Source organism: Streptomyces ipomoeae 91-03, assembly GCF_000317595.1.
Taxonomy (GTDB): Bacteria; Actinomycetota; Actinomycetes; order Streptomycetales; family Streptomycetaceae; genus Streptomyces; species Streptomyces ipomoeae.
The window spans coordinates 1-57,671 of the sequence record NZ_AEJC01000537.1 but is presented as its reverse complement, the minus strand read 5'-3'; the positions used below and the strand labels follow the sequence as shown (position 1 = coordinate 57,671).

At 72.5% G+C, this 57,671-nt stretch carries 41 protein-coding genes and 1 pseudogene (1 of these 42 running past the window's edge); 26 read left to right on the top strand and 16 right to left on the bottom strand.

Annotation, left to right across the window (positions count from 1 at the left end):
* Window positions 1-423: the 3' portion of a serine hydroxymethyltransferase gene (gene glyA, locus STRIP9103_RS35395; protein WP_048821557.1), read on the top strand. It extends 855 nt beyond the left edge of the window; 423 of the gene's 1,278 nt are visible here — the last part of the coding sequence; the start codon falls outside the window, past its left edge; it ends in the stop codon at window positions 421-423.
* A gap of 217 nt (window positions 424-640) precedes the next feature.
* On the top strand, window positions 641-2,008 hold the full coding sequence (locus STRIP9103_RS35390) for an L-serine ammonia-lyase (protein ID WP_009329937.1): 1,368 nt from the start codon (window positions 641-643) through the stop codon (window positions 2,006-2,008).
* Between the two features lie 131 nt (window positions 2,009-2,139).
* Here the strand turns inward: STRIP9103_RS35390 and STRIP9103_RS35385 are convergent, their stop codons facing one another.
* From STRIP9103_RS35385 to STRIP9103_RS35365, 5 genes are all read right to left on the bottom strand, one after another.
* Window positions 2,140-2,457, bottom strand: a complete 318-nt coding sequence (locus STRIP9103_RS35385) for a sigma factor (RefSeq protein ID WP_009329896.1) — start codon at window positions 2,455-2,457, stop codon at window positions 2,140-2,142.
* Window positions 2,458-2,667: 210 nt separating this feature from the next.
* Window positions 2,668-3,258, bottom strand: a complete 591-nt coding sequence (locus STRIP9103_RS35380; protein WP_009329916.1) for an NADPH-dependent FMN reductase — start codon at window positions 3,256-3,258, stop codon at window positions 2,668-2,670.
* Window positions 3,255-4,763, bottom strand: coding sequence for a 4-hydroxyphenylacetate 3-hydroxylase family protein (locus STRIP9103_RS35375; protein ID WP_009329907.1), 1,509 nt, complete (start codon window positions 4,761-4,763; stop codon window positions 3,255-3,257). The genes STRIP9103_RS35380 and STRIP9103_RS35375 overlap by 4 nt, the downstream gene beginning before the upstream one ends.
* A complete protein-coding gene (locus tag STRIP9103_RS35370; protein WP_100244070.1) occupies window positions 4,760-5,803 on the bottom strand; it encodes a PLP-dependent cysteine synthase family protein in 1,044 nt (347 codons plus the stop codon). The genes STRIP9103_RS35375 and STRIP9103_RS35370 overlap by 4 nt, the downstream gene beginning before the upstream one ends.
* Before the next feature lie 62 nt (window positions 5,804-5,865).
* A complete protein-coding gene (locus tag STRIP9103_RS35365; protein WP_009329893.1) occupies window positions 5,866-7,059 on the bottom strand; it encodes a M24 family metallopeptidase in 1,194 nt (397 codons plus the stop codon).
* Window positions 7,060-7,643: 584 nt separating this feature from the next.
* Between STRIP9103_RS35365 and STRIP9103_RS50285 the strand changes: the two genes are divergently transcribed.
* From STRIP9103_RS50285 to STRIP9103_RS35345, 4 genes are all read left to right on the top strand, one after another.
* A complete protein-coding gene (locus STRIP9103_RS50285; protein WP_009329889.1) occupies window positions 7,644-8,414 on the top strand; it encodes an AraC family transcriptional regulator in 771 nt (256 codons plus the stop codon).
* Window positions 8,342-10,222, top strand: coding sequence for an asparagine synthase (glutamine-hydrolyzing) (gene asnB / locus STRIP9103_RS35355; RefSeq protein ID WP_048821556.1), 1,881 nt, complete (start codon window positions 8,342-8,344; stop codon window positions 10,220-10,222). Before STRIP9103_RS50285 ends, asnB begins: the two co-directional genes overlap by 73 nt.
* Before the next feature lie 115 nt (window positions 10,223-10,337).
* Window positions 10,338-11,567, top strand: coding sequence for an MFS transporter (locus tag STRIP9103_RS35350; RefSeq protein WP_009329958.1), 1,230 nt, complete (start codon window positions 10,338-10,340; stop codon window positions 11,565-11,567).
* A 5-nt stretch (window positions 11,568-11,572) separates the two neighbouring features.
* Entirely contained in the window at window positions 11,573-12,034 is a 462-nt protein-coding gene (locus STRIP9103_RS35345) for an NUDIX hydrolase (RefSeq protein ID WP_048821555.1), read from the top strand.
* A 52-nt stretch (window positions 12,035-12,086) separates the two neighbouring features.
* Here STRIP9103_RS35345 and STRIP9103_RS35340 read toward each other — a convergent pair whose 3' ends face one another.
* Window positions 12,087-13,076, bottom strand: a complete 990-nt coding sequence (locus STRIP9103_RS35340; protein ID WP_009329920.1) for a beta-ketoacyl-ACP synthase 3 — start codon at window positions 13,074-13,076, stop codon at window positions 12,087-12,089.
* A 399-nt stretch (window positions 13,077-13,475) separates the two neighbouring features.
* Here STRIP9103_RS35340 and STRIP9103_RS35335 point away from each other — a divergent pair, with 399 nt between their 5' ends.
* On the top strand, window positions 13,476-13,733 hold the full coding sequence (locus tag STRIP9103_RS35335; protein ID WP_009329962.1) for a helix-turn-helix domain-containing protein: 258 nt from the start codon (window positions 13,476-13,478) through the stop codon (window positions 13,731-13,733).
* Window positions 13,730-14,470 (top strand): 4'-phosphopantetheinyl transferase family protein, encoded by a 741-nt coding sequence (locus STRIP9103_RS35330; protein WP_009329921.1) that lies wholly within the window; start codon window positions 13,730-13,732, stop codon window positions 14,468-14,470. Before STRIP9103_RS35335 ends, STRIP9103_RS35330 begins: the two co-directional genes overlap by 4 nt.
* Window positions 14,471-14,486: 16 nt before the next feature.
* Here the strand turns inward: STRIP9103_RS35330 and STRIP9103_RS35325 are convergent, their stop codons facing one another.
* Genes STRIP9103_RS35325 through STRIP9103_RS35305 form a run of 5 tightly spaced genes read right to left on the bottom strand, consistent with a single transcriptional unit; the run spans window position 14,487 to window position 18,961 of the window.
* On the bottom strand, window positions 14,487-15,407 hold the full coding sequence (locus STRIP9103_RS35325; RefSeq protein WP_009329933.1) for an SDR family NAD(P)-dependent oxidoreductase: 921 nt from the start codon (window positions 15,405-15,407) through the stop codon (window positions 14,487-14,489).
* Window positions 15,408-15,438: 31 nt separating this feature from the next.
* A complete protein-coding gene (locus STRIP9103_RS35320) occupies window positions 15,439-16,449 on the bottom strand; it encodes an SDR family oxidoreductase (RefSeq protein WP_009329957.1) in 1,011 nt (336 codons plus the stop codon).
* Window positions 16,446-17,822 (bottom strand): NAD(P)/FAD-dependent oxidoreductase, encoded by a 1,377-nt coding sequence (locus STRIP9103_RS35315; protein ID WP_009329897.1) that lies wholly within the window; start codon window positions 17,820-17,822, stop codon window positions 16,446-16,448. Before STRIP9103_RS35315 ends, STRIP9103_RS35320 begins: the two co-directional genes overlap by 4 nt.
* Before the next feature lie 15 nt (window positions 17,823-17,837).
* Complete coding sequence (locus STRIP9103_RS35310; protein ID WP_009329929.1) at window positions 17,838-18,713, bottom strand: SAM-dependent methyltransferase; 876 nt, start codon at window positions 18,711-18,713, stop codon at window positions 17,838-17,840.
* On the bottom strand, window positions 18,710-18,961 hold the full coding sequence (locus STRIP9103_RS35305; RefSeq protein WP_009329945.1) for an acyl carrier protein: 252 nt from the start codon (window positions 18,959-18,961) through the stop codon (window positions 18,710-18,712). The genes STRIP9103_RS35310 and STRIP9103_RS35305 overlap by 4 nt, the downstream gene beginning before the upstream one ends.
* A gap of 371 nt (window positions 18,962-19,332) precedes the next feature.
* Here STRIP9103_RS35305 and STRIP9103_RS35300 point away from each other — a divergent pair, with 371 nt between their 5' ends.
* From STRIP9103_RS35300 to STRIP9103_RS35250, 11 genes and pseudogenes are all read left to right on the top strand, one after another.
* Window positions 19,333-20,181 (top strand): alpha/beta fold hydrolase, encoded by an 849-nt coding sequence (locus tag STRIP9103_RS35300; RefSeq protein WP_009329911.1) that lies wholly within the window; start codon window positions 19,333-19,335, stop codon window positions 20,179-20,181.
* A gap of 551 nt (window positions 20,182-20,732) precedes the next feature.
* Window positions 20,733-27,062: pseudogene (locus tag STRIP9103_RS35295) on the top strand (type I polyketide synthase); the annotation flags it as partial.
* Between the two features lie 3 nt (window positions 27,063-27,065).
* The gene (locus tag STRIP9103_RS35290; RefSeq protein ID WP_009329966.1) at window positions 27,066-31,277 is read left to right on the top strand and encodes a type I polyketide synthase; all 4,212 of its coding nucleotides are present in this window, start codon (window positions 27,066-27,068) and stop codon (window positions 31,275-31,277) included.
* The gene (locus STRIP9103_RS35285; RefSeq protein ID WP_009329925.1) at window positions 31,259-32,269 is read left to right on the top strand and encodes a 3-oxoacyl-ACP synthase III family protein; all 1,011 of its coding nucleotides are present in this window, start codon (window positions 31,259-31,261) and stop codon (window positions 32,267-32,269) included. The genes STRIP9103_RS35290 and STRIP9103_RS35285 overlap by 19 nt, the downstream gene beginning before the upstream one ends.
* Window positions 32,266-33,681, top strand: a complete 1,416-nt coding sequence (locus tag STRIP9103_RS35280; protein WP_009329901.1) for an NAD(P)/FAD-dependent oxidoreductase — start codon at window positions 32,266-32,268, stop codon at window positions 33,679-33,681. The genes STRIP9103_RS35285 and STRIP9103_RS35280 overlap by 4 nt, the downstream gene beginning before the upstream one ends.
* Window positions 33,678-34,733 carry an AfsA-related hotdog domain-containing protein gene (locus STRIP9103_RS35275; protein ID WP_009329948.1) on the top strand — a complete coding sequence of 352 codons (1,056 nt, stop codon included), beginning with the start codon at window positions 33,678-33,680 and terminating at the stop codon, window positions 34,731-34,733. The genes STRIP9103_RS35280 and STRIP9103_RS35275 overlap by 4 nt, the downstream gene beginning before the upstream one ends.
* A 3-nt stretch (window positions 34,734-34,736) precedes the next feature.
* Window positions 34,737-36,068: a protoporphyrinogen/coproporphyrinogen oxidase gene (locus tag STRIP9103_RS35270; RefSeq protein ID WP_009329932.1), complete on the top strand. Its 1,332-nt coding sequence runs from the start codon at window positions 34,737-34,739 to the stop codon at window positions 36,066-36,068.
* 23 nt (window positions 36,069-36,091) lie between these two features.
* Window positions 36,092-36,931, top strand: coding sequence for an SDR family NAD(P)-dependent oxidoreductase (locus STRIP9103_RS35265; RefSeq protein ID WP_009329912.1), 840 nt, complete (start codon window positions 36,092-36,094; stop codon window positions 36,929-36,931).
* A gap of 7 nt (window positions 36,932-36,938) precedes the next feature.
* Window positions 36,939-37,946, top strand: coding sequence for an acyl-CoA desaturase (locus tag STRIP9103_RS35260; RefSeq protein WP_009329964.1), 1,008 nt, complete (start codon window positions 36,939-36,941; stop codon window positions 37,944-37,946).
* Window positions 37,947-37,998: 52 nt separating this feature from the next.
* Window positions 37,999-39,624, top strand: coding sequence for an AMP-binding protein (locus tag STRIP9103_RS35255; RefSeq protein WP_009329894.1), 1,626 nt, complete (start codon window positions 37,999-38,001; stop codon window positions 39,622-39,624).
* Window positions 39,625-39,815: 191 nt separating this feature from the next.
* On the top strand, window positions 39,816-40,307 hold the full coding sequence (locus tag STRIP9103_RS35250; protein WP_009329891.1) for an SRPBCC family protein: 492 nt from the start codon (window positions 39,816-39,818) through the stop codon (window positions 40,305-40,307).
* A gap of 5 nt (window positions 40,308-40,312) precedes the next feature.
* Here STRIP9103_RS35250 and STRIP9103_RS52255 read toward each other — a convergent pair whose 3' ends face one another.
* A complete protein-coding gene (locus tag STRIP9103_RS52255; protein ID WP_009329952.1) occupies window positions 40,313-43,702 on the bottom strand; it encodes a helix-turn-helix transcriptional regulator in 3,390 nt (1,129 codons plus the stop codon).
* A 566-nt stretch (window positions 43,703-44,268) separates the two neighbouring features.
* Between STRIP9103_RS52255 and STRIP9103_RS35240 the strand changes: the two genes are divergently transcribed.
* From STRIP9103_RS35240 to STRIP9103_RS35230, 3 genes are all read left to right on the top strand, one after another.
* Window positions 44,269-44,958, top strand: coding sequence for a helix-turn-helix transcriptional regulator (locus STRIP9103_RS35240; RefSeq protein ID WP_009329940.1), 690 nt, complete (start codon window positions 44,269-44,271; stop codon window positions 44,956-44,958).
* Between the two features lie 223 nt (window positions 44,959-45,181).
* Window positions 45,182-45,838, top strand: a complete 657-nt coding sequence (locus tag STRIP9103_RS35235) for a DUF4255 domain-containing protein (RefSeq protein ID WP_048821553.1) — start codon at window positions 45,182-45,184, stop codon at window positions 45,836-45,838.
* Window positions 45,835-47,946, top strand: coding sequence for an ATP-binding protein (locus tag STRIP9103_RS35230; RefSeq protein ID WP_009329910.1), 2,112 nt, complete (start codon window positions 45,835-45,837; stop codon window positions 47,944-47,946). Before STRIP9103_RS35235 ends, STRIP9103_RS35230 begins: the two co-directional genes overlap by 4 nt.
* A gap of 578 nt (window positions 47,947-48,524) precedes the next feature.
* Here STRIP9103_RS35230 and STRIP9103_RS35225 read toward each other — a convergent pair.
* Window positions 48,525-49,979, bottom strand: coding sequence for a clostridial hydrophobic W (locus STRIP9103_RS35225; protein ID WP_009329955.1), 1,455 nt, complete (start codon window positions 49,977-49,979; stop codon window positions 48,525-48,527).
* Window positions 49,980-49,987: 8 nt separating this feature from the next.
* Entirely contained in the window at window positions 49,988-51,154 is a 1,167-nt protein-coding gene (locus STRIP9103_RS50280; RefSeq protein WP_052315603.1) for an eCIS core domain-containing protein, read from the bottom strand.
* Window positions 51,155-51,399: 245 nt separating this feature from the next.
* Here STRIP9103_RS50280 and STRIP9103_RS35215 point away from each other — a divergent pair, with 245 nt between their 5' ends.
* The 4 genes from STRIP9103_RS35215 to STRIP9103_RS50940 all read left to right on the top strand — a co-directional run bounded on the left by STRIP9103_RS35215 (window position 51,400) and on the right by STRIP9103_RS50940 (window position 54,187).
* Window positions 51,400-52,977 (top strand): phage tail sheath family protein, encoded by a 1,578-nt coding sequence (locus tag STRIP9103_RS35215; RefSeq protein ID WP_009329900.1) that lies wholly within the window; start codon window positions 51,400-51,402, stop codon window positions 52,975-52,977.
* Window positions 52,978-53,046: 69 nt separating this feature from the next.
* Window positions 53,047-53,490 carry a phage tail protein gene (locus STRIP9103_RS35210; RefSeq protein ID WP_009329960.1) on the top strand — a complete coding sequence of 148 codons (444 nt, stop codon included), beginning with the start codon at window positions 53,047-53,049 and terminating at the stop codon, window positions 53,488-53,490.
* Window positions 53,490-54,032, top strand: coding sequence for a hypothetical protein (locus tag STRIP9103_RS35205; RefSeq protein ID WP_009329905.1), 543 nt, complete (start codon window positions 53,490-53,492; stop codon window positions 54,030-54,032). Before STRIP9103_RS35210 ends, STRIP9103_RS35205 begins: the two co-directional genes overlap by 1 nt.
* Window positions 54,029-54,187 (top strand): DUF6760 family protein, encoded by a 159-nt coding sequence (locus tag STRIP9103_RS50940; protein ID WP_009329918.1) that lies wholly within the window; start codon window positions 54,029-54,031, stop codon window positions 54,185-54,187. The genes STRIP9103_RS35205 and STRIP9103_RS50940 overlap by 4 nt, the downstream gene beginning before the upstream one ends.
* Before the next feature lie 293 nt (window positions 54,188-54,480).
* Here the strand turns inward: STRIP9103_RS50940 and STRIP9103_RS35200 are convergent, their stop codons facing one another.
* Together STRIP9103_RS35200 and STRIP9103_RS35195 are read right to left on the bottom strand one after the other, a co-directional pair.
* Entirely contained in the window at window positions 54,481-55,206 is a 726-nt protein-coding gene (locus STRIP9103_RS35200; RefSeq protein WP_158696938.1) for a hypothetical protein, read from the bottom strand.
* Between the two features lie 90 nt (window positions 55,207-55,296).
* Complete coding sequence (locus STRIP9103_RS35195) at window positions 55,297-56,040, bottom strand: hypothetical protein (RefSeq protein ID WP_158696937.1); 744 nt, start codon at window positions 56,038-56,040, stop codon at window positions 55,297-55,299.
* Window positions 56,041-57,671 lie beyond the last annotated feature (1,631 nt).

The window sequence follows — 57,671 nt, the reverse complement described above, 5'->3', positions numbered from 1 at the left end:
CGCCGTACGGTCGAGGGCGCACGGATCCTGGCGGAGCGTCTGACGGCCGCGGACGCCCGCGAGGCCGGGGTGAACGTGCTGTCCGGTGGCACGGACGTGCACCTTCTCCTGGTGGATCTGCGGGAGTCGGAGCTGGACGGGCAGCAGGCCGAGGACCGTCTCCACGAGGTCGGCATCACGGTCAACCGCAACGCCGTCCCCAACGACCCGCGCCCGCCGATGGTGACCTCGGGCCTGCGGATCGGCACCCCGGCGCTGGCGACGCGCGGGTTCACGGCCGAGGACTTCGCGGAGGTCGCGGACGTCATCGCCGAGACCCTCAAGGCGCCTTCTCCCTTCGGGGAGGCCGAGGCCGAGGCGCTGAAGGCACGGGTGCAGGTCCTCGCCGACAAGCACCCGCTGTACCCCGGCCTCGGGAAGTAGCTCTCGGGAAGCAGCCCTTGGGAAGCAACCTTCGGGAAGCAGTCCTCAAGAAGCAACGAAGTACCCCTGGCGGCGGCCCCCGGGAAGTAACCCCGGCTTCATGGGCACGCAATGCCGCTCGTCGAGGGCGCCGCGCACACTGGAGGTGTGCTTCCAGAGCGCGCGGCGCCCCGTCGCTCCCTCCCCCCTTCGCGCCATCCCGTTCTGAGGAGTCACCGTGGCCATTTCGGTCTTCGACCTGTTCTCGATCGGTATCGGCCCGTCCAGCTCCCACACGGTCGGCCCCATGCGCGCCGCCCGTATGTTCGCCCGCCGGCTGCGCAACGAGGAGTTGCTGTCGTCGGTGGCCTCGCTGCGGTGCGAGCTGTACGGCTCCCTGGGCGCGACCGGCCACGGCCACGGCACCCCCAAGGCCGTACTGCTGGGCCTGGAGGGCGACTCACCGCGCACCGTGGACGTGGAGACGGCGGACGAACGGGTGGAGCGCATCAAGGAGTCGGGCCGGATCGGGCTCCTCGGGGAACACGAGATTCCGTTCTCCTTCGCCAAGGACCTGGTCCTGCACCGCCGCAAGGCACTGCCGTACCACGCCAACGGCATGACGCTCTGGGCGTACGACGCCACGGGTGCCGAGCTGCTGTCGAAGACGTACTACTCGGTGGGCGGCGGCTTCGTGGTCGACGAGGACGCCGTGGGCGCCGACCGCATCAAACTCGACGACACGCCCCTCAAGTACCCCTTCCGCACCGGCGACGAGCTGCTCCGCCAGACGAAGGAGACGGGTCTGTCCATCTCCGCGCTGATGCTGGAGAACGAACGCGCCTGGCGCACGGAGGACGAGATCCGCGCCGGGCTGCTGGACATCTGGCGGGTGATGCAGGCGTGTGTGTCACGGGGCATGTCCCGCGAGGGCATCCTGCCGGGCGGCCTGCGCGTCCGCCGCCGCGCCGCCGTCTCGGCCCGCCAACTCCGCGCCGAGGGCGAACCGTTGGCCCGCTCGATGGAGTGGATCACGCTCTACGCGATGGCCGTGAACGAGGAGAACGCGGCGGGGGGCCGGGTGGTGACGGCCCCGACGAACGGCGCGGCCGGCATCATCCCCGCCGTCCTGCACTACTACATCAACTTCGTGCCGGGCGCGGACGAGGACGGGGTGGTGAGGTTTCTGCTGGCCGCCGGTGCCATCGGCATGCTCTTCAAGGAGAACGCCTCCATCTCCGGCGCCGAGGTCGGCTGCCAGGGCGAGGTGGGCTCCGCCTGCTCGATGGCGGCGGGTGCGCTGGCCGAGGTCCTGGGCGGCTCCCCCGAACAGGTCGAGAACGCCGCCGAGATCGGCATGGAGCACAACCTGGGCCTGACGTGCGACCCCGTCGGCGGCCTCGTCCAGATCCCCTGCATCGAACGCAACGGCATGGCCGCGGTCAAGGCGGTCACCGCCGCCCGCATGGCCATGCGCGGCGACGGCTCCCACAAGGTGTCCCTGGACAAGGTCATCAAGACCATGAAGGACACGGGCGCCGACATGAGCGTCAAGTACAAGGAGACGGCGCGGGGCGGGTTGGCGGTCAACATCATCGAGTGCTGAGGGGACAGGCCGAAGACGCAGCGGTGTTCCGCCAGACCCATCACGGATGTGCCGGATGAATTCCCCGCGTGCCGGCATCGCTCAGGGCCTCTCGTCGGTCGTCGGCACCCTGCCCCGCTCCAACGTCTCGGTCACGTCGAGGGTGGCGGGGACGGGCACGTCGAGGCGCCGTGCGTGTCCTCCTCGCTGCGCAGTCGGCCGGCCGGCCGGTCCGCCCGTCCCTGGGAGCGCCGCGCGTTGGCGGCGACCCGCCGGGCGATGCCGTACAGCCACGGCAGAGCGGGGCCCCGCTTCGTCGACCGGCGTTCCCGGGCGATGGTGAAGACCTCCGAGGCAGCGTCATCGACCAGGTCCGGGGTGAGTCTGCGCGCCAGGTACCGCGCCACGGCGTGGTACGAGTCCCGGTACACCGCCTCGAACCGGGACCACTCGTCCGCGATCTCGCCCACACGGCCTCCCCTTCCGATGATGCTCGCAGACTGTTTGTGTCCGCCGCCTCCTCGGGATTACAGCAACCGGCCGTATCTTCCGCGCTGCCTGCGCATCCGCACCCCCTTCTCAGCCGCCGTAGGCAGCGGCAGGCGACGCACCGTGGGTTCCGCAGCTTCGGGGCGGTTCCGGCGGCGTGGGGGGGGGAGAGGATGGCGGACGCGTCGGCCTCATGGGTGGTCGGCCGATGACAGGGCGTCCACGGTGGCGGCGCTCTGCCGGAGCAGAGCGGTCGCTCCGGCGAGCGCGTGCAGCTCGACGATCATCCGTGTGATCCGGTGGCGTGTTTCCGGATCCAGGTCCTTCCCCCAGGTGAGGCTGCCGTCCACCACCACGGCCTGGGTCGGTGCGGTGACGCAGCCCAGGGCGCGGGCGACCGCGCGCAGGTGCTCGCTCGCCTGAACGGCCGTCAGCGACGCGCCGACCGACACCACGCCTACGGGCTTGCCGCGCAGCGCGTCCCCGCGCAGATGGTCGAGGCAGTTCTTGAGGATGCCCGAGTAGCTGCCGTGATAGCAGGGCGTGACCAGGACCATGCCGTCCGCCCACTCGGCCTGGGCCCGCAGGTCGGTCAGGACCGACGAGCCGTCGGCCTCGGTGTGCAACAGCGGGAGCGGGTATTCGGCGAGGTCGCGCAGGACTGATGTGCTGCCGGCTTCGGCTGTCTCACGGCAGACGAGTTCCGCGACGGAACGGGTACGGGAGAAGGGGGCGGCGGCCCCGCCCAGCACCAGGATCCGGCAGGGTTCGGCGGCGATCACCAGCGGACCTCCCCCGGCGCGCGGGCCTCCCCCGGGTCCGCGCCCGAAGCCCCGTCCGCCTCCTGCCGTCCCGCCGGGTGCATGGCCCGCTGCACGGTCCGCAGCAGGGGGGCGGTGTCGTAACCCGTGTACTGGGCGGCGGCCAGCCGTACCGGATCGCCGGAGTGGTAGCGCTCGTACTGCATCTGGCGCTGGCCGAAGGCGCTGCCGGTGGCGTCCCAGGCGAGCTTGAGCAACCGGACGCGCTGCTCCGCGGAGACTCCGTGCGCGCCTCGGAAGTAGCGCTCGATACCGGGCCACAGCTCGCTGCGCAGATCCTCCTCGGCCGGGGTGCTCAGCAGGCTGCCGCCGCCCAGGAGCTGGATCACCTCGATCATCCGGCTGGTCATCCTGGGGAAGTGGTAGCGCAGGGCGAGCACCGGGGCGATCGCCGGGGTGAGGGTGCCCCACTCGCTCGGCGAGGCGTCGGCCTCGGCGGCCAGGACGCCGGCCCTGGCGAGTTCCAGGGCTCCCAGCACCTCGCCCAGCATCTCCTTGACGTGCAGAAAGGTGTCGGTGCCGGACATCTCGGCCAGGGCGACGGCGACACCGGCGAGGAGTTCGGCCTTGACCGCACCCCGGACGATGCCGTGCTGGCCGGTGTGATGCCGGGCGGTCGTCGCGTCGTACAGGCGGTTGGCGGCATCGACGTCGCCGTGGAAGAACACCCGGTCCCAGGGAACGAGTACGTCGTCGAAGACACAGGTGGCGTCGATCTCCTCGTACGGAGCGAGGGGGGTGCTGAGCAGCCGGGTGGGGTCGGCGACCAGGGGTTCCCGGCAGATGATCCGCAGCCCCGGCGTGGCCACCGGGATCGCGAAGGCGATCGTGTACGCCTCGTCGCCGGGCCGGTATCCGGGCAGCGGGAAGACGACGATCTCGTCGGCGACGGGCACCAGGGTGCCGATGAGTTTGGCTCCGCGCACCACGACGCCCTCGCTCGTCTCCCGGACGATCCTGAGGTGGACGTCGGGATCGTCCTGCTCGTGCGAGGAGTGGGCGCGGCTGAGCGGCGGGTTGATGGTGGCGTGCGACAGGAACGGGTCGCCGTCCAGACAGGCGGCGTGGTAGGCGGTGACGTTGCGGCCGAAGCGCGGGTCGGCCTTGTCGAAGAACGGGGCGGCCGAGGCGAAGGCGGTGACCGCGGTGTTCACGAAGTCGGGTGACCGGCCCAGCAGTCCGAAGGTGGTCTCGGCGGTGGCCCGGAACGCGGCTCCGCGCCGGCGCAGGGCCTGGGCGTCACGCGGCGCGGCCAGTGACAGGGGGTAGCGCCGGCCACCGTCCTGGTAGGTGAGCACCTCGCGCAGCAGCGGGTCGTGCTGCTGGTCGTACAGGCGGGCGACGGTGTGCGCGGCGGCGGCGAGGACGGGTTCGGCGAGTACGTCGTCGACCCGCCGCCCGGCGAGCCAGACCTCGCGTCCGTCGCTCAGTCCCCGCAGATATTCGGCTCCGGTACGGATGGTCATGCCCGCCCTCCCGTCACGACCTGGCCGGATCCCGCCGCGGGACCGAAGTCCGCTGCCACGGCGGCCGGTGGGTGGAGTGGGTGGCGGGCATGGCGCAGCAGGTCGTCCCTGGTCCGCCACAGGGCCTCCAGCGGGGTGCCGTGGTCGCGCAGCCACTGATCGTCGTACGTCTCGTACAGATAGTTGGCCCCGGTGTCCGGCGCGATGGCCAGGACCGGCTCGCCGGGGTGCGCGGCGGCGTAGCCGAGGGCCGCGAAGACCGCCGCCCCACCGGACTCGCCCAGCAGCAGGCCTTCCTCGGCGGCCAGCACCCGGCACACGGACAGGGCCTCGGTGTCGGTGACCCGGTGCAGGGAGTCGACCGGACCGCGGTCCAGGTTGCCGGGGCGCCAGCTCAGGCCGATGCCCCGCATCCGGTACGGCTCGAACGGGTGGCCGAAGGCCGCCGATCCGGCGGCGTCGACGGCCCGGACGTGCAGGGCGGGGAACCGTTCCTTGAGCGCGGCGCTCAGCCCGCTGAGATGGCCCCCGGTGCTGACCGTGGCGACCAGCGCCGACAACCGGTCGAAGTCCTTCACGATCTCCTGGGCGGTGTGCAGCCGGTGTGCCTCCGGGTTGTGCGGGTTGTCGTACTGATCCAGGGTGTACGCGCCGGGGATCTCGCGGACCAGTTGGCGCACCCGCCGGATGCGGGCCGTCTGATAGCTCCCGTTCGCGTCGGGCCGGGCGACCGTGTCGAGTTCCGCGCCGAGGCTCGTCGCGTAGGCGAGTACGGACTGGGGCGTCTTGGGGTCGACCACGAGGATCACCCGGTAGCCCTTGACGGCACCGATCAGAGCCAGGGACTTGCCGAGGTTGCCCGAGGTCGACTCCACGAGCGTCGCTCCCGGCCGCAGCAGGCCCGCGCGCTCGGCCTGTTCGACCATGTACAGGGCCGCACGGTCCTTGATGCTCCCGGACGGATTCGCGCCCTCCAGTTTCACGTAGATCCGGTCCTGCGGCCGTGGCAGGAGCTTGCGCAGCCGGATGACGGGGGTCATGCCAAGGGTCTCCAACAGGCTTTCGTGTATCACGGTGCCTCCATGCGGGGGGGGTGGGCCTGTCAGCGGACGACGATCAGTTCCCGGGGCAGTGTGGTCAGCAGGCGGTTGCCGTCCGGGCCGACGACGAACGGGTCCTCGACGTGCACACAGCCGAAGCCGAACTCGTAGTACGGCGTCTCGATGTTGACCACGGTGCCCGTCCGCAAGGGGTCCGTGCTGTCCGGGCGGATCAGCACCGGGTCGTAGACCTCGACGCCGATGCCGTGCCCGACGTGGTTGCGCCGGTAGTGCGGGATCCCGGCGTCCCGTACCGCGCCGACGGTGAGCTCGAAGAGCTCCTGGCCGGTCATGCCGGGGCGGGCGTGGTCCAGCGCGGCCTGCTCACCGGCGAGCACGGCCTCGTAGAGGCGGGCCAGCCGCTGGTCGGGGTCTCCGAGGGTGGCCACCCGGGCGATGTCGCACCAGTAGCCGTCGACCACGGCCCCGACGTCGAACCACACGGCCTGGCCCCGCCGCAGCGCCGTGGTGGTGGGCCGGCGCTGACCGGCCACCGCGCCCGCTCCGATCCGGATCAGGGTGAAGCGCGGCGTTCCGCCCTGGGAGGCGACGGAGCGGTTGAACTCGCGGACCAGTTCTCGCTCGGTGACGCCCTCGCGCATCACGGCGACCGTGGCGCGGATCGCGTTCTCCGCGACGCGCGCCGCCGCCGCGACGAGTTCCGTCTCCCGGTCGGTCTTCACCTGGCGGACGTGCCGCAAGTGCCCGGCACCGGGCACCAGTTGCCAGCCGGGCAGCCGCTTGCCGAGTTCGTCGAGGAAGTCCGCCGGCACTCCCTCCTCGTCCACGGCGACCCGGCCGCCGCCGGGGCAGACCTGTTTCACCGCGTGGACCAGGGCGGACAGGGCATCGTCGAAGCGGGGGTCGTCGGAGACGGCCCGCAAGAGGGCGTCTTCGTGGTCCAGGGCCACCTCCTCGGGAAGTTCCCGATAGAAAGGGCCGTAGCCGATGGCCCCGGCGATCGGCTCGTCGGCGTCGAGGAACTGGTCGACCTCGCAGCGCCCGCAGACGAAGAGCGCGCCCGCCCGGGTGTCCCGGGACAGCACGGCGAAGGCCCGCCCCGAATGCGGGAACATATCCAGGTGCACACTGCTGACGCCGGTCAGATACGTCAGATTCTCCGCGGTGGTGCTCACCAGTGCGTCCAGGCCGAACTCATTCATTCTCCGCTGGAGACGGTCATGATTGACGCGCATTCGATCGGTTCCTTTCCATGCTCCGGATGCGAATTGACGCATCCGGCGAATCAGGCACGAAGGGCCGGCGAGAGATATTCGCACACGACACGGAAATTCCTTTCGCCACTGCCGCGCCCAGCATCACAGCCCTCGGCAAATCGGTCTTGCATGAATGCGACCCCCTTCCAGCATCTGGCCACCGAACCGCCATAATGCGCCATTCCCGGCGTTCCGAAATCAGAAGGTATGCACCGGTTTCAGCGTGTTCAATGTCACAGTTTTGGTGTACCAAAAATGGTTCCGGTGACGTCACAGCCATACTGCACAGAATTCACACATATCCCCGAGGGGGCGGAAAATTTCATCCGGGGCGGTCGATATGCCTAGCATTCGATTTCATGTCGACGGCGCCCCGCACAAAGGAGACGACCTGGAAGCCCTCCGAACTCGGCCCGCAAAGTCACATACTCGGATACCGGGGTTTCCGGGCGGGAGAAGGAAGAACCGGCCGTCACCTGGTGACGCCGGACGGAATGGTCAGGCTCGTATTCGGATTCGGCAGCCCATTACGTGTCGCAAACGCGCTGGACCCACGGCAGTCGGTGACCGCCGCCTCGCTGGTCGTCGGCGTCCGCACCACGGCGACGCTGGGCGAGTACATCGGCCCCGTGCACGGCGTCACCGTGCTGCTGACACCGCTCGCCGCGTACCGTCTGACCGCGGCTCCGATGGAGGCATGGGCCTGCCGCACCATGGACCTGGCCGACGCGCTCGGCGCACGCCTGCGGAACTTCGTCGACAGGCTGGCCGCCTACCCCGACTGGCACTCCCGCTTCGCGGTTCTCGACCGACTGCTGGCCGTCCGGCTGCTCAGCGGCCCTCCCTGCTCTCCCCGGGTCGACTGGGCATGGCGGAAACTGCACCACACCGCGGGACGGATCCCGATCCGCCAACTGGCCACCGAAACCGGGTGGAGCCACCGCCAGCTGGAACGTCGTTTCCTCCAACAGGTCGGCCTGCCGCCGAAATCACTGGCCCAGGTGCTCCGGCTGCAGGAGGCGCTGCGCCATCGGAGACACGGCCTGACGTGGGCGGACGCGGCCGGAGCGGCCGGCTACCACGACCAGGCGCACTTCACCCGCAGCTTCAAGGCGATGATCGGCTGCACTCCCGGACGGTTCTCCGGTGTCAGGGCCGCCTTCCGGGAACACGGCCCGCTCGACGCCCTTCCCGACCAGTTCCCCACCGCATCGCTCGACGCCACGACCGGAACGATCCGAACAGGAAAGGCAGGAGACATATGTGCGGCATCACCGGGTGGGTCGCCTTCGACCGCGATCTGCGCACCGAGCAGCCCACCGTGGACGCCATGACCGAGACCATGGCCTGCCGCGGGCCCGACGGCCTCGGCACCCACATCGACGAGCATGTCGCCCTGGGCCACCGCCGGCTGGCCATCATCGACCTGCCCGGCGGCGGACAACCGATGAGTGCGCCCACCCCCCACGGCGCCGTCAGCATCGTGTACGCCGGGGAGACCTACAACTTTCCCGAACTGCGCACCGAACTCGCCGCCCGTGGACACTCCTTCGCCACCCGCTCCGACACCGAGGTGGTCCTGCGCGGCTATCTGGAGTGGGGGGAGGCCGTCGCCGAGCGCCTCAACGGCATGTACGCGTTCGCCATCTGGGACGCCCGCGAGGACAAGCTGGTGATGGTCCGCGACCGGGCGGGCATCAAGCCGTTCTACTACTACCCCACACCCGGCGGGGTGCTTTTCGGTTCGGAGCCCAAGGCCATCCTCGCCAACCCGATCGCCGAATCCACCGTGACCGTCGACGGGTTCCGTGAGCTGTTCGCCTTCATCAAGACGCCTGGACACGCCGTATGGGAGGGCATGCGCGAGGTCGAGCCGGGCACGGTGGTCACGGTGCGGGCCACCGGCATCCGCACCACCCGCTACTGGACCCTGGAGACCAGGGAGCACACCGACGACCGGGACACATCGGTGGCACGGGTGCGTGAGCTGCTCCACGACACCATGCGCCGCCAGCTCGTCTGCGACGTGCCCAGCTGCACTCTGCTCTCCGGCGGGCTGGACTCCTCGGCCATGACCGCGATCGCCGCGGCGCAACTGGCCGGGCGGGGAGAGAAGTTGCGCAGCTTCGCGGTGGACTTCGTCGGCCTGACCGAGAACTTCGTCGCCGACGAACTGCGCCCGGATCCGGACACCCCCTTCGTGCACGACGTGGCGGAGAAGTCCGGCACCCTGCACCAGGACATCGTGCTCGGTTCGGCCGAGTTGACCGACCCCGAGGTCCGCCGGAAGGTCATCCGCGCCCGCGATCTCCCCTCGGGTCTCGGTGACCTCGACGCCTCGCTGTACCTCCTTTTCAAGGCGATCCGCGGCCACGCCACCATGGCGCTGTCCGGCGAGTCGGCCGACGAACTGTTCGGCGGCTACCGGCAGTTCTTCGCCCCCGAGGCCCGTGAGGGCACCACCTTCCCGTGGCTGGCCGGCCACCAGCAGTTCTTCGGCCAAGGCACCAAGGGCCGGCAGGGCGGCGCTCCCGAGCCGGCGCGGCAGAGCCTGCTGACCGACCGGCTGAGCGCGGCACTCGACCTCGACCACTACATTCAGGACTCGTACCACGACGCCGTCGCCCGCATCCAGCGCCTCGACGGCGAGGACGAGTCGGAGTGGCGGATGCGCAAGATCAGCCATCTGCACCTCACCCGGTTCGTACGCATCTGGCTCGACCGCAAGGACCGGATGAGCATGGCCTCCGGCCTGGAGGTACGGGTGCCCTTCAGCGACCACCGGCTGGTGGAGTACGTGTACAACGCGCCCTGGGCGCTGAAGTCCTTCGACGGCAAGGAGAAATCACTGCTGCGTGCCGCCGCCGCCGACGTCCTGCCGCGCTCCGTCGTGGAACGCCGCAAGTCCCCCTACCCGTCCACGCAGGACCCCACGTACGCCGCCGCCCTCCGTGAGCAGTGCAAGGACCTGCTGAGCACGCCGGGACACCCGGTGTTCGACCTGATCGACAAGGGCAGGCTGGCGCGGGCGGTGACCACCGACGCCCCGCAGATCGACCAGGCCTCCCGCCGCGAACTGGAACGGACGCTGGACCTGGCCGTATGGATCGACATGTACGCCCCGGCCATCAAGCTGCCCTGACCCGGCCGTGGTGCGGTACGGGAGTCCCGGGCCGTCCGCCGGGGCTCCGTCCCGCCGCCATCGCCCCCCTGCCCCGGCCCTCCTTTCGCCTCTCCTCCCGTCTCGGAGCACGACGTTGGCACCTTCGAGTCAGCAACAGACCTCACCGTCCGCCGGAGCGGCACCCCCCGTTCCCCTTCCCGCGTCCACTCGCCGAGGGTGGCTCGCGGTCCTCGCCGTCGCCTTCGGTGTCTTCACCGTGACCGCGACCGAGACGATGCCCATCGGACTGCTCCCCGAGATGGCGGCCGGTCTGGGCGTCTCGGAAGGGACGGTCGGGCTGACGGTCACGCTGTACGGCTTGTTCGCGGGTGTCCTCGCCCCGGTCCTCACCGCGGCCACCCGCCGGCTCGACCGCGGACGGCTCCTGCTCGTCATCCTCACCGTGTTCGTCGTGGGCAACGTCCTGACCGCGACGGCCGTGAACTACGCGTGGCTGATGTTCGTCAGACTGCTGATCGGATTCATCCACGGCGTGCTGTGGGCGATCGTCGCGAGCATCGCCGTACGGCTGGTTCCACCGGACCGCTCCGTGCGGGCGACCGCCATCGCGTTCTCCGGGATATCCCTGGCAACGGTCGTCGGAGTCCCCGTCGGCACCATCGTCGGCCAGTGGCTGGACTGGCGTGCCGCCTTCTGGGCCCTGGCCGCCTGCAGCGCCGTCGCGCTCATCGCCACCGCGGTGCTCATGCCGGCGATGCCCCCGCAGGGCGGCGTCCATCTCTCCGAGCTGCCCCGTCTGCTGAGGATGGGCAACCTGCGCACGGCGCTGGGCGTGACCGCCATCGTCGTGATCGGCCACTACGCCGCCTTCACCTACATCACTCCCTTCCTGCTCCGGAACGTCGGCGTGCCGTCGGGCATGGTCGGGGTGCTGCTGCTCTGCGTCGGCGCCGCCGGCGTCGCGGGCAACTTCCTCGCGGGAGCGGTCATCGGACGCGGCCCGGCGCTGCGTACCGTCATCCTCGGCCTCATCGCCGGCACCGGCGGTTCGATGGCCCTGCTGCTCGCGGTCGGCACCTGGAAGCCCGGGGCGATCGTGTTCCTGCTCAGCTGGGGACTCGCCTACTCGGCACTGCCGGTCGCACTGCAGACCCTGGTCTTCCGCAGCGTGCCGCAGGCGCGAGAGGCGGCGACCTCGCTCTACGTCCTGTCCTTCAACGTCTCGATCTCCCTGGGGGCGCTCTTCGGTTCTCTCGCCCTCGACCGCTCGGGGCCGTCACTGGTGATGATCACCGGCATCGCCTTCTGTGCCGTCGCCCTTCTCGTCACCACCTTCCTGCGTCCCGAGCGGACGGCCGCGTGACACATATGCGTGAGCGCCCCTCCGAGGACGGGACGGTGGGGGGCGACCGGCGCCCACTGGTCGTGGTGGCCGCCGCGATCGTGCGGGAGGGGCGGCTGCTGGTGGTGAGCAAAAAGGCGGCCCCCGACGTGTTCTATCTGCCCGGCGGCAAACCCGACACGGACGAGACGGCGCTCCAGACCCTGGTGCGGGAGCTGGACGAGGAACTCGGTGTGGAGCCGCTGGAGCCACACTTCCTGGCCCAGGTCGAAGCCGTGGCCGCGCTGGAGGGTGTGCCGATGCGGATGACCGTGTTCGAGGCCCGCATCAGCCGCACCCCTCGGCCGGCGGCCGAGCTGGCCGGATTGCGGTGGGTGTCCGGCCTGGAGCAGGACCTTGTGCTCGCGCCCGCCGTACGAGACCACGTGCTGCCTCTGCTGCGGCACAACGGCGCGCTCGCGACCGTACGAGGAGACGGCCCGGGGTGAGCCGGCGGTCGACATCATCGGGAGCTGAGGCGGTCTGCGGGGGTCGGGCGGTTCAGGGGCAGGAGATCACCTGGGCCGCGTAGCTGAGGCCGGCGCCGAAGCCCATGAGGAGGACCGGGTCCCCGGTCCTGATGTGGCCGAGGTCGATGAGGCGGGTGAGGGCGAGGGGAACGGAGGCCGCCGAGGTGTTGCCGGTCTCGACGATGTCACGGGCGACCGCGGCGTTGGTCGCGCCCAGACCCGTCGCGAGGCGTTCCATCATCCGCAGATTGGCCTGGTGGGTGACCAGGCCCCTGAGGTCCTGCGGGGCCAACCCGGCACGCGCACAGGCCTCCTGGGCGACCTGGACCAGCTCGGTGGTGACCCAGCGGTAGACGGCCTGGCCGCTCATCGTCACACTGCCGTGCCGGTCGGGGATGGTGATCAGGGAGGCCTTGTCGCCGTCGCCGCCCCACACCACCGGGTGGATCCCGGTGTGCTCGGCGGCCACGACGACCGCGGCGCCCGCGCCGTCCGCGAACACCGTGGCGGTGTCGACGTCCATGGGGTCCACCCAGTCGGTCATCCGCTCGGCGCCGACGACCAGCGCGCAGCGGCTCGTGCCCGAGCGGACCAGGCCGTCGGCGATCCCGAGTCCGTAGCAGAAGCCCGCGCAGGCGGCGTTGACGTCGAAGGCCGCGACGGTGGGGACGCCGAGCAGGGCGGCGACGGACGCCGCGCCGTTCGGCATGGGCGAGGGCATGGAGCACGTGGCGAGGACCAGGACGTCGACGTCGGCCGGGGTGAGCCCCGCCGCGGAGAGGGCCTTCGCGGCGGCGGTGGCGCCCATGCCCGTCAGCGACTCCTCCGGGCCGGCGAAGCGCCGCTCGCGGATACCGACGCGCCGCTCGATCCACTCGGCGGACACACCGAGCGGCTCCCCCAGTTCCGTATTGCTGACGATCCGCCTGGGCCGTACGCCCGCGACGGCGACGATTCGGGAGCCGGCCCCGGCGGCGCGAACGGCGCCGTCACGGACGACCGGTGCAGATGAATTGGACAACTCGCTGTCACCTCGGTGAGTCTGCGGCGGTCGGTTCGGCGGCTTCCGGCAATTCACCGTTCCGCGGACATGGAATGCGGATCGGCGCAATGTTCGGAAGTAAGGATTCCATCAGCATCAAAGTTTTACCGTTTCCTGAAGAAGCGCGGTCCGGGCGGTTCACCGAGAAGAATCGGGGGTTCCGGTCACCGCCTTCACTGCTGACAGCCACTCGACCCGCCGGTATAGTCGGGCGGGTTGCGGACACCAAGGGGGTGGATGTCCAGTTGATGGTTTTCAGGGCTCTCTTCTGATTCCTCCTCCGGTGGACGATCATCTCAAGTAGTTGGAGAGCGCATGTACGGGGAAAATCATCCAACTGTCAAAAATGCCGGATTAGGAACGGGATTCGGGGGACCCGTGGGCCTGGCGCAGCTTGAGCGCTCTGCCCTGCGGGAACTGACTCCGCGAGAACGCGAGGTGCTCAGCGTGCTCTCGATCGCCGAGGGGAACCGGGCCCTCGCCCGTCGCCTCGGTATCGCCGAGCGAACGGTGAAGGCGCATCTGACGAGCATCACGCGGAAACTGGGACTGCGGAACAGGATGGAAGCGACCCTCTTGTCGGTGCAGTGGGCGGACGAGCTCCGTCCGAGCGGAAAGAGTCCCGAGCGCACGTGACAGGTCGTCCGGACGGTCCCCGGACGGTCGCCGTATGGCTGTTGTGGATTCCTGACCACTCGGCGGCGGCGGCCGACAGCGTATGGATGCTCGACGACGGGGAATCCGCGCGGGCCGACGGGTTCCAGGACCCGGCGGCACGTGAACGCTATGTCACCTCCCATGTGGGCCTCCGGGTACTGCTCGGTGGGTGTCTGGGGATCGCACCGCAGGACGTGGAGTTCCTCCGCGAACCCTGTGGAATGCCGGACTGCGAGGCGCCGCACGGGCGGCCGGTGATCGCCGGCCGCCCCCAGCCGTGCTTCTCGCTCTCGCACGCCGGCGACGCCGCCCTCTTCGCGCTCGCGGACACTCCCGTGGGCGTGGACATCGAGTCGGCGGAACTGATGCGGGACAGCCTCGACGGCGCGGCCCGCCGGCTGCACATCGAGGAGCGGCGTGCCGTGGCCGCCCTGTCCCCCGCCCTGCGGGAGAGGGCCGTGCTCGGCTGCTGGGTGCGCAAGGAGGCGTACCTCAAGGGCATCGGGACCGGGCTGCCCGGCGGGCTCGGCCGTCATCATGTGGGCCTGGCCGAGGAGTTGGCGCCCGACTGGGCGCCGCCGGGCCCGGAGGGCTGGGCCATCGCCGATGTGCCCGCGCCCGAGGGATACCAGGCCGCCGTCGCCGTACGCCACGACAACGCCGGGGCGGACGGCCCGCGCCCCCTGGTGCGGGTCTCCACGCTGCGGCTGCCGTAGTACCGCGCCGGCCCGGCTACGGCTGTCCACCGCCGCCCGCGCTCACCACTTTGTTCAGCCGGTGCATCCGGGTGGCCAGGGTCATCCGGCCCTCCAGACGGAACGCCGGCGGACGGCGCCCGTCCACGTCGTCGAAGCCGTACTCGACCGCCAGGTCGCCCGTGCTCAGCACCTTGCCCGAGCGCTCCATGACATCGGGGTCGGCGAGCAGTTCGGCGATCGCCCGGCCCACGTACTCCGGTGAGTGCACCACCGACGCCGGGCCGCTGCCCATCGCGTCCCAGGCCGCCTCCACCCGCTCGGTCCGCACGAAGCCCGGGTGCAGGGAGACCGCCGCGACACCGCGTTTGCGCAGGTCGGCGGCGAAGCCCCGGCACATGCGGTCGGACGCCGACTTGAAGACGTCGTAGCCGACCTGGCCGAGGTAGATGTCCCCGTCGGAGAAGCTGATGCCGACCACCAGACCGCTTCCCTGCGGGATCATCAGCGGGGCCAGCCGGCGCGTCACGTCGTACTGGCCGCGCAGCGACGCCTCGAACAGCTCGTAGCGCCACATCGGCTGCTCCCAGAAGGGGGCGTCGAAGCGGACCTCGGCGGACCGCTCGTAGCCTCCCCAGGCGTTGTTGACCAGGAGGTCCAGTCGGCCGTGGTCGGCCTCGATCCGCTCGGCGAGGGCCGCGTTGTCCGCCGCCACCGAGTGGTCGCAGCGCAGGGCGACGGCCGTGCCGCCGCGCCGCGTCACCTCGTCGGCCGTATCGTCGACCGTGCCGGGCAGATCCTCGGTGCGCGCTCCGGCGCGGGTGCTGCGGCCGGTGACGTACACGGTCGCGCCCGCGTCACCGAGCGCGAGCGCGATGCCGCGGCCCACGCCCCGGCTGGCCCCGGTGACCACGGCCACCTTCCCCCGCAGGTCCGGGGCGTTCCAGGCGTCGTTCACGCCAGTGTCCTTCCGTCGGTGGCCGGGGCGCTCAGCCGAAGTGCTCGGCGGCGTACTCCAGGCCGGTCAGATACGCGGCCGTGTCGTCGACACGGGGGATGCCGTAGCGCTCGCGCAACTCGGGCATGGAGGTGGGCAGGACACCGCCGCTGCACCGGGTGACCTCGCTGACGTCCCGGAGGACCGAGAGGTACGAGCGGGTCATCGGCGCCGTCCGCGCGATGGCCTCGGGGTCGAGGTCGTCGGCGTTCACCACCGGTGGCGCGGTCAGCTGACGGCCGCGCCCGGCGGCGTGCTTGACCAGGAGCTCCAGACAGGTCTCGACGTCCATCGCCTCCTCGCCGTACGTCACCCAGAACTCGCCCCGGTCGTCCCCGAGTTCGATGGCGCGCAGCACGGCCCGCGACAGCAGGTCCTGCGGGACGAAGTCCATGCGGATGCCCGGGTGGGCGGGGACGAACGGCGCCCGGCCCCGGCCGATCCAGTCCGACATCAGCTGGACGATCTGCCCCTGGGAGGTCCAGCCGGTGCGGGAGTCCCCGATGAGGTTGGTCGGCCGGAACACGGTGTGCGGCAGACCGCTGTCGGCCAGCAGCCGCTCCGCCCGGAGTTTGGAGCGGATGTAGTGGTGGACGACGTTCCGCTCGCCGAGGGGCACGGGCGCGTCCGGGGCGAGGGCGGCCACGAAGGCCGTGCTCATGAAGTGGACGGTGGCGCCCGCCTGTTCGGCGAACTCGAGCACCCGGCGGGTGCCCTCGACGTTGATCGGCTCATAGCGCTCGGCGGGCAGGCCCCATTCGGTCAGGCCCGCCGAGTGGATGACGACGTCGACCTCGGCGGCGAGCGCCGCATGGCTGTCCGCGTCGAGTCCGAGGCGTTCCGCCGTCAGGTCCAGGGCGACCGGCGGTTCCTCGGCCTCGGGGACCGGCGCGCTGTGGGCGGCGGCGATGATCCGTGGACCGGCCGGTGTCCGCTCCCGCAGGATGCTGCGGCCCACGACTCCGGAGGCCCCGGTGAGCAGGACCGTGCGGCGGGCGCTCACAGGCGGGACTCCTTCCAGCCCATCAGGCGGGCCACCGCGCGGGCGCCGACGTAGAGGGCGGGCTCCGGCGGGAAGTCGGCGGGGGGCCTGCGTCGCTCGTCGTCCACGAACAGCAGCCGTGAGTAGTCGGTGTCCTTGCCGAGGGTGAGGTCGCGCAGGACCTTTCCGCCGGTGTGGGTCGCGGCGATGCCGTTGCCGCAGTAGCCGTACCCGTAGAGGATGTTTCCGCCGCTGAGGGAACCGAAGTGCGGGGCGTAGTCACGGACGACGTCGGCTGTTCCGCCGTAGGCGTAGGTGAATCGGACGTCCGCCCACATCGGGAAGAACCGGAGGAATTCCCGGTGGATCTCGCGGTAGACCTCGGGCCGGTTCATGTTCCGCTGCCGTTTGTCCCGGCCGTAGTAGTACGGCGCGGGTCCGCCGGCGAACATGACGCGGTTGTCGTGGGTGAATCGGGCGCAGGTGAGCAGGGACTTGGCCTCGACCAGGCCCTCGCGTCCGGCCCATGCCACGCGGGCGAGCTGTGCGTCGGTGAGGGGTTCGCTCACCATCGCGTACGTCCAGATCGGTACGACCTTCCTGCGGAACGGGGGGAAGGCGTCCATGTGGACGTTGGTGGCGAGCACCACCTTGTCCGCCTTCACCCGGCCGCCGGCGGTGACGACGGTGGGCCGTACGCCCGGTTCTACGCGCAGGCAGGGCGAGTTGTCGTAGAGGGTGACGCCCTTCTCGCGCACCACGCGGGCGATGCCGCGGGCGAGCTTGAAGGGGTTCACCAGCGCGCCGCCGGTGCGCATGCCGGCCAGCACCGCGGGTGAGCCGATGATCGCCCGGGACTCCTCGCCCGACAGGATGCCGGCGCCCGCCGCGCCCATCCGCTCGGCGAGGTCGCGGTCGTGTTCGAGGCGTTTGAGCTGGGCGGCGTCGGTGGCCACCATCAGGTAGTCATTGGCCTCGTACTCGGCGTCGACGCGGTTCTTGCGGGCGAACCGGCCGATCTCCAGGATCGACCGGCCCACGGCCTGCGAGGCCTCCAGGGCCCGGCTCAGACCGAACTCCTTGACCAGCGCCTGGATGTCCTTGCCGATGGTGGGGGTGACGAATCCGTCGGCGCGGCCCGAGGCTCCGTAGCCGGAGTGGTGTGCCTCGACGATACGGATGTCGAGCGCGGGTTCGGCCTCTTTGAGGAAGTAGGCGGTCCACAGCCCGGTGAAGCCGCCGCCGACGATGCAGACGTCGCAGTCGACGGTCTCCCGCAGCGGGGGTCCGACGGTGACCGGCTCGGTGTCGTGCCAGTAGACGACGTGCTTGTACGCGTTCTCGTACTCGTTCCCGTACGCGTTCTTGTACGTCGCGTTCTTGTACGCGTTCATTCCTCGGACCTCCTCTCAGACGGCTTCGAGGATCAGCCTGGACAGGCCGAGGTGGCGGTTGGCGAAATGTCCGACCGTCGCGCCCAGATAGCGCTCGTAGTTGGCCACGTTCTCCTCGCCCGCCACCTTCACGGCCTGGTCGCGATGGGCCCGGAGCCGGTTCAGCCATTCCTGGCAGGTGCGGCTGTAGTGGTCCGGGTCATTGCGCAGGGCGACGATGTCGAAGCGTTTCTCGCTCGACTCGACGACCTCGGAAAGGGCCGGGATCTCGGACTCCGGGAAAATGATGTCGATGATGAACATCAGATCGCGGACCGTCTGCCGGTCCATCCGGACGTTGTTGCCCTTGACGTTGGTCTGCAGCGCGAGCCGGCCGCCCTTCGGGAGCCAGGCACGGCACCGCTCGAAGAACTCCCGGTAGGCGGCGACGCGTTCGGCGCGGGACAGGCCCGTGCGCGCGAAGTGCTCGAACGCGCCGATCGAGATGATCGCGTCGTAGCCCTCCGCCGGCTCGTGGTCGAGCCAGTTCTCCACCCGGACCTCGGTGCGCGGCAGGGCGGCCTCCCGCAGGCGTTCGGCCTGGCTGTCGCTGAGGGTGAGACCGACGGCCTGCCCCACGTCATGGACGTTGACCAGACGGTCGAGCAGGCTGCCCCAGCCACAGCCGACGTCGAGGACCCGGCCCGCGCCGGACGCCCTGGCACCCTCGATCAGATGGTCCAGCTTGCGCTTCTGGGCCGCCTCCAGGGTGTCGCCCGGGTCGTCGAAGTCCCACAGCGCACAGGTGTAGGTGAGGTCCTCGTCGAGCCACAGGGCGAAGAAGTCGTTCGAGACGTCGTAGTGGTGCCGTATGGCCTGCGCCGTGGCGCCCAGGTAGTCGATGGTCGTCACGCGGCGGCGCTGCCCCGCTCGCTCTCCTCCGCGAGCTTCACCAGATCCGCCACCGTCTTGACGCTCGCCGCCTTGCTCTCGTCGAACTCGATGCCGAGGTCGTCCTCGATGGTGTAGACGATGTCGGCTATCTGGAGGCTCGAAAGGCCCACCGAGTCGAAAGCCGTGTCGGCGTTCAGGGTGTACGAACTCGCCTTGCTGCCGAGCTTCTTGGCGATACGGTCGCATACCTCTTCAGCAGTGATCACGGAGATACCCTTCCGGTAAGAAGAAAACAATCGCCTGGAATTGCCGCCTGGAATTTCCTGTGAACCACGACGGACTGCGACTGGAGTACGACGCGGCCCCGCCGCTCGAAAAAGGCGCAGGCGAAATGCGAGAGGTCCGGGTGCGAACCGCCGTGGAGAGCACGGCGAGCGGTTCCGGCACGGGACGGCGCTCCGAACGCTACACACGACCTCCACAGGACGCCATTGCCCTTTGGGGCAATGATCATCCTGGCGAGAATTACCGCTGGCGAAAATGGAGTTGAGGTGTTTTGCTTGGCTCAGGATCACCCGGCCAGCCGTCGTCGGCCGTTCCCGTCCCCCGCATCCGACCAGGACCAAGGAGATTCGACATGGCTTCGGTAGAGCTCGCGGCGGGCACCGTGGAGTACCAGGACACCGGCGGTGACGGGCCCGTCGTGGTCCTGCTGCACGGCGTCGCGATGGACGGCTCCCTGTGGCGGAACGTGGTGGCGCCGCTGCGCGGGGAGTTCCGTTGCGTGGTACCGACGCTGCCGCTCGGCGGGCACCGCAGGCCGATGAAGCCCGACGCCGATCTGTCGATCCCCGGTGTGGCCCGGCTCGTCGCCGAGTTCCTCGACGCGCTGGACCTGCGGGACGTCACCCTGGTGATGAGCGACTGGGGCGGGGCGCAGGCGCTGGTCGCCCTGGGCCGGGACGAGCGGGTCGGCCGGCTCGTCATCACGTCCTGTGAGGCGTTCGACAACTTCCCGCCGGGCCTGCCCGGTTCGAATCTGTACACCTCCGCGAAGCTGCCGGGCGGTATCAACCTCGCCTTCCGGCTGCTGAAGTGGAAGCCGATGCGGCGGCTGCCCATGACCTGGGGCTGGATGAGCAAGCGGCCCGTCCCGCACGAGGTGATGGACACCTGGTTCGAGCCCCTGTGGACCTCCGCGGAGATCCGCCGGGATCTGCGGAAGTACGTACTCGGGGTGCCTCCCAAGGAGGAACTTCTCGCCTGGGCCGAGAAGTTGCGGGAGTTCGACCGGCCCTCGCTCGTCGTGTGGGCCACCGAGGACAAGGTCATGCCGCCGGCACACGGGCGCAGGCTCGCCGAGCTGCTGCCCAAGAGCGAGCTGGTGGAGATCGACGACAGTTACACCCTCATCCCCGAGGACCAGCCCGAACGCCTCGCCGCGCACCTGAGCACCTGGCTGCGCACGGGGTCGGCGAGCGGCTGACACGGGCTCGGCGAGCGGCTGAGCTGAGGGGTACGGCGGCGGTCGGGGCCGGGGGCTGACGGGGAGACCGGTGGCCGGGGGCTGACGGGCAGACCGGTGGCCCGGGACGACGGCTGACAGGGAGACCGGCGGCCCGGGGCCGCTGAGGGATCTCGTGCGTACGCGTACGTGATCGAGGGTTCGGCGGGTGGCCGAAGGTACGGCGTTCGGTGTGTGCCTTCGGCATGCCCCCGGGCCGTGACGACGTGGTGATCCGAAGATCGGAAGATCCGGAAGGTTCGGAAGATCCGGAAGGTTCGGAAGATCCGGAGATCCGAAGAGAAGTCATCTGGTCCTGACGACGGGACTCTGTGGCCGCTCCCCGCACGGGGAGCGGTGGGCTTGGGCTGGCGCGGGGGCGCAGGGCGACGACGTGGAGGATGGGCATGGCTGACGCGATGGCTGACGCGATGGACTCGGCCGACTCGATGGACTCGGCCGACTCGTTGGGCGGGCGGGACAACCCCTTGGCGGTACGGCTGGCCGCGCTGCCGGAGGACGCCCGGTACCCGGCCCTGCTGGATCTGGTGCGGGAGAAGACCGCGGAGCTCCTCGGCTCGGAACCGGCGGACGTCGACCCGGACCTCGCCTATCGCGACTTCGGCTACAACTCCCTGGCCGCGGTGGAACTGACGAGCAGCATCGGCGCCGCCGCCGGGCTCGAACTGCCGCTCACGCTGCTGTTCGACCATCCGACGCCAGCGGCCGTGGCCCGGCATCTGCAGTCCTCGCTGGGGTTCGCCCCGACGACCGGCGAAACCCCTGGGGACGTCCAGGAGCCGGTCGACGACCACGACCACGCCCACGATCGCGATCCCGTCGCGGTCGTCGGCATGGCGTGCCGATACCCGGGCGGTGTCGCCTCACCCGCCGACCTGTGGGACGTCGTGGCCGCCGGGCGCGACGTCGTCTCGGACTTCCCCGCCGACCGCGGCTGGGACCTCGACGGCCTCTTCTCCGACGACCCGGAGCAGCCCGGTACGAGCTACGCCCGCACCGGTGGCTTCCTGGACTCGGTCGCCGATTTCGACGCCGACTTCTTCGGGGTCGCGCGCCGCGAGGCCCTGGCGATGGACCCGCAGCAGCGGCTGCTCCTGCACACCGTGTGGGAGGCCCTGGAGAACGCGGGAGTCGACCCCGGCACCCTGCGCAAGTCCCCCACCGGTGTCTACATCGGCAGCAGCGGCCAGGACTACGAGCAGGTGGCGCGCTCGGGACCGCGCGAGCTGGAGGGCTACTGGGGCATCGGCTCGGCCGGCAGCGTCCTGTCCGGCCGCATCGCCTACGCCTTCGGTTTCGAGGGGCCCGCGCTCACCGTCGACACGGCCTGCTCGTCGTCCCTGGTGAGCGTGCACCTGGCGGCCCAGGCGCTGCGCACCGGGGAGTGCTCGCTCGCCGTCGCCGGTGGCGCCGCCGTGATGGCGACGCCCAAGGTGTTCACCGAGTTCAGCAGGCAGCGGGCGCTGTCGCCGGACGGGCGGTGCCGGTCCTATGCCGGGGCGGCCGACGGCACGGGCTGGGCCGAGGGGGTCGGCGTCCTCGTACTGGAACGGCTCAGCGAGGCGCGGCGGCGCGGTCATCGGGTGCTCGCGCTGCTGCCCGGCTCGGCCGTCAACCAGGACGGGGCGAGCAACGGGCTGACCGCGCCGAACGGTGCCGCGCAGCAGCGGGTCGTGCGGCAGGCGCTGGCGGCGGCCGGGCTGCGTCCCGGTGACATCGACGCGGTGGAGGGCCACGGCACGGGCACGAAGCTCGGCGACCCGATCGAGATCGATTCGCTCACGGCGGTGTTCGCCGAGGACCGGCCCGCCGGACGACCGCTGAGGCTCGGCTCGCTGAAGTCCAACATCGGCCACAGCCAGGCCGCGGCGGGCGTCGGCGGCATCATCAAGATGATCGAGGCGCTGCGCCACGGGGTCCTGCCCCGGACCCTGCACATCGACGAGCCGACCCCCAAGGCCGACTGGTCGAGCGGCACGGTGTCCCTGCTGACGGAACCCACGCCCTGGCCACGGGGCACCCGCGTCCGCCGTGCCGGCGTGTCGGCGTTCGGCGTCGGCGGGACGAACGCCCACGTCCTCGTGGAGGAGCCACCGCTCAACGACGACCCGGCGGCCGAGGGGTCGGCCGACGAGGGCGGGTCGAGGGGCGGCACGGCGGCCGGACGTCCGGCAGATGAGGTCGCGACGGGCGAAGGCACGGCCGACGGAATCGTGGCGGATGAGGCCACGGCCGCCGCACGCGCGGCCGGCCGAAGCGCGACGGATGAGGGCGCAGCCGGCGAAGCCGCGATCGACTCGGACACGGCCGGCGCAAGCGCGACCGGCGCAAGCGCGGCGGATGGAAGTACGGCGGGTGGAAGCACGGCCGACGGAGTCGTGCCGGATGAGGGCACGGCCGCCGCACGCGCGGCCGGCCGAAGCGCGACGCATGAGGACGCGGCCGGCACAGGCACGGTCGGTCGAAGCGTGGCAGATGAGGGTGCGGTCGACACAGGCACAACCGGCCGAAGCGCGGCGCATGAGGGTGCGGTCGGCGGGGGTGTGGGCGGGGGTTCTTCGGTTGTTCCCTGGGTTTTGTCCGCCAAGAGTGTCGGCGCTCTGCGGGAGCAGGCGTGGCGGCTGCATGGGCGGCTTGTCGAGGTGGGCGAGGTGTCGCCCGTGGCGGTCGGGGCCGGGCTGGCGTTGACGCGGGCCCACTTCGAGCATCGCGCGGCCGTCGTCGGCGCCACGCGCGAGGAACTTCTCGGGGCGGTGGCAGCCCTCGCGCACGGGGAGGCCGTCGAGGGGACCGCCCTCGGCAGGGCGCGTCCCGGCGGCAAGGTCGTGTTCGTGTTTCCCGGGCAGGGCTCCCAGTGGATCGGCATGGGTCGTGAACTCGCCGCCGCGCACCCGGTGTTCGCCGAGGAGCTGCGCGCCGTCGCCGACGCCCTCGCACCGTACGTCGACTGGTCGCTCGACGACGTGCTGCGCGGCGCGCCGGGCGCTCCCCCGCTGGACCGCGTGGACGTCGTACAGCCGGCCCTGTTCGCCGTGATGGCGGCGCTCGCCGCGCTCTGGCGGCGGCACGGGGTGCGGCCCGACGCCGTCGTCGGGCACTCCCAGGGCGAGATCGCCGCCGCGTACGTCGCCGGCGGGCTCTCCCTCGACGACGCCGCGCGGGTCGTGGCGCTGCGCAGCCGGGCCATCGCCACCACCATGGCCGGCCAGGGCGGGATGGCGTCGGTGACGGCCTCCCCGGAGCGGCTGCTGCCGCTGCTCGATCGCTGGGGCGGGCGCATCTCCGTGGCCGCCGTGAACGGGCCGTCCTCCATGACCGTCTCCGGCGACCCCGACGCCCTCGACGAACTTCTCGCCCGCTGCGCCGAGGACGGCGTCTGGGCCCGGCGCGTCCCCGTCGACTACGCCTCGCACTCCCCTCAGGTCGAGACCATCAAGGAGTCGCTCGCCGAGGCCCTGGCTCCCCTGGCGCCCCGCTCCGGCGAGGTCCGCTTCCACTCCACGGTCACCGCCGCCGAACTCGACACGGCACAGCTGGACGCCGGCTACTGGTACCGGAATCTGCGGCAGCCGGTCCGGTTCGAGGAGGTCGTACGGCAGCTCCTCGCCACCGGCCACACGACGTTCATCGAGGTCAGCCCGCATCCGATCCTCACGGTCGCGGTGGAGCAGACGGTGGAGGCGACGGGCGCCGCGGCGGCCGTCCTCGGTTCGGCCCGGCGCGACGGGGAACTGGCGCGCTTCACCGGGGCGCTCGCCGAGGCGTACGCACACGGAGCGCCGGTGGCATGGGACGCGGTGTTCGACGAGCGCACCGCCCGGCGGGTCGAACTGCCCACGTACGCCTTCCGGTCGGAGCGGTACTGGGCCACACCGCGGGCGGGCACGGGCGATGTCACCGGCGCGGGCCTGCGCCCGACGGGGCATCCCCTGCTCACGGCGGGCGCCGAGCTCGCGGACGGCGCGGGGTGGCTGTTCACCGGGCGGGTCTCGCGGGGCACGCACGGCTGGCTGGACGACCACGCGGTCTACGGCACCGTGCTGCTGCCGGGCACCGCGTTCGTGGACATCGCGGCGTGGGCGGGCGCGCGGCTCGGCTGCGACATGGTGACCGAGCTGACGCTGGAGGAACCGCTGGCTCTCGTGGACGACGGGGCGGTGGATCTGCAGGCGTCGGTGGGGGCGCCGGACGCGGCGGGGCGGCGGTCGATCACCGTCCATTCACGTGCCGTCGGCTCACCCACCGGTGACGCGACCGGTGGTGAGGGTGAGGGTGACGGGGCGTGGACCCGGCACGCCGTCGGCCTCCTGGAGGCGGCACCGCCCGGCGAGCCTCCGGCGCGGGCGGCTGCCTGGCCGCCGCCCGGCGCCACGGCCGTGGACGTCGACGGCCTCTACGACCTCCTCGCGGACCGCGGCTTCGGCTACGGCCCCGTCTTCCAGGGCCTGCGCGCCGCCTGGCGCCACGAGGACGGGCTCCTCGCGGAGGTGGACGTCACGGCGGACGCGGACGGCTTCGCCGTGCACCCGGCGCTGCTGGACGCGGCGTTCCACGCCCAGCTCACGGAGCTGACGGGCCCGGACGCCGAGTCGGCGCAGGCATGGCTGCCGTTCACCTGGTCCGGCGTACGGATCGGCGGTCCGGACGCGACGCGGCTGCGCGTGACGCTCACCCCGCAGGGCGAGGGGACGGTACGGATGTCCGCGACCGACGAGACCGGCGCCCCCGTGGCCTCGGTCGACGCGGTCGTGGCCCGCCCGGTGTCACCCGCCAAGCTGGCGGCTGCGGGCGCGGGGACGGACTCGCTGTTCCGCCTGGAGTGGCAGCCGCTGCCGATGCCGGATCCCGGCGTTCCGGCCCCATCGGCCACATCAGCCATGTCAGTCACATCAGCCACGTCAGCCACGTCAGCCACCTCGGCCACACCAGGCACGCCGGCCGCACCAGACACGCCGGCCGCACCGACCGCACCGGCGCGCCCCGTTGGGCCGTACGCGCTGCTCGGCGAAGGCGTCGACACCTCCGCGTACGGGGCGGACGTACCCTCCTACCCCGATCTGACCGCCCTCCTCGCGGCCCTCGACGCGGGCGCCCCCGTCCCGGACACCGTGCTCACCGCCGAGCCCGCACCGCGCGCCACGCCGGACGCGGTGCCGGACGCGGCACGGGCCCGTGATCTGGCGCACCGCACCCTCGCCCTGCTGCAGGGATGGCTCGCCGAGGAGCGGCTGGCCGACTCGCGGCTCGTCCTCGTGACCCGGGACGCCGTCGCGGTCACCCCGGACGCCACCACCGTCCGACCGGAACCGGCCGCGCTCTGGGGCCTGGTGCGTTCCGCGCAGTCCGAGCACCCGGGACGGTTCACGCTGATCGACCTGGCGGGTGCCGACGAGACCGTACCGGCGGCGCTGCACGCCTCCTCCGAGCCCCAACTCGCCGTGCGCGACGGCATCGCGTACGTCCCGCGCGTCGTCCGCGCCCGTGCCACGGGGGAACCGCTGCCCTTCGACCCGGACGGCACCGTCCTCGTCACCGGCGGCACCAGCGGCATCGGCGCCCAGGTGGCCCGGCACCTCGTCGCCGAGCGCGGTGCCCGGCACCTGCTCCTCGTGAGCCGTCGTGGCCGCGCGGCCGACGGCGTGGCGGGGCTCGTCGCGGAGTTGGAAGCGCTCGGTGCCGAGGTCGCGGTCGCGGCCTGCGACATCACCGACCGGGCGGCCGTGGCGGGGCTCCTCGCCTCCGTGCCGTCGGACCGTCCGCTCACGTCCGTGGTCCACTCGGCGGGAGTCCTCGACGACGGGCTGGTGGAGGCGCTCACCCCCGAACGCCTCGACCGTGTCATGCGGCCCAAGGCCGACGCCGCGCTCCATCTGCACGAGCTGACCGCCGGTGCCCCGCTCCGCTCCTTCGTGCTCTTCTCCTCCGTGGCGGGGACCATCGGCGGTCCAGGGCAGGGGAACTACGCCGCCGCCAACACCTTCCTCGACGCCTTCGCCCAGTGGCGGCGGGCGCGGGGACTGCCCGGCCTCTCCCTCGCCTGGGGGCTGTGGGCGGAGACGAGCGCGATGACCCGGCATCTCGCCGGGACGGGGTGGCCCAACTGGGCAGGTTGGGGCTGGCTCCGCTGTCGACGGAGGACGGACTCCGGCTCCTCGACGCCGCGCACCACACCGGTGACGCCTGCTGCTGCCCGCCCGGCTCGACCTGGCCGCCCTCCGCGCCCAGGCCGCGACGGCGTGCTTCCCGCCGTCCTGCGCGCCCTCGCGCCGACCACGGCCCGTCCGACGGGCGTGCGCGGCGGTGCGCTGCTCTCCCGGCTGGCGGGCGCGCCGCCGGAGGAACGTGACGCGCTCGTGGCGGGCGTCGTCGCCGCCGAGGTCGCCACCGTGCTCGGCCATGCGGACGCCGGGGCGGTGGATCCGGAACGGCCCTTCAAGGAGCTGGGGCTGGACTCGCTCGGCGCGGTACGGCTGCGCAACCGGCTCAGCCAGGTCACCGGGCTGACCCTGCCGTCCACCCTCGTCTTCAGCCACCCCTCGGTGCCCGCCCTCGCCGCCCGGCTGCGGACCCTGCTGGAGGAGCGCGCCACCCCGGAGGAACAGCGGCCGACCGGCACCGCCGTGTACGCGGACCTGGACCGGCTGGCCGCGCTGCTGCCCTCGCTCGCCCCGTCCGACGCCGGCGCGGTGAGCACCAGGCTGCGCTCGCTCCTCGCGTCCCTGGAGGACCTCTCCGCGGAGGACCGGGAGCCCGGTGCCGGCGGCGACCACGGGCGACGCGTCGACGACGCCACCGCCGACGAACTCTTCGACCTGATCGACAACGACCTGGGGGTGGCCTGAGCCATGGCGGACGACGACAGGACACTCCAGTACCTCAGGCGTGTGGTCGCCGAACTGCAGAGCACCCGTGAGCGATTGCGGCGGGCCGAGGAACGCGAGAGCGAACCGGTCGCGGTGGTCGGCATGGCCTGCCACTACCCGGGCGGTGTCACCTCCGCCGCCGGGCTGTGGGACGTCGTGGCCCGGGAACGCGATGTCGTCGGGGGCTTCCCCGAGGACCGGGGCTGGGACCTCGACCACCTCTTCGACGACGATCCCGACCGCCCCGGCACCACGTACACCCGCTCCGGTGCCTTCCTCGACTCGGCGACGGAGTTCGACGCCGACTTCTTCGGCATCGGGCACACCGAGGCACAGGCCATGGACCCCCAGCAGCGGCTGCTCCTGCAGACAGTGTGGGAGTGCCTGGAGGACGCGGGCATCGACCCCGGCACGTTACGGGGTTCCCGGACGGGCGTGTTCGTGGGGACCACCGGGCAGGACTACGTCCACCTCGCGCGCTCCGGGCCGAGCGACCTGGAGGGCTACTGGGGGATCGGCTCGGCGGGGAGCGTGCTGTCGGGTCGGGTCGCGTACGCGCTGGGGTTCGAGGGCCCGGCGCTCACCATCGACACGGCGTGCTCCTCCTCCCTGGTCGGGGCGCATCTGGCGGCGCAGGCGCTGCGCCGGGGCGAGTGCTCGCTCGCCCTCGCCGGTGGTGTCACCGTGATGTCCACCCCCGGTGTGTTCACCGAGTTCAGCAGACAGCGCGGTCTCTCGCCGGACGGCCGCTGCCGGTCCTACGCCGAGGCGGCGGACGGCACCGGCTGGGGCGAGGGCGTCGGCGTCGTCCTCCTGGAGCGGCTCGGCGAGGCCCGGCGCCACGGCCATCGCGTCCTCGCCCTCATCAGGGGCTCGGCCGTCAACCAGGACGGCGCGAGCAACGGCCTCACCGCGCCCAACGGCACCTCCCAGCAGAACGTCATCGGCCAGGCGCTGGCCGCCGCGCGCCTCGCTCCCGCCGACATCGACGCCGTCGAGGGCCACGGCACCGGCACCACGCTCGGCGACCCCATCGAGATCGACGCGCTGAACGCCGTCTACGGCCGGGAGCGCGACGCCGGGCGGCCCCTGTGGCTCGGCTCGCTGAAGTCCAACCTCGGGCACAGCCAGGCCGCCGCCGGGGTCGGGGGCCTCATCAAGATGGTCCAGGCGCTGCGCCACGAGCTGCTTCCCCGGACGCTGCACGTCGACCGGCCCACACCGAAGGCCGACTGGTCCGGCGGCGGGATCTCCCTGCTGACCGAGGCCACGCCCTGGCCGCGCGGGGAGCGCGTACGGCGCGCCGGTGTCTCCTCCTTCGGCATCAGCGGCACCAACGCCCATGTCGTCGTCGAGGAGGCTCCCGACGAACGGGACGAACGGCACGACCCCCTCGACCTCCACGGCCACGACCACGATGGCCGCGACGGCTCGGGCGGGCAGGGGCCCGCCGAACTCCCCGCCGTCCCCTGGGTGCTCTCCGCCAAGACCCCCGCCGCGCTGCGCGACCAGGCCCGCCGTCTCGACGCCCACCTCACCGCGTACGCCGATGCCACGGGCCCCAGGCCCACCGCGTACGCCGGCGCCACCCGCCCGGAGCCCACGCCCACCGAGGTCGGCGCCGCGCTCGCCCGGACGCGGGCCCGCTTCGAGCACCGGGTGGTCGTCATCGGCACCGGCCGGGACGAACTCCGCGCCGGTCTCGCGGCGTTCGGGGCGGGCGAGCTGCCGGGCAACGCCGTCCAGGGCGTGGCCGCGCGCGGACGCCGGACCGCCTTCCTCTTCTCCGGGCAGGGCTCCCAGCGCGCCGGCGCCGGGCGGGAACTCGCCGCCGCCCACCCGGTGTTCGCGGACGCGCTCGACGCGGTGTGCGCCGAACTCGACCGTCATCTGGAACGGCCGCTGCGGCAGGTGATGTTCGCCGCCGAGGACAGCCCTGACGCGCGGCTCCTGCACAGCACCGGCTACACCCAGCCCGCCCTGTTCGCCCTGGAGGTCGCCCTCCACCGGCTCGTCGAGTCCTGGGGCTTCACCCCCGACTTCCTGCTCGGCCATTCGATCGGCGAACTGTCCGCCGCCCACGTCGCCGGGGTGCTGTCCCTCGCGGACGCGAGCGCCCTGGTCGCCGCCCGAGGCGCACTGATGCAGGCGCTGCCGACGGGGGGCGCGATGGTCGCCGTACAGGCGTCGGAGGACGAGGTCCGCGAAAGCCTGGCGGGGTACGAGGAGTTGGCGGTGGCCGCCGTCAACGGACCGCGCTCCGTCGTCGTGTCCGGTGCCGCGGACGCCCTCGACGGCTGGGAGGCCCCCTGGCGGGAGCGGGGTCGGCGCATCCGCCGGCTGCGGGTGAGCCATGCCTTCCACTCGCCCCTGATGCGGCCCGCGCTCGAACGGCTCGCCGAGGTCGCGGGCGGTCTGAGCTATCGGGCGCCGCGCATCCCGATCGTCTCCGACGTCACCGGCGAACTCGCCGACGCGGACACGCTCGCCACCCCCGGGTACTGGGTGCGGCACGCCGAGCGTCCGGTCCGGTTCCACGACGGCGTCCGGGCGCTGGAGCGGGCGGGCGTGACCGCCTTCCTGGAGCTCGGCCCGGCGGGGGTGCTCACGGGTATGGCGCGCGAGTGCCTGGACGCCCCGTCGGCCGCCGTCCTCGCCCCGGCCCTCGACGGGCGCGGGCCGGAGCCCGTCGCGCTCCTGACCGCGCTCGCCGAGTTGCACGCCCACGGGGCCGGCGGCGACCTGGCGGACCTCTTCCCGCCGGGGGCGGGCCGCCGGGTGAGCCTTCCGACGTACGCCTTCCAGCCACGCCGCCACTGGATCGACGTACGGCAGCCCGTACGTGCCCCGGGGCCCGCGGAATCCGACGCGGCTCCCCGGGCCGGGGCTCCGCGGGAACCCGCTCCCCCGGCGCCGGACGCGCTGGCCCTGGTCCTGGCCCAGACCGGCCTCGTCCTCGGTCACGACGACGACACGACCGTCGACCCCGACAAGACCCTCCTGGAACTGGGCATCGACTCCCTCGGCGCCGTCCGACTCCAGCGCCGCCTGTCCACAGCCACCGGCCTCGACCTCCCGGCGACGCTGCTGGTGGACCATCCGACGCCACGAGCGATCGCGGATCACCTGCGACCGCTGCTCGAACCGGCCCCACCGGGTGAGTCCGCCACACCATGGCCCCCGGCAGCCGCGCCGAATCCGGCGGAGGCGCCGAAGCCCGATGGGGCCGCGCTAAGCCCGGACGGCGCCGCGTCGCGGCCCGAGGATGCCGCACGGCAGCCGGCGGAAGGCATGCCGACCGTCGCCGACCGAAGCCCGGGCCACTACACCGCCCTTCTCCGGGCCGCGCACGGCGCGGGTGAACTCGCCGCCGTCGTGCCCCGGTTGCGGCGGGCCGCCGATGCGCTGCCCTCCTTCGCCTCCCTCGATCGGCTCACCGAGCCGGTCAGGTCCGTCCTCGTGTCCGACGGTCCCGTCGAGCCCGCCGTGGTGTGTGTGCCGTCCTTCCTGGCCGGGTCGGGGCCGCACCAGTTCGCGCGGTTCGCGGCGGGCTTCCGGCGCCGGCTGCGGATGTCGGCGCTGGCCCTGCCGGGGTTCGACGCCGCCTCACCCCTCGTGCCGGCCTCCCGGCGCGCGGCGGTCGACAGCCTGGCCGCCGCTGCCCGCACGGCGGCGGGCGGCGCCCCGCTGCTGCTGGTCGGGCACTCCATCGGCGGTGTCCTCGCGCACGCCGCCGCCGCGAGCCTGGAGCGGGCCGGGGACCGGGTCGCGGGCGTCGTCCTGATCGACACGTACGAGCCCGAACCCGCCCGGCAGGGCGAGGTGTTCGGCTGGGCGATGGGGCACATCCTCGCCAGGGACCGGGCCCAGACCGGCATGCACGAGACCGGCCTGCGCGAGGCCGACGTGCACGAGACCGGCGTGCACGAGGCGGGCGTGCTGGCCATGGGCGGCTATCTGCGGCTCTTCGACGACTGGGCCGCCGACCCGCTCACCGCCCCGGCCCTGCTGCTCACCGCCGAGCGCGGCCCGGACGCCCCCGGCAGCGGTGACTGGCCGCTGTGGCGGGCGGCGGACACCGTCACGCCGGTCACCGGCGATCACTTCTCGCTCCTCGAAGAACACGCCGTCGACACCGCGCGGGCGGTGGAGGACTGGCTTCGAAAGGAACCGTCATGCAGCCCGTCGGCATAGTCGACTTCGGAAGCTATCTGCCCGAGAAGGTCGTGGGCCCCGAGTTCTTCCACGACCCGGACGCCCCGCTGGACCCGCTGGCCAACGCCCCGCTGTTCAAGGTCCCGGCGACCCGGCACCACGTCGCCCCGGACGAGCGTGCCTCCGACATGATCGCCAAGGCGGCCCTGCCCCTGTTCGACCGGCTGGGCAGGAAGCCCGAGGCGGATGTGCTCCTGACGAACGTGCTGCTGCCGGACGAGCCGTTCATGGGGGTCGGCGCCCAGGCGGCGCACCGGCTCGGCATCGACCCCGACTGGATCCTGGACGTGCACAACGGCGGCTGCGCCTCGTTCATGTACATGCTGCAGCTGGCGCAGAAGATCATGGCGGACGGCTCCGCCAAGACCGCGCTGATCGCCAATGTGCAGAACACCGCCGGACAGATGTTCGCCCAGTCCGAGGTGCGCAAGCACCCCCACGCGGCGGTGCCGGGCGACGGCTGCGGCGTGGCCTTGGTGGAGGCGGGCGCCGGTTCACCGGTCCTCGGTGTGCGCAGGCGCAGCGTCCCCGCGTACTCGGTCGACCTGGGGCTCGCGTCCCCGGACGGCCGCAAGTACTGGGAGCCCGGCACCGGGCAGACGGACATCTGGTTCGACGGCGCGAAGCAGAAGGAGGTCCTGGACCGCGGCAACACGCTCGTGCCCGAGCTGGTCCGGGAGCTCTGCGCGGAGCTCGGCGAGGAGCCGTCCGCGATCGACGTCCTCGTCACCAACCAGCCGAACCGGATCTTCCTGCGGAACTGGCGACAGGCCCTGAAGCTCGACAAGGAGCGCCACTTCGACACCTTCGACCGCTTCGGCAACCTCTACGGCGCCGCCGTGCCCATCACCCTCGACCAGGCCGCGCGCGCGGGTGAACTGCGCGACGGCGACCTCGTGGTGATGTCCGGGTTCGCGCACGCCGGTGACTTCGCCGCCGCGGCGGCGGTGCGCTGGACCGGCGCGTCATGAGCGGCGGCACACGGGACCTCCCCGCCAAGGAGACCAAGGGCGCCGAGGACTTCGACGTCGTGATCGTCGGGGCCCGCTGCGCCGGCTCCGCCCTCGGCGCGCTCCTCGCCCGCCGCGGCCTCAGGGTCGCCGTACTCGACCAGGCCACCCGCATCCGCTCGACCCTGTCCTCCAACATCCTTCAGGCCGATTCCCTCGCGTTCCTCGAACGCCTCGGTGTGTGGGCCGAGTTGAAGGCGGCCGGGGTCACTCCGATGAGCCATGTCGACATGCGCCTGGAGGAGTTCCGCTGTCTGGCCGCCTTCCCGCTGCGGGCCGGCGACGTCGGCGGCGCGGCGTGCATCCGCCGCGAGGTCCTGGACCCGGTGCTGGTGGACGCGGCCCGTACGGCGGGCGCCGAGGTCAGGCTGGGCACCAAGGTCACCGGGGTCGTCCGCGAGGGCGGGCGGGTCTCGGGTGTGGTGGCCGTGTCCGGCGGCGCCGAGAGCGTGCTGCGCGCCCGTCTCGTGGTCGGCGCGGACGGCCGGACGTCGAAGGTCGCCGAGTCCTGCGGTGCGCGGATGTACCACGTCAGCCCCGGTGAACGCAGCTACTACTGGACGTACTTCGAGGGCGCGGACCTCGGTGAGCGCCCCACCTTCGTCTTCCACCGCTGGGGCGACCGGCACATGCTCGGCGGCCCCGCCGACAACGGCCTCTACATCGTGGGCGTCTCGCCCCAACGGCACGAGCGGGACTCCTTCCGCGCCGATCTGGAGGGCTCGGTGCACGCCCACGCCATGCGCTGCGCGCCCATCGCCAAGGCGCTGGCGAACGCCACCCGGGCCGAACGGATCTACGGCATCCGCCGCTTCTTCGGGTACTTCCGCGAGGCGGCGGGGCCGGGCTGGGTGCTGCTCGGTGACGCCGGGCACTTCAAGGACCCGGCGGGCGGGCGCGGCATCGGCGACGCCTTCCACCAGGCGGAGCGGCTGGCGCCCGCGATCGCGGCGGCGCTGCCCGACCCCGGCCGGCTCGATCGGGCCGCCGCCGAGTTCGGTCAGTGGCGGGACCGCACCTATGCCGAGTACTACGGGCTGGCCACGGACCTCGGTGTCGCGGGCCCCATCGCCGGCGCGGTCCCCCGGGTCGTGCGCGCGCTGCACGCCAAGGGCAAGGTCGACGGCGTACTGGACCTGCTGAGCCACCGCGCCTCCGTGCTGGACGTCCTGACCCCGGGGCGGGTGCTGGGCGCCACCGGCCGGGCGGTGCTGAGCGGCCGGGGCCGGCGCCGGGCCGCCGCCCGCGAGCTGGTCCGGCTGGCCGGCACGGAGATCAGCCGCCGGAGCGCGATGCGCCGGCCCGTCTATCAGAGCGGCCCCGAGCCGCATCCCGTACAGCAGGACCCGCTGGAACCGGAGCCGAGCAGATGACCAGCACTCTTCCCCATCCGATACCTTCCGGCCCGCTGCCGCCGTCCGGCATCCGGCTGGGTTTCGAGCAGACCGTGCCGCGCTCGCTGGCGCACCGCAGACAGATCGGTGAGGTCTTCGTCTCCGACTCGGCGCAGGGCTCGGCGGACGACTTCTATCTGTCCTTCCAGATCCCCCGGGCGCACAGTCTGTGGTCCGACGGGCATCCCGGGTACCACGATCCGTTCGCGTCCGCCGAGGCCGCGCGTCAGGCGATCTTCGTGCTGCTCCATCGCCATCTGGGCGTGCCGGTGGGGCTGCCGTTCAGCCTCCAGCGGATCACGCTGCGGGTCGAGGACCCGCAGGCGTACGCGCACGACGGGACCTCCGCCCTGCAGGGCTGTGTGCACTACCGCGTCGCCGAACGGCGGGCCAGGGGCTCCGACGTGGTGGGGATGACCCTCGAAGGCGTCATGGACATCGGCGGACGCCGGGCGATGACGCTGAACGCGGTCCTAGCCTTCATGTCGCAGGAGGACTACGACGTCTTCCGCGCCTTCCAGCGGGCCCAGAAGCCGGTGGAGACCGCCCGGTTGACGCCGGCGCACCGGCTGTCGCCCGCGCTGGTCGGCCGGGAGGTCCCGCGCAACGTCGTCATCGGGACGGCGGACCCCGAGCACCCGGAACGCCCGGAACCCGACGACGGCACGGTCCGTTTCCTCCTCGCCGCCGACCGGACGCACCCGGCGTTCTTCGACCACGAGTACGACCACATACCGGGCCCGCTGATGGCCGAGGGCCTGCGGCAGGCGGCGCTCGCCGCGGCCTGCCGCAGCGGGGCCCTGCCCTCCCCGCACGCCATGGTCGTCGGCTGCGAGGCGGCCTTCCTGGACTTCGCCGAGTTCGAGGCGGACCTCGTCCACGAGGCGGAGGTCCAGGCGCCCGGCGCCGACGGCCGGCTGCCGGTGGCGGTGCGGCTGACGCAGTTCGGCAAGGCGGTCGTCGAGGGCCGCATCGAACTGCTGCCCGACGCGGACCCGCGTCCCTCATCGACCGCAGTCCACGGAGGCTGATCCATGTCATTCGAAAGCACCCGGCGACGCGTGGCGGTGGTGGGCGGCGGCATCGCGGGGCTCACCGCCGCGCTCCGCCTCGATCTGCTCGGCCACGACGTCGAAGTCATCGAGGCGGAGAGCCGGTTGGGCGGCCGTTTCGGCCTGGACAAGCTGGGCGACCGGCCGGTCATGACGGGCGGCAAGAACATCGGCCGCGAGTACCACACCTTCCGCTGGTTCACCGCGGAGCTCGGCGCGGACGCGTACGAGAGCTTCGGCTACAACGCGTCCCGCATCAAGGACGGCGAGGTGCTCACGCTCGACAGCGAGCGCCGCGGCCAGACCCTGCGGAACATCCGACGCATGGGTTCGCCCCGGGATCTGGCGCGGCTGGCGACCATGGCGGCCCGGATCCGCGCCGACCGGCGCAACCGCTTCCTCGGCTCGCGCTACTTCAGCGGCGTCTCGCACCGGCACGACCACGCCCCGCTCAGCGCGTTCTTCGGCCCGGAGCTGACTCAGACGCTGGTACGGCCCATGGTGATCCGCAACAACGGCGCGGAGCCCGACGAGGTCTACCCGGGCACCTTCGGCACCAACCTCGCGATGCTGCTGGACCACTACGACCAGTTGTCGGACGGCATCCAGCCCGTTCTGGAGGCGTTCGCCAAGCGCGTGCCGGTGCGGCTCGACTCGACGGTGGAGGACCTGGAGATCCGCGACGGCCGGATCACGGGCCTCAGGATCTCCGAGCGGGGCGCCGAGGCGAAGTCCGCCGACTACGACGGCGTGGTGCTGGCCACCCCCGCCCACGCCACCGCCGAGATCGTCCGCTCGGCCCGGCCCGGACTCGCCCGCCGTCTCGACGACGTGAACTACTTCCCGTCGACCGTGGTGCTCGTCGAGTACGACCGGGACATGTTCACGCACGACGTGCGCGCGCTCGCCATGGACGACGGGCCGTGCAGCAACGCCGGTTCGTACGGGCAGCACGAACGCCACATCGTCCGCTACACCTACAGCGGTCGCGAGGGCAGGCTCACCGACCTCAGCCCCGAGAACATCGACCGGCTCACCGGTGCGACCGAGGAGCTTCTGGTGCGGCATCTGGGCGCGCCGCGCGCCGAGCGCGTCAACGTCCTGGTCAAGCACTGGAAGGCCGCCTACAGCGGCTATCTCCCGTACCACGCCGAGTTCCTGGCGGACGTCCGGCGGAGCGTCGCGGACGTCGCGGGACTGGAGCTGGCGGGCGACTACATCCAGGGCGTGTCCATCGAGGCCTGCGCGCGGACGGGCAGAGCTGCGGCCGGGCGGCTCGCCACGCACCTCGGCTCCCCGGGGAGCACCGCGTGAGCGCGCCGGCCGGGGAGGACCGCGTGAGCGCCCCGAAGTGGGCGGTCGTCACCGGGGCCTCCTCCGGCATCGGCGAGCACCTCGCCCGGGGTCTGGCCGCGCGCGGCCACGACCTGTGGCTGATCGCGCGCAACACGCCGGCCCTGGAACTGCTCGCCAAGGAGCTGCGGGACGAGCACCGGGTGACGGTGCGCGTGAGGACCTGCGACCTGGCCGATCCCGCCGCACGCGAGGAGCTGGCCGGGGAACTCGCCGCCGAGCCGGTGTCGGTGCTCTGCGCCAACGCCGGGTTCCCCACCTGCGGGCCGTTCGGCGCGAACGACCCGGTGCGGGAGACCGCCGAGGTCCAGGTCAACGTCGTCGCGCTGCACGCCCTGGTGCAGGCCCTGCTGCCCGGCATGCTGGCCCGCCGGCACGGCCGCGTCCTGATCACCGGCTCGACCGCGGGCTACCAGCCCGTGCCGACGGCGGCCACCTACGCGGCGACCAAGGCGTTCGCCAACACGTTCGCCGAGTCGCTGCACGACGAACTGCGCGGCACCGGGGTGAGCTGCACGCTGCTCGCACCCGGCCCCGTGCGGACCAACTTCTACGCGGTGGGCGGCGTCCCCGGGTTGCAGGACCACCGGTTCCTCGCCTGGCTCACCCCCCGGCGGGTCGCCGAGGCGGGCCTGCGCGGTCTCGCCGAGGGGCGCCGCCTCGTGGTCCCCGGCCCGGTCGCCAAGGCCCAGTACCTGGCGGGCCGCCACACCCCGCGCGCGCTGCTGATTCCCGTGCTGCGCGGCGCGTTCCTGCCCCTGTTCCGCAAGGCCAGGGGCGCCGGCACCACCGGCACCAGACAGACCGTCAACTCCCGGAAGTGAGAAAGACATGGATGGCAGGAAACACCGCTGGTTCATCCTCGGGGCGTCGTTGATCCCGCTCGTCGCGGTCTTCGTCGCCATGGCACTGCTGTGGAACAAGATCTTCGGCTGGTCGGACATCGTGGTCCTGGTGATCATGTACGCCGTCTCCGGCTTCGGGATCTCCGCCGGATACCACCGCATGCTGACCCACCGCTCGTTCGAGACCTACAAGCCCATCCGCTACGCCCTCGCCACCGCCGGTGTGATGGCCGGCCAGGGCCCGCCGCTGATCTGGGCCGCCCACCACCGCAAGCACCACCGTGTCGCCGACAAGCCGGGCGACCCGCACTCCCCGCACCTGGACTTCGAGCCCGGGTTCAAGGGCACCATGGCCGGGCTGTGGCACGCCCACCTGGGCTGGCTGATGGACGTCGAGCTCAGCTCCGACCCGATGCGCTACTGCCCCGACCTGGTCCGTGAGAAGCCGCTGCGCTGGCTGAGCGAGCACCTGGTCCTCGTCACCGCCTCCAGCGTGGTCCTGCCCGGCGTCATCGCCTTCGCGATCACCGGCGGATCGGTGCGGGCGGGGCTCACGGGCATGCTGTGGGGCGGTCTGGTCCGGATCTTCCTGATCAACCACATGACGTACGCCGTGAACTCCGTCGGGCATGTCTTCGGGCGCCGCCGCTTCGAGACCACCGACGAGTCGCGCAACGTGGCCTGGCTGTCGATCCCGTCGTTCGGAGAGGCCTGGCACAACAACCACCACGCCTTCCCGCGCTCCGCCCGGCACGGCATGAAGTGGTACGAGATCGACCTCTCCGCGATCCTCATCTGGTCCCTGGAGAAGACCCATCTGGCCTGGAAGGTCATCCGTATCGACCCCGAGCGCATGACCATGCGCGAGGCCAACGTCAGCCGTGTCAGCGGGGCTTCGATGGACCGCAAGGAACTCCTGGAGTCCCAGCAGTCCCTCGCGCCCATGGCCGAACGCCGCCGCGACTCCGACGCCTCCCTCGTGGACGTCGAGTAGGCGACGGGCGCGGCCGGAGAACGGGACACACAAGAGACGGGGGAAGTAGTACGTGGAGTTCTTCAACGCCCTGACCAGCAGCGCCTCGCACGGCGTGCTGCACGAGTGGAACGGCGACGCCTTCGACCACACGCCCTGGCGCGAGGTCGTCGAGGACGCGCACGGGATGGCCGCGGGGCTGCGCACCCTCGGGGTGCGGCCGGGCACACGGGTCGCCGCCATCCTCACCAACACACCCGACACCGTCCGCGGGCTGCTCGCCGTCTGGCTGGCCGGCGGCGCCGTGGCCTCGCTTCCGCTGCCCACCCGCGGGCAGAGCCCCGAGGCGTACGGCGAGCAGTTGCGCGCCCTGTCGGCGCGGCTGGACCCGACACTCCTGCTCGTCGACGACTGGCTGACCGGCATGGTCCCCGAGGAGCTGAGCCGGCACCTCCCGGTCCGCGGCTGGTCGGCGCTGCGCGGCTCGGGCCGGATCGAGCCGAGCCCGCCGGGGCGGGACGACCTGGCGTTCATCCAGTACTCGTCCGGCTCCACCAGCATGCCCAAGGGGTGTGCGCTGACGACCCGTGCCATCGAGGAGCAGCTGCGGATCATCCTGCATCTGACGGGCGGCCGGCCGGGCGCGGACACCGTGGCCTCCTGGCTGCCCCTCTCGCACGACATGGGGATGTTCGGCTGTCTGCTGTACTCGTGGGCGTACGACTTCGACTTCGTGCTGTCCTCGCCCGACCGGTTCGGAATGGCGCCGCGCACCTGGTTCCGCGACATGTCGGAGTACGGGGCGACGATGACGGCGGGCACCAGCACGGCCGTGTACCTCGCGGCGCGGGCTCAGGGGCGGGGCTCGCTGCCGAAGGAACTGCGGCTGCGGGCCGCCGTGATCGGCGCGGAGCGCGTCGACTGGAACACCCTCGCCGAGGCGACGGAGAAGTTCCGGCCGTTCGGCCTGTCCGACTCCGCGTTCCAGCCCGCGTACGGCATGGCCGAGGCGACGCTCGCGGTGACCGGCAAACCCTGGGCCGAGCCGCCCAGGGCGCTCGCCTTCGACGGGCCCGCGCTCGTCGAGGGCGAGGTGGTCGAGGTGGCCCCCGATCATCCGAAGGCGACCCGGCTCGTCTCCAACGGCGTCGCCCTGCCCGGCGTCGCCGTGCGGGCCGGCTCCGGCGGCCGGATCGAGGAGATCCGGGTGTCGTCCCCCAGCCTGGCGAACGGCTACTACGCCGACCCCGAGCGCACGGCCGCCCGCTTCGAGGACGGCTGGCTGCGCACCGGCGACCTGGGCTTCGTCCGGAACGACGAGCTGTATGTGCTGGGCCGCGCCGACGACATGCTGTCGGTGGGCGGTCGGAAGGTCTACGCCTCCGAGATCGAGTCGGCGGTCGACAGCCTCAGGAACGTGCGCAAGGGCTGTGCGGCCGTCGTCGACGCCGGTGACTCGGGGATGTCCCGGCTCGTGCTGATGGTGGAGCCGCAGGGCAACCCGCGCGACTACCGGCCCATCGCCGAGGAGGCCGCGGCCCTGGCCATGGAGAAGGCCGGGGTCGCCCTCGCGGAGTGTCTGTTCCTCCCGCGTGGTGTCCTGCCGAAGACACCCAGCGGCAAGATCCAGCGCTTCCGCTGCCGCGTACTGCTCCACGAGGGACAACTCGCTCCGGTGGCCCGGGTGACGTTCGCCTGACCGGGCGTGCCGCGGGCGATCCCACGTACGGGGTGCGGCGCCGCCGGGAGCCGGCGCCGCGCCCCGCCGATGGGTGCCGTCGACGCAATAGAATCCCGCCCGAACACCCGAACACCCGAACTAATGGGCCGGTGACCGGATGAACGAATGACGAGCGGGCCGGCGCCTCGGCCGATCAGGAGGAGCAGCCCATGGCACCCATGGAACCCGTGAAAACGGAGCGGTTCGAGGTAAGCCGTGAGATCGCGGCGTCACCGACCCGGATATTCGGCCTGCTGTGCGACCCCCAAGGCCATGTCGCCATCGACAGCTCGGGGATGCTTCAGTCCGCGGACGGCGACCCCGTACGCAAGGCCGGAGACTCGTTCATCGTGCACATGGACCGCGAGGCACTGGGCGACCTCCCGATGGGCAAGTACGACGTCACGGTGGTCATCACCCGCTTCGAGCCGGATTCCCTCATCGAATGGACCCCCACATCCCCGGACTTCACCCCTGCTGTCAACCACCACTACGGCTACCGGCTCCAGCCCACCGCGAACGGCACCCACGTCACCTCGTACTACGACTGGAGCCGGATCCACGACCGCTACCGGGCCGCCGGAGTCTTCCCCATCCTCCAGCGATCCGCCCTCCGCGCCACCCTCGGAATCCTCGCCCGCACGGTCGAGCACGGCGCCTGATGGGTTCAGGAGGACGGCTGGGCGGCGCCGGGCGTGAGGGCCGTGGGGAGCTGGGATCTGCGGCGGATGCCGAGTTTGCGGTAGGCGCTGGTCAGGTGGGTTTCGACGGTGCGGCGGGCCAGGTGCAGGAGGCCCGCTATCTCGGTGTTCGTGCGGCCCTGCGCGGCCAGGGCCGCGATGCGGCGTTCGGCGTCGGTGAGGGATTCCGGGCCGGTCATGGCCGTCGCCGTGCGGCGGGCACCGCCCTCGCGCAGGGCCTCCTCCGCCATCGATCGCATGCGCACCGCGCCCAGCCGTTCGGCGCGTTCGGCCGCCTCGCGGAGGGCGTCGCGGGCCCGGGTCCGTTCACCGGCGGCGGTGAGCAGGCGTCCCTGGGCGATCAGGGCGGGGATCAGCTCGGTCTCGGCCGGTTCGGTGCCCGGAGCCACGGCTGCCCTGCCGTCCGGCGTCTCCTCCCCCGCGCCGTCGCCCTCTGCCGGGCCGGCGGCCCCTTCCGTCCCCTCCCGCAGCATCCGTACCGCCCTCTCCGCCAGTTCCAGGCCTCGGCGGCCCCCGGTTGCCATGGCCAGGACGCGCAGGGCACGGCCCAGTACTCGCGGTGTGTGCCACACCGTGGCGAGGTGGAGCTCCTCCTCGGCGAGGGCCAGCGCCTCGCCGGGGCGGCCCAGGGTCAGGTGGCATTCGGCCGAGGCCGCGCGCCACGGGGTGACCACCGGGCTCAGGACGTCCCTGGCCGTCTGGCGTCGGCCGCACTCCAGGAAGTCGTCGAGGGCGCCGGCGGGGTCGTCGGTGGCGGCGCGCAGGACGCCTCGGGCGTAGAGGAAGCGGTTCACCTCCCAGCAGTCGTGGGTGTGCTGGAGGTCGAAGTCGTCGGCGAGGCGGGTGGCCTCCTCCGTACGGCCCGTCTCGACCAGGGCGATGATCGCGTGGGCCCGCGCGTTCGCGGACTCGGATCCGCCCTCGGTCGGGCCCGACGCTCCCGAGTCGGCGAGGAGTTCGGCCAGTTCGGGTAGTTCGGTCAGCTCGGCGTACGCGCCACGTGCCGTGGCTATGTCGAGGCGTACGTTCAACAGGGCCTGGTGCATCGGGTGGAGCAGGGAGGCGCGCTGTCCGGCGAGGCCTCGGCAGACCAGGCGTTCGGCCTCGTCCAACTGGTCCGCCCACTGGGCGACGGCCGCGGCGGTGCCCAGCAGGAAGGCCTCCGAGAGGGGTTCGGCGGGCTCGGCCAGCAGGGCGCGGACGCGGCGCATCGCCGACTCCGCCGAGGTCAGGCCCGCCGTCGACTCGTAACGCACCAGCAGGGCCTGTCCGGCGGTGCCGACCAGCGCCGGGGAGCGCTCGGCGGTCTCACGGAGCCAGCGGTACATGTCCTGGCGTACGCCCTGGTCGTGGTCGGACAGCAGCGCGGAGGCGGTGTGGACCGTGCGGACCAGGTCGGGGTGGCCGGTCAGGTGCTCGTCCTGGAGGTCGCGCAGGACGTCGATCGCCACGCGGGCCTCGCCCCGGCGGGCGAGGACGGTGCCCAACGCCACCGCCGCGCGCACCCGGTCCTGGGGCGGGCCGGGGAGTTTCAGCGCCTCGGTGAGGCGCTGTATCCCGGCCGTGGAGCGCACGGTGGCGTATTCGAGTGAGCCCAGTTCGGTGAGGACGACCGTGCGGCGGCCCGGCGACATCGGCTCGTCCAGGGCGCGGCGCAGGAACGCCACGGCGTCTTCGCCGCGGTCGTCGCGGACGGCCAGGTCGGCGGCGTCCAGCAGCACGCCCGTCGCCCAGGCCCTGTCCACGGGGGCGGACCGCAGCAGCTGTCCGGCGACCGCCTCGGCGCCGTCGCCCCGGTGGCGCATCGCCTCGGCCGCGCGCTGGTGGGCCGCCTGCCGCCGGGCGGCGGGCCAGCCGCCGAGGATCGCGTCCCGGAGCAGGGGGTGGGCGTAGCGGGGGCGTCCGTCGGGGTCGGGACGCAGCAGGCCGAGGCGGGTCATCGCCGTGAGCCAGCCCGTCACTCGGGCGGGGTCGGCATCCGCCGTCCGGGCGAGGAGCGCGGCGTCGGCCACCAAGCCGCCGGTCCTGTCGCCCCGGCCGACCGCACCGCGCCTGGTGGGGCCGCCGATCCTGCCACCCCAGACGGTCACGCCACGCCGGGCGTCCACACCGCCCCTCTCCCTCAGGCCAGCCGCGCCACGCCGGGCATCCCCCACACCCCTGTCACCCCGGCTGCTCGCGCCGCCCCAGGTATCCCCACCGGTCCTGTCGCCCCGGCCGACCGCGCCGCGCCGGGCACCCCCGCCGGCCCGGTCGCCCCGACCGGCCGCACCACGCCCGGCATCCCCACCGGCCTCGTCACCCCCGCTGCCCACGCCACCCCCGGCATCCCCGTCACCCCGACCGGGCGCGCCACGCCGGACATCCCCCACACCCCTGTCACCCCGGCTGCTCGCGCCACCCCTGGCATCCCCCTCGCCCCGACCGGCCGCGCCACCCCTGGCGTCCGAGCCGAGCCCGTCCCCCCATCCGGCCCCATCTCCCCACCCGCCCCCGTCCTCCAGCGCGGCGAGCGCCCGTGCGACCTCGGTGGTCGCGGGTCCGGCGCTGTCCAGCCACCAGGAGACGGCGGCCGGGTAGGCGCCGGGATAGAGCGCGGCGCAGGTGTCGGGGAGGGCGCCCGCGTCGGCGTGCGCGAGGCCCTCCGTGTCGGTGTTCCGCAGGTCCTCCAGGAGGGCACGCAGCAGCAGCGGGCTGCCCGCGCTCGCGCGTACGCACTCGTCCACCCAGTCCGCCGGAGCGCTGCCGCCCCGGGCGTGACGCACCAGTTCGGCCATGGAGTCCGGGCCGAGCGGGGCCAGGGTGAGGGTGTGGACGAGGGAGGGGGAGAGCGCGTGGGTGAGGCCGTCCGCCGGGGGGTCGATGTCGTACTGGCTGCGCTCGGTCATCACCAGCAGCACCGGTAATCGGTCGATCCGCCGTACGGTCTCGACGAGCCAGCGCCGCGAGCAGACGTCGGCGAAGTGCACATCGTCCACGGCGACCATCAGCGGGGCCTCGGCCGCGTACGAGCACAGCAGCCGCCACAGCCGGGCGAACCTGCCGCGGTGCGGCGGGGTGCCGGGCGCGTCCGGCGCCTCCTCCGCCACGGCGTCGAACTCCGGGCCGTGGGCGAGGAGTTGGAAGACCGTGTCGAACGGTACGGCGGTGTGCTCCGGCGAGCAGCGGGCCCGCAGGACGCGCATGCCCTCGGCCGCCGCGTGCTCGGCGGCGGCCTCCAGCAGCGCGGTGCGGCCGGTTCCGGTGGCACCTCTGAGCAGCACCGGGCGGCCGGTTCCGGTTCGCGCCCGGGCGGCCTCCGCGACCAGCAGCTCCAGGGCGTCCTCGCGTTCGAGAAGCGGTTCCGGTCCGCACATCGCTGTCTCCTGTCGTAGAGGGTCCCGGGTTGCCCTGGTCGCCGGGGCGTGGCCCGCTTCGGTAGACGTGTGACGGGCGGTCATGGTGCACCGGTCGTGGTCGTCGGCTTTCGTGGCGGGGTCATCACCGATCTCGTGGTGCGTCTCGTGGTCGTCCACGATTGCCCGCGCCGCACCGCTCACAGGAGTGTGGTCGGAGCCCGTCGGCCACTCCCGTCACAGGAGCGGCGACCACTGCGGTGTTCACAGCCGCTACCGCGCGAGCTGCGGACACGCAGCCATCGCGGACATGGCAGACATGGGAGAAACGGTTGTACAGCTCGATCCGGACCACGGCGGACCAGCTCCGCACCACGACGGACCAGGGCAGGACGACGACGGACTCAGGCAGACCCCCGACGCAACCGATCCGGACCACGGCGGACCAGGGCAGAACGAGGACGAACCAGGCCCGGGCCACAACGGAATCGATCCGGACCCCGACGAACCAAGGCAGGGCGACGGCGGACCCGATCCGCACCCCGGCCGACCCGACCCGCACCCCGGCGGCCCCTGTCCGGACCACAATGGACCCGGGCTGGACCACGACGGACCCGGGCCGACCCATCGCAGACCACCGCGCCCCGAATCCCGAGCGCCGTATCCCGGTCGCGGTCCACACCTCCGACCCGCTCTCCCGCGCCGGCGTGCTCAGCCAGTTGCGCGGGCACCCGGTGATCGACCTGGTCGACGGCGCCGAGCCCCGGCCGGGCACCGTGACCGTGCTGATCGGCGACACCCCGGACGAGACCACGCTGTCGACGCTCCGCCGACTCGTGCGCAGCGACGGCGCGCGGGCCGTGCTCGTGGTGAGCGCGATCCGCGAGTCCGAACTGCTCGATGTCATCGAGTGCGGCGTCGGGGCCGTGGTGTGGCGCCACGAGGCCACCGCGCACCGGCTGTCGCAGGCCGTGATCGCCGCCGCCCGGGGCGACGGGGATCTGCCCGCCGATCTGCTCGGGCGGCTCATCAACCAGGTGGGCACCCTGCAACGCTCGGTGGCCGGTCGGGCCGGGGGGCCGCTCTCCGGCCTCGTGCCGCGTGAGATCGACGTCCTGCGGCTCGTCGCCGAGGGGTTGGACACCGGGGAGATCGCGAGCAAGCTGTCGTACTCCGAACGCACCGTCAAGAACGTGATGCATGGCCTCACCACCCGGCTGCACCTTCGCAACCGGGCACACGCCGTGGCCTATGCCCTCCGGGAAGGCTACATCTGATCGAACGGGCATCCGCACCAGGCCACTTGGGCACCACGGTCTGCCCGCACGACGTCCCCGCCACGCCTGCGGGGACGGACACCCGGAAGGGCACCATCGGGGGCAGACACACGACAGGCACAGGCCTCGGCCGCACGCGAGCGGAAGACCCGGCATGACGAGCGGGCCGCGCGACGGGCGCAGGAGAGGGGCATACGAGGACGTACGGAGCGGGAGCACGACGGTGATCCACGAGGTGGACGAGGTCCTCAAGACACTGATCGAGGGCGGCGCCCTGGCCGGTTCCGGCATCGACGTCTCCTTCGAGGCCCCGACCCGGGACTGGGCGGCCCGCCGCAACGCGCCCACCGTCAACGCCTACCTCTACGACATCCGCGAGGACACCTCCCGCCGCCAGCGCGGCCAGGCCCCCGTCCGCGACGAGCGCGACATCGTCGTACGCCGTCGCCTGCCGCCCCGCTGGTTCCGGCTGTCGTACCTGGTCACCGCCTGGACCAAACAGCCCCAGGACGAACACCGGCTGCTCTCGGCGGTGCTGGCCACCCTGCTCCCGCACGAGCTGCTGCCCGCCCGTGAACTTCCGGGCGCGCTCGGCGCGTTGGGGCTGTCCGTGCCGCTGACCGTGGCGGGGCCGCACGCCGAGTCGCGGTCCCTCGCCGAGATCTGGTCCGCCCTCGGCGGCGAACTGAAGCCGTCTCTCGACGTCGTCGTGACGGCTCCCGTCCCGGCCTATCCCGAGTACGACGCGGGCCCGCCGGTCACGGAGGGCGCGGTCGTACGCGTACGCGGCATCGACGGCACCCTGGAGGACTCGCCGGAGCGCGCCCACCGGCCACGGCATCTCGCGCCCGCCCCGGACATCGGAGCACGGTCCCAGTGACCACGCACGCCCCCCGCACCACCCCCTCACCCGGCGGCGCCCTCCTCACCCGCCTGGCCCGACTCCGCGACCGCGTCGCCGAGTTGGTCGCCGCCCGCAGCGTCGACGACCCCACCGCCGGGGACCCGCTACGGGGCCTGTACCTCTCCGACGAGGCGGTACGACACCTGCTGCGGCCCGCGCGGGAGTCGTACGCCTCGGTGTTCGAGGAGGCGGAGGAGGAGACGTACGGGGAGGTGGAGACGTACGGGGAGGTGGAGGCGTACGAAGGTACGAGACCCCCCGCCGCCGACCGGCTCAACCGACTCGCCGCGCGCCTCGGCCTCACCGAGCTGGACACCCGCATCCTCCTGATCGCCCTCGCCCCCGATCTGGACCGCTCCTTCGAACCGCTGTACGGGTATCTCAACGACGACGTCGGCAGACGGCGGGCCACGACCGGGCTCGCGCTCGATCTGTGCGGACTGCCGGTGCATCTCGCGGAGGCGCGCGCCCGGTTCCGCCCCTCCGCGCCGCTGACCGCGCTCGGGCTGCTGAGCGTGGAGGAGTCCGAACGGCCTTTTCTGAGCCGTTCGTTGCGGGTGCCCGACCGGCTGGTGGCGCATCTGCTCGGCGACGACGCCCCGGACGCCGCGCTCACCGGTCAGGTCCGTCCGCTCGCGGCGCCCCCGGGGCCGTACGACGAGGGGTTCACGGCCCGGCTGGCCACCCGGCTGGGCGGCGCCCCGCTCAGCGTCTATCTGCGGGAACACCGCCCGGGCGACGGCACGGCGTGCGCGGCGGCAGCCCTGCGCTCGGCCGGTGTCGAGGCCCTGCACTTCACACCCCCGGCGGACGAACCCGAACCCCCCGGCCACTCCCGCGGGCACATCCCCAGCCACGCCCCCGACCTCCACCTCCTCCCCCGCCTCCTCCTGGAAGCCCGCCTGGGCGCCCGCGCCCTCGTCGTGTCCCCGCTTCCCGAGCGGCCGGGCCCGCTGCTGCGGGCACTGTCGGCGGCCGACGACGTGACCGTGCTGTTCGCCGGGTCGCGGCCGTACGACCCGCAGTGGTGCGAGCGTGATCCGCTCGTCCTCGACGCGCCCCGGCCGCCGGCGGGTGCGGTGGACGTCTGGTCGGCGGCGCTCGGGGTGGGGGCGCAGGGGCCGGGGTTCGACCTGGCCGCCACGGTCGCCCCGTACCGGCTGGGCGGGGACCGGATCGAGCGGGCCGCCCGCGCGGCGCTGGACCTCGCGGCGTTCGACGGCACCGAGGTGACCGCCGCCCATCTGCGGCTCGCCGCCCGACAGCAGTCCGCGTCCGGTCTGGAGCGGCACGCGCGCCGGATCCGCCCCGACGTCGGCTGGGACGACCTGGTGCTGCCGGAGAAGCCCCTCGCCCAACTGCGCGAACTCGCGCTGCGCGCCCGGCACCGCGACCGGGTGCTCGGCGACTGGCGGCTGAGCGCCGGGGGCGGCCGGGGGCGTGGGGTGCTCGGGCTGTTCGCGGGCGAGTCGGGCACCGGCAAGACGCTCTCCGCCGAGGTGGTCGCCGCCGAACTGGGCCTGGACCTCTATGTCGTGCAGCTCTCCTCGATCGTCGACAAGTACGTGGGCGAGACCGAGAAGAACCTCGAACGGATCTTCACCGAGGCCGACCGCACCGACGCGGTGCTGCTCTTCGACGAGGCGGACGCCGTGTTCGGCAAGCGCTCGGAGGTCAAGGACTCCCACGACAAGTACGCCAACATGGAGAGCGCCTATCTCCTGCAGCGGCTGGAGTCCTTCGACGGCATCGCCCTGCTGACCACCAATCTGCGGGCCAATATCGACGAGGCGTTCACCCGGCGGCTCGACATGGTCGTCGACTTCCCGTTCCCGGACCCCGAGCAGCGCCTCGCCCTGTGGCGGCACAGCCTCGCCCATGTGCCGTGCGCCGGGGACACCGAACCGGCGGCGGTCGCCCGCGACTTCGAGCTGGCCGGCGGTGCCATCCGCAGCGCGGTCGTCACCGCCGCGTACACCGCCGCCGGGCGGGGCGGACCGGTCACCACGGCCGATCTGCTGGAGGGCGCCCGCCGCGAGTACCGCAAGGCAGGCCGCCTGGTGCCGGGCGAGGGCAACTGGTAGCCACCCGGCAGGAGGCGGGAACGACCCGAGGGCCCGGGGCCCGGGTTACAAACCGCCTGACGGACCACCAGCCGAAGCCGGAGGCCCGGGCCCGGGGCGCAGACCGACTGACGGACCGCCAGCCGAAGCCGGAGGCCCGGGCCCGGGGCGCAGACCGACTGACGGACCGCCAGCCGAAGCCGACGACCGAGGGCCGGGTCCAGGCCACAGCCCGACGGACGAACCACCGACCGAAGCCGACGACCGGCGGCCGAGGGCCAGGCCACAGCCCGAGGGACGGACCACCAGCCGAAGCCGGAGGCCCGGGTCCGGGGCGCAGACCGCCGACCGAAGCCGACGGCCGGGGGCCCGGGCCCGGGGCACAGACCGACGGACGGACCGCCAGCCGAAGCCGACGGCCGGGGGCCGAGGGCCAGGCCACAGCCCGAGGGGCGGACCGCCGACCGGAGCCGACGGCCGGGGGCCGAGGGCCAGGGCGCAGAGCGACTGACGGACCGCCGACCGGAGTCGACGGCCCGCCACTCACCGACCGCGCCCCAACCCGGTCGGTGGCTTCCCCGGAGCCCCACCTCACACGCTCACACCGTGAACTTGACCGCTTCCAGCCAGACGCCGTTGTCGAGGGTGCCCCCGAAGATCCAGTGATCCCCTTCGTTCGGCTTGTCGCAGGCCAGGTTCTGCCAGCCCCTGTCCTTCTGGTGAACCGCCTGGCAGACCGCCTTGTTGCCGTTGTCGACGTTGATGGTGAAGCCCAGCATGTCCGGGGCGTCCTTCTTGGTGCTGCCGAAGTAGTTGTCGCTGCCGTCGGGCGCGTTGGACCACGGCTTGCCGTTGTAGGTGCCCTTGCCGTCGGTCGAGTCGGGGTTGTGGACGAACGCGGCGCTGGCCGTGCCGCCGACACCGGCCACCGCGATGTTGAGGGCCTTGATCGGTCTGCTCTGGCCCACCGTACCGGCCATGTCGCCGTCGCACTCCGGGGCCGTCCAGCCCTTGCCCGTCACATAGGCGCGGTAACAGATGTGCCTGCCGCCCGGGTCCGACGCGGCCAACCGGTTGACGGCGGTCGCGGCCGTGGGCACCGACTTCTTCTTCTCCTCGGAGCCACCGTCCGACCCGCCGCCGCTGCCTCCCCCGCTTCCGCCGCCGCTGCTCGCGGCCTCCGGCTCCTCCTCCGGCTGCTGCTGGGGCGTGGGGGGAGCCGTGGGCATGGGCGGCGGGGCGGTCGCCGGTGCCTCGGGGCTGGGCTCCAGCGTGCTGACGGCGGCCGGCTCCGTCTTCTCCCTGGCGTCACTGCGGACCTGCGGCTTGTAGGCGAGCCACAGCGTCACGAAGGTGATCGCCAGCGCCAGGAAGACACCGAGGAACGTGGCGAGCCAGCCCGGCAGGAACCCCCGCTGCACATACATGCCGTCGACGCCGAGCGGCGCGACCCCCGAGCGCTGCACGGCGAAGGTGTACGGCCGCTCCTCCTTCGACCCGAACCAGATGATCTGCCGCGGCTTCAGCGTGGCGTTCACGAACGCGGCCCGGCCGGGCTCGATCTGGACGTTGCTCGGGTGGATGTCGTACGAGAGGTGGTCCCCGTTGTCGCTGCCGCTGACCGACGCGGTCACCTTGGTGTTGCCGAGGTTGTCCACGGCGAGCTTGGGCCGCCCCCGGAACCGTCCCTTGACGGTGTGCGGCACGAGTTCCGCCCGCACCTCCGTGAACGGGGTGATCGTCAGGTTCCCCTCGGGAACCGTCGTCGCCTCCGGGTGCTCGGTCGGTGTGATCCGCACGGCGTACGGGTTGGGGCCGGCCGTCGCGTCCGGGGTGCGCGGCGGGGCGAACGTCAGCTCCACGGTGCCCGTGGTCCCCGGGTACAGCCGGAGCGTCTGCGGCTCGACGGTCGTCCAGGGGGCGAGGTCGCCGACCGGTTCGAAGCGGTACTCGTCGACGACGTCACCGGTGTTGCGCAGGCGCAGTCGTACGGTCGTGCTGGCACCCGGGTCCACGGTCGTGGAGGCGGGTTCGAGGGAGGTCCAGAGGCTCATGTCGGCGATCAGTGCTTCTCGTTGTGGACGATCCAGCTCTCGCCGTAGAGCCAGTTGCCTTGTGTGTCGTACACGGTGGTTGACGCTTCCAGTCGTTCCGGGATCTTGGTGGCGTAATTGGCGTCGATGTCCGCGGCGACGGCACCGGTGGCGCCGAGTCCGGCTCCGGTCACCCGGCCGTAGACCGCCTTCACCTCGTACTCGACGATGTTGCCGTTGTTGATTTCCTTCTTCACCTGGGCTTCGGCCATGTGAAGGTGGTTGCTGTTGCCGGTCTTGGTCAGCGGGGTGAGGTTGTCGAGGGTGTTTCCGGGGCCGCCGAGGTTCTCGTTGAGCAGGTGTCCCTGCACCATCTGGGCGGCGAACCAGTCCGCCGTGGCGCCGGTGCCCGCCCTCGGCCACCACTGCGGCTTCACCCTCGGGGAGGATCCCGGGGGGATCCGCCCCGGGTGAAGTTCCGCCTTCATGTAGCTCCCCGCGCCGTTGTGCAGGGCGCCGTAGGTCACGTACGGAGCGCCGGTGTACACCCGTTGCACACTGTCGCCGACGAACGGTTCCGGGGATTCCGGGGCGGTGGCCGACGGCTCGTCCGTGGCCATGCGCTGCACGGGGGCGGACATCACCCTGTGGGCGTTGGCCTCCGCCTCCCGCTCCGCGTGGTCGTCGGGGCTGCTGACCCGCAGCCCGCTGCCGTTGTCGGTACCGGGGACGGACCCTCGCCGCTGCTGGAGGACGTGCGTCAGCTCATGGGCGAGGGTGTGCTTGTCCGTACCGCCCGGGCCGAGCACCACATGGCTGCCGGAGGTGTAGGCCCGCGCGCCGATCTCGGTGGCGGACCGCTGGGCGACCGTGTCCGTGTGGACGCGTACGTCGCTGAAGTCGGCGCCGCCGAACCGGCCCTCCATCTCGGTGCGCAGCGGCTCGTCGAGTGGCCGGCCGGGGGACCGCAGCACCTGGTGCACCGCGGAACGCTGAACCGCCGGGCCGTGGCCGCAGTGCGCGTCGTGCTGGTGGCGCTGCTCCGCGACGGCCCGTGCCACGGCGGCGTTGCCCGCGGAGCGCTGCAGGGCCAGGAGTCGCTCGGCGGGCGTGCCCGCCGACCCGGTCCGACGGACGCCGCCCCGACTTCCGGCCTTGTCGCCGGACTTGTCGGTGCGTTCTTCCTGTGCGCGCACGGCTCTCCCCTCCACGGCTGGTCCACCAGCCTTACGGGCACGCGCCGGGCACGGGAAGGACCACGGGGGCAGCCGCACGGGCAGCTCGCGCGGCTCCACGGGCAGACACCGGGAGACGAGAGGGGACGACTTGCCCGTACGGGCAACAGCGGTGCCCCCGAACAGGTACCGGAGGACGTTTCGACGGCCGCGCTTCGCGCGTGAGGGTGGAAGCGACCTGTCTCGTACCCCGAGGAGAGCAGAGCATGCCGTCCTACCTGTCGCCCGGCGTATACGTCGAGGAGGTGGCCAGCGGCTCGCGCCCCATCGAGGGTGTGGGCACGTCGGTCGCGGCCTTCGTCGGACTGGCGCCGACCGGTCCGCTGAACGAGCCGACGCTGGTGACCAACTGGTCCCAGTACGTCGCCGCCTTCGGCGAGTTCACCGACGGGTACTACCTCGCGCACTCGGTGTACGGCTTCTTCAACAACGGCGGCAGCGCCGCGTACGTCGTCCGTGTCGGCGGCATCGCCGAGGGCGCGTCCGGCACCGGCGTCCCCGCCGCCGTGACCGGCTCCGCCGCTCCGGCGGCCCTTCCGCCGGGCGAGCCCAAGCAGCTGGGTACCTTCAGCGTGGCCGCCATCGCGGGCGGCTCGCTCAGCGTCGAGGTCGCCGACCCGGAGGGCGAGGGACCGGCGGAAAGGTTCCGGCTGATCGTCAAGGACGGCGACAAGGCCGTCGAGACCTTCGACGTGACCGCCAAGAAGGGCGGCCGCAACTACGTCGTCACCCAGGTCAAGGAGCGCTCGAAGCTCATCTCGGTCACGGAGGCGGCGCCCGCCGCGCAGCTCGTACGCCCCGACAACCAGACGGTGGCCCTGGCGGCGCCCGCCGCCCCCGTCCCCGTCGCCCCCACCGGGTCGGGCGAGGCGCACCCCGGCCCGCGCGAGTACCTCGGCGACTCCGCCGACCGCACCGGCTTCGGCGGTCTGGAGGCGGTCGACGAGATCTCCATGGTCGCGGTGCCCGATCTGATGGCCGCCTACCAGCGCGGCGCGATCGACCTGGAGGCCGTCAAGGCGGTCCAGCTCGGCCTCATCGCCCACTGCGAACTGATGGGCGACCGGGTCGCCGTCATCGACCCGCCGCCCGGCCTCAACGCCCGCCAGATCCGCGTCTGGCGCCAGGAGACCGCCGGCTACGACTCCAAGTACGCGGCCCTCTACTACCCCTGGATCAAGGTCTTCGACCCGGCCACCGGCCAGTCCAAGGTGGTCCCGCCGAGCGGCCATGTCGCCGGCGTCTGGGCCCGCAACGACTTCGAACGCGGTGTGCACAAGGCGCCCGCCAACGAGGTCGTACGCGGTGCCGTGGACCTCGAACTCCAGATCACCCGGGGCGAGCAGGACCTTCTCAACCCCATCGGCGTCAACTGCATCCGCGCCTTCCCCGGGCGTGGCATCCGTGTCTGGGGCGCCCGCACCCTGTCCTCCGACCCGGCCTGGCGCTACCTCAACATCCGCCGGTACTTCAACTACCTGGAGGAGTCGATCCTCATCGGCACCCAGTGGGTGGTGTTCGAGCCGAACGACCACGCCCTGTGGGCCCGCATCCGGCGCAATGTCTCCGCGTTCCTCGTCAACGAGTGGCGCGGCGGAGCCCTCTTCGGCCAGCGGCCCGAGGAGGCGTACTACGTCAAGTGCGACGAGGAGACCAACCCGCCGGAGTCGGTCGACCTCGGCCGGGTCATCTGCGAGATCGGCATCGCGCCGGTCAAGCCCGCCGAGTTCGTGATCTTCCGGCTGGCCCAGTTCTCCAGCGGGAGCGGGGAGCTGGAGGAGTAGGAAGCCTCCGGAACCGCCCCCCTCCCAGCCCCCGTGACTCCTCCCTTTGCCTAGAAGGACAGCGAACCCATGAGCCTGATGCAGGCCGACAGCCTCACTTCACACAACTTCGGCCTCCAGATCGACGGGGTGATGGTCGAGTACCTCGCGGAGGTCAGCGGCCTCACCCTCGAACAGGACGTCATCACCTATCAGCAGAACTCCGCGCAGGGCCGCCCCGAGGTCAACCTGCTGCCGGGTGTGCAGAAGAGCGGACAGTGCACGGTGGTGCGCGGTATGACGCAGTCGGCCTCGTTCACGCAGTGGATCAACGACTCGATCGCCGGTCAGATGGCCTCGGCCCGCAAGAACGCCTCCATCATCATGATGGACTTCGAGAACAACCCGGTGAAGCGGTACAACATGCGCAACGCCTGGTGCAGCAAGGTCGACGCCAGCACCCTGAAGGCCGGCGAGGCCGCCGCGCTCACCGAGACCGTGACCATCGTCTTCGAAGAACTGGTCATCGAGTAATGCGGCGAACGGCTGGGCGTACGGCCGCCGGGGCGGGCGCGGGCGCGATCGTGGACGTACCGGCGGCCGAGGGGACGGCGCCGGGACCGGGCCCCGGTCCGGGTGCCGGGCCGGGGCAGTCGGCCGCCCCCGCGCCCTCTCCCGCTCCCGCCGTCGCGCCGATGGCGCAACGGCTGCGGACGGAGTTCCCGTTCGAGCTGCCGCGCGGTTACGTCGACGAGTCGGGGACGGTCCACCGGGAGGGCGTGATGCGTCTCGCCACGGCCCGGGACGAGCTGATCCCGCTCCGCGACGTCCGTGTGCAGGAGAACCCGGCGTATCTGTCGGTGGTGCTGCTGGGCCGGGTCATCACCCGGCTCGGCACGCTGCCGATGGTGCACGACGGGATCGTGGAGAACATGTTCGCCTCCGACCTGGCGTTCCTGCAGGACTTCTACCGCCAGGTCAACGCCGAGGGCCACACCCGCGCCGCCGTGGAGTGCCCGCACTGCTCCGAGCCCTTCGAGGTCGAACTCGGCGGGAGCCGCCTGGGGGAATCGTGACGTACGCGACCGACCGGCTGCACGAGGAGATCGCGTACGTCGCCTACCACTTCCACTGGAGCCTGGAGGAGATCCTGGACCTCGAACACCAGGACCGCCGCCGCTACACCGAACAGATCGCGACCCTCGTGTCACGCGCGGGCTCGGAGGTCTGACCGATGGGTTTCCTCGACCGCCTGAGAAGCGGAACGGCATGGACCGGCACGGCCCGGGGGCGGAACCGGGGCCGGGACAGGACCGGTGCCGGGTCGGCCGATGCGGGGGCGGGCACGGGTTTGGGTGCGGGCTCAAGTGTGGGTACGGCTGCGGTGAGGGCCGGGGTGGCTTCGGCGGCCGGAGTGGGGGAGGTCGGCGGCGCCGCTTCCGTCGGGGGCGTGGCTTCGCCGGGCGCGGCGGCTTCGGCCGGCGGCGTGGCTCCGGTGGCCGGTTGGATGGGCCTGGGGCCGATTCAGCGGGCTGTCGTCGGGCGGAGCGGGGTCGCTGATGCCGGGTTCGGGGGTCGGTTGACGACCTGGCAGAACCCGTCCTTCACCGGGACGTTGTCCCACGCCGTCCTGCGCGAGGCCCCCGCCGGGCTGGTCAAGGACGTGGTCACCACGCCGGGAAGGCCGGTCCCCGGGCTCGAACCGCCCTCGCTCACCCTGCCGGTGGCAAACGACGAGCCTCCGCTGCCGGTCAACGCGTCCGCCACCGCCGAGCTGCCGATACAGCGCGCCCCACACCCGATCCGGGCCACCCGCCCGACGGGCCCCCGGGTCACCCCCGTACCGCCGTCGCCCACCCCCCACCGGCCGACCCCGCTGACCAAGGGTCCCACCACACCTGCCGTGCAGCGCCGGACGCTTCCGGCTGCGCGCCGACAGGCTTCGGGCGTTCCGGGGAACGGGGGACCAGGCGGTACGGCGTCGGGTTCCGCCGCTGCGAGGGCCGACCTGGCCGACTCGGCCGAGACGAGCGCGGACCTGCTCGCCTCGGCCGCTTCGGGGAACGCCCCGGTCGGCGGTACGGCGTCGAACTCCGTCTCTTCCTCTTCGTCGACGCGCTCCGGCGGCGGGGCGAACAGCATCCAGCGAGCGACATCCGACTCCGGCAGCACCACGCCCGGCGCCGGCGTCACACCGCCGACATCCCCCAGGACGACAGCTGGGCCCGCCCTCCCGGCAGACGACCGCATCCGCACCACCGTCGACGTCCAACGGGAACCATCTGCGCCGAGCGTCCCCGTTCGCGCTGCGGCGGACACCGGCGCGTCGGCGCCCCCTGGTCACATGGCCCCAGGCCCCAGCCGTACGACGGTCAACGTCCAACGAGCGGCAACCGATCCCCGTCGTACGGCGGCCGACCCCGGCGCAACGCCGAAGAGCTCCGCCGCTCCATCGACCACTCCCCATCCGGCGTCGACCGCCCCCGGCGGCACGCCGACCGGCCCGGCCAACGCGGTCGCCGGCCCCCGACGCACGACGACCGACCTCAGCAGCAGCTCGGCAACCACGCCGACAGGCACGACTCCCGCATCCGGCCGGGGGGCCGGTGGCCCCGACGCGCCCGCCGCCGGACCGAGTAATGCGGTGGCCGGCATCCAGAGGACGACGACCAACCCGACCGGCACGCCGACCAGCTCTGCCGGACCCACCCGGGCGTCCGGCGCACCGGCAATCGGCCCCGACGCGAGAACGAGCGGCCCCAGCGACACGGCAGCCGACATCCGGCGAGCAGCCACCAACCCCAGCCGCACACCGGCCACGCCCACCCGAACCGGGCGCGACACACCACCAGGCCGCCACAACGCAACACCGAACAAGCCCAGCAACGCGGTAACCGACAACCAGCAAGCAGCCACCGGCCCCGGCACCAATGTGGTCGGCATCCAGCGAACGACGGCCGACCCGAGCGGCACACCGACCAACCCCGCCGGAACGGTCACCGACCCCCGCACGGCGCCGGAGCTCTCCGGCGACAGGGCGACGGCGGGCCCCAGCAACGCATCGGTCGCCGTCCAACGGGCCATACCCAGCCCCAGCCCCAGCCGTACGGCAGCCGAGTCGGCCGCCGCCCCCGCCCGCCCCGGCCTTGCAGCGAACGGGCCGCACCGCTCGGTCGCCGCCCCCGGCGCGACGGTGAGCGGTCCGCACGGCCCGGCGGCCGGCCCCGGCGAGGCCGTGATCGGCAGCGCCCGGCGACCGACCACCGGCCCCCTCGGCACACCGGCTTCCCCCAGCGGCACGGCAGTCGACGCCCAACGGGCAACGGCCCGCCCCAGCGCAACGGCTGCCGAGCCCGCCGGAACCGTCCCCGTCTCGGCAGCCGCGACCACCGGTGCCCACCACCCGGCCCCCGGCGCCGTTCGTTCGGTGGCGGACCACGGAGTTCCTGCCGCGCCCCCGCGTGGAACCACCGCCGGCCCTGCCAACGCACCCACCAGCGCAAGGACGGGCACCAACAGCGGGACCCCCGGTCCGGGCACGGCGCCCCAGGTCCAGAGGGCGGTTGTCCGTCCTGGCGGTGACGGTTCAGCGACCGTCGCCGGCGACCCGCCGCTCCCGGCCGCCCCTGCCGCACCGTCCAGCACCCCGAACTCACCCCTCCCCGGGCCGAATCAGAACACCCAGGCCACCCCTGGCATCACCGCGCCCCTACCGGGCGCACCGTCCGCAGCAGCCACACACCCCGTGCAGCGCACCGCTTCCGGCGGAACCCGGCGTATGGGCCTCGGCGCCCCGACCTCACGCCAGGCAGCGCCCCCGAACACCACCCCGCCTCCAGGCCACGTGGCGCCCCCGAACACCACCCCGCCCCCAGGCCACGTGGCGCCCACGCACGCCACCACTGCCTCGGCAAACACACCCCTCACCGGGAACGCCCCCATCACCCCAGCCGCCCCCACCGGACCGACCACGTCCTCACCCACCCCCGCCCCGGTCCAACGCACCACCACCCCGGCCTCCCGTCAACGCTCCCTCCTCGGCGCCCCCCTCTCCGCCCCACCCGCAGACGCCGCACCCCTCTCACGCCGTACCACCCCCAGCGCTTCAGTCCCCACCGTCCAGCCTCCGGCGCGACGGGCGACAACCCCCACTCCCCGAAACACACCCCCGAAGCCCACCCCCGGCCCAGCCACACCCGCCCCCGCCACTCCCGCCCCAGTCACGGCACCCCGCACCAGCGCCCTCACACCGCCCGCAGCACCCCCTCCCATACGCCCCCTCACCCCCGCACGCGCCCTGACCCCAGCCCTGCCTCCCACAACACCCCCCACCGTCCAGCGCCGAACGTCCCCCGCCGCCGTACCCCTGCGCCGCCCCGCGCCCAAGGACCACCGCCCCACATCCCCGGCACAGGCACAGCCACACGTACCGCCACTGAGCCGCACCACCCCGACGGCAACCCCGACGCCCCCGGCGAGGCCGAACACGTCCCCCATCCCGACGGCCGTCCAACGACACGCGTCCCCCGCCCCCGTACACAGCCCCGCCCCTACGCCCGCACCCACCCCCACACCGATCCAACGCACCCCAGAACCCCCACTCCGCCCCACCCTCGCCAAAACCACCACATCCATCTCACCCGTAACCGCCACCGGCACCGGCACCGGCACCACGACCGCCACCTCCACCCCCCGCCCGACCACCACCCCCACAC

What these genes read in the sequence shown, in the direction of transcription:
- STRIP9103_RS35270 (WP_009329932.1), top strand. Translation starts at nt 34,737, where the DNA reads ATGTCATTCGAAAGCACCCGGCGACGCGTGGCGGTGGTGGGCGGCGGC.
- STRIP9103_RS35280 (WP_009329901.1), top strand. Translation starts at nt 32,266, where the DNA reads ATGAGCGGCGGCACACGGGACCTCCCCGCCAAGGAGACCAAGGGCGCC.
- STRIP9103_RS35315 (WP_009329897.1), bottom strand. Translation starts at nt 17,822, where the DNA reads ATGAACGCGTACAAGAACGCGACGTACAAGAACGCGTACGGGAACGAG.
- STRIP9103_RS35275 (WP_009329948.1), top strand. Translation starts at nt 33,678, where the DNA reads ATGACCAGCACTCTTCCCCATCCGATACCTTCCGGCCCGCTGCCGCCG.
- STRIP9103_RS35370 (WP_100244070.1), bottom strand. Translation starts at nt 5,803, where the DNA reads ATGACCCCCGTCATCCGGCTGCGCAAGCTCCTGCCACGGCCGCAGGAC.
- STRIP9103_RS35345 (WP_048821555.1), top strand. Translation starts at nt 11,573, where the DNA reads ATGCGTGAGCGCCCCTCCGAGGACGGGACGGTGGGGGGCGACCGGCGC.
- asnB (WP_048821556.1), top strand. Translation starts at nt 8,342, where the DNA reads ATGTGCGGCATCACCGGGTGGGTCGCCTTCGACCGCGATCTGCGCACC.
- STRIP9103_RS35215 (WP_009329900.1), top strand. Translation starts at nt 51,400, where the DNA reads ATGCCGTCCTACCTGTCGCCCGGCGTATACGTCGAGGAGGTGGCCAGC.
- STRIP9103_RS35285 (WP_009329925.1), top strand. Translation starts at nt 31,259, where the DNA reads ATGCAGCCCGTCGGCATAGTCGACTTCGGAAGCTATCTGCCCGAGAAG.
- STRIP9103_RS35205 (WP_009329905.1), top strand. Translation starts at nt 53,490, where the DNA reads ATGCGGCGAACGGCTGGGCGTACGGCCGCCGGGGCGGGCGCGGGCGCG.
- STRIP9103_RS35290 (WP_009329966.1), top strand. Translation starts at nt 27,066, where the DNA reads ATGGCGGACGACGACAGGACACTCCAGTACCTCAGGCGTGTGGTCGCC.
- STRIP9103_RS35260 (WP_009329964.1), top strand. Translation starts at nt 36,939, where the DNA reads ATGGATGGCAGGAAACACCGCTGGTTCATCCTCGGGGCGTCGTTGATC.
- STRIP9103_RS35250 (WP_009329891.1), top strand. Translation starts at nt 39,816, where the DNA reads ATGGCACCCATGGAACCCGTGAAAACGGAGCGGTTCGAGGTAAGCCGT.
- STRIP9103_RS35195 (WP_158696937.1), bottom strand. Translation starts at nt 56,040, where the DNA reads ATGGCCCGTTGGACGGCGACCGATGCGTTGCTGGGGCCCGCCGTCGCC.
- STRIP9103_RS35300 (WP_009329911.1), top strand. Translation starts at nt 19,333, where the DNA reads ATGGCTTCGGTAGAGCTCGCGGCGGGCACCGTGGAGTACCAGGACACC.
- STRIP9103_RS52255 (WP_009329952.1), bottom strand. Translation starts at nt 43,702, where the DNA reads ATGTGCGGACCGGAACCGCTTCTCGAACGCGAGGACGCCCTGGAGCTG.
- STRIP9103_RS35200 (WP_158696938.1), bottom strand. Translation starts at nt 55,206, where the DNA reads ATGCGGTCGTCTGCCGGGAGGGCGGGCCCAGCTGTCGTCCTGGGGGAT.
- STRIP9103_RS35210 (WP_009329960.1), top strand. Translation starts at nt 53,047, where the DNA reads ATGAGCCTGATGCAGGCCGACAGCCTCACTTCACACAACTTCGGCCTC.
- STRIP9103_RS35225 (WP_009329955.1), bottom strand. Translation starts at nt 49,979, where the DNA reads ATGAGCCTCTGGACCTCCCTCGAACCCGCCTCCACGACCGTGGACCCG.
- STRIP9103_RS35375 (WP_009329907.1), bottom strand. Translation starts at nt 4,763, where the DNA reads ATGACCATCCGTACCGGAGCCGAATATCTGCGGGGACTGAGCGACGGA.
- STRIP9103_RS35365 (WP_009329893.1), bottom strand. Translation starts at nt 7,059, where the DNA reads ATGCGCGTCAATCATGACCGTCTCCAGCGGAGAATGAATGAGTTCGGC.
- STRIP9103_RS35240 (WP_009329940.1), top strand. Translation starts at nt 44,269, where the DNA reads ATGGACCCGGGCTGGACCACGACGGACCCGGGCCGACCCATCGCAGAC.